Here is a 57,671-nt window from a genome sequence, read left to right as displayed (position 1 = left end):
CCTGGGCGTCTATCAGCGCGATCTGGTCAATCGCGTGGGCCGGTTCAGAGCAGGGTTCGAAGGTTCGCAGGATTACGATCTCGCATTGCGTTGCACGGAAAAACTCAGCCCCGCGCAGATCGTCCACATTCCGCGTGTGCTTTATCACTGGCGTATCCATGCAGGCAGCACTGCCGTTGCGTCGGATGAGAAACCCTACGCTGTCCATGCTGCGGTCAAGGCGTTGGAGGATCATCTGCATCGCACCGGACGCAAGGGCGAGGTCGAGTTGTTGCCATTTGGTATGTACCGGGTGCATTACGCGCTGCCAGAGCCGGCACCGTTGGTAAGCCTGATTATCCCGACACGCAATGCCTGGGCCTTGCTCAAGCAATGCATCGACAGCATCCAGCGCCTGACCACGTACCCGCATTATGAAATCATCGTGATCGATAACGGCTCGGACGAAGCCGAATCGCTGGCGTATTTCGCGCAGATCGGTCAGCAACCCGATATCCGCGTCCTTCGGGACGACCGACCATTCAATTATTCAGCCTTGAACAATCTGGCGGTCAGCCAGGCTCGCGGCCAGGTGATCGGGTTGATCAACAACGATATAGAGGTCATTTCGCCGGACTGGCTGGGTGAGATGGTTTCGCTGGCGTTGCAACCCGGCGTCGGGGCTGTGGGCGCGCGGTTGTGGTTTCCCGATGATCGCCTGCAGCATGGCGGGGTGGTTCTGGGGATAGGCGGCATCGCCAACCATGCACACAAGTTTCTGCCCCGAGGCCAATACGGCTATTTCGCCCGCGCCGTGCTGATTCAGGAGTTTTCTGCGGTGACGGCGGCCTGTCTGGTGATCAGGAAATCAGTGTTCGAGCAGGTAGGCGGGCTTGACGAGGTCAACCTGAGAATCGCCTTCAACGATGTCGACTTTTGCCTGCGTGTGCGGGAGGCAGGCTACGTCAACGTCTGGACGCCGTATGCCGAGTTGTATCACTACGAATCGGCTACTCGCGGTTTCGAGGACTCGCCGGAAAAACAGCAGCGCTTCGACAACGAAGTGGCCTATATGGCCCGGCGCTGGCCGAAGATCAGAAGCGACTATGCCTACAACCCCAACCTGACGCTGGACGACATTGATTTCGGCCTGGCCTGGCCTCCGCGTGTTTCTGACTAACGCGGTCCGGGCGCTGCGGTGACTCTGAACCATGACCAGCCTTTTTCGCTGTGGTGCAGCGCCAGCGTCGGGTTGAGGCTTAGTTGTGGTTTGTCGCTGTCAGGTGCAAGAACCAGGCTCGCACCCGTCTTATTGAAATCCTGGGTCTGAAAGTTGATCAGCACCGTCACCATGTCCGGTTGCGGCACGGTTATTTCCAACCCGTTTGTCGATGGCTGACTCATGAACATGAGATGTTGATAACGGTTGTGCAGTTGTACGTAGCGGTTCTCAGGATCCAGTCGCTGCCACAGAGAACTCTGTGGGTAATAGAACACGCCATTGACTACCTTATGCCCCGAGGCAAACAGAAACATCATGGGTAGATGCGTGCTCAGCGTCAGGGTCGGGTCGTCCTGATCGGGCAAGCTGTTTTCAAGGGAATGGGGCGCGATAAAGACCGGATGAAAGCTCAGCGTTGTCGCCAGTGTCAGTCCCAGATTCACCCCCAGAAATGCTTGAGTTTGTCGGTTCAGCAAAAAGTAGCCGCTGGCAATCACCACCAGCATCAGGCCAAGAGTGACCGATGAACTGGAGCCCGCCAGTACAGGGGCCTTGAACGCTTTCAGGGCGTCATATACCAGCGTCGCCCAGATCAGCGCCATGGCCCAGGCCACGAGGGCCTGGCTCTCGGATCGAATCACGTCCTGTCGTGTAGGACAGATCAACAGATGCGTCAGTATCAGGCTGGCAAGTCCAAGCGCCAGATCGGCCCTGTTTGGTGGAACGTATGACCAGAAGGAATAAGTCGAGAGTGTGGGTCCGAAGCCGATCAACATATAGATCAGAATCAGGCACACCATAATCGCCACGGTGATGTCTGACGCGCCCAGCGCCCGCTGTCTGGCGCGCAGTAAAAACAGCGCGGCGAGAGGCAGCAGGTAATAGTAAAACGAGGCGATTTCACTTTGGTTGACTGTCGAGTGTTCGATGAAGGCCAACGCGGTGAGATTTGTGTAGCCCTTGAAAAGCATGTGCCAGGGCACATTGCCGCCCACTTCAATATGGCGCTGCCCAGGGTACACCGTGCGCATCATGGCGTGGATGGCTTCCTGCGCGCTCAGCCACCAACTCACCAGCAGGATGCCAGCGATCAGCACCGCCAGCAAAACGGCCAGAAAATGTTCGAGTCTGATGCGCCGGTATAACCGGTCGCGCAGCACCACACCTGTCAGCAGTGCGATGAACACATAGCCCACCGAGACCTGCCAGGGTGGATACAGCAGCAACACAAAGCCTGCCAGCGCAAGCCCGGCCAGCACACCGAGTGGCAACAGGGCCCATGTGCTGCGGGCGTTGATGATCTTCAGCAGACATAACAACGCCACGCAGGGGAAAAACACGGCATACGCTGGCCAGAACGACCAGGCCACCACATAAGGCGCGGCGACAAACAGCAGGGCAAACAGAAAGCCTTGTCGCCAGCGGCCCGGCGCCAATGCGTTCAGCAGGTGGGCCAGCGCCAGAAAACAACCGAATGGCGGAAACCACCAGTACCAGGCCAGCGCCCGTTTCAGGTCCAGGACAAAGAATCCCCAGGTCGCCGGTTTGGCCAGTGCCGAGACATGCGCCACCGGCACGCCCGCCATCCCCACGATCAGCATGTTCTGTCCGTCCAGCCCCAGCGAGGTATTGAGCACCGGATAGCGCGGCGTATGGTTGTGCTGGGCGATGGCCATGGGCGTCAGTACCAGCCATTCATCACTGCGAATCGGGCGCTCGTGGCCCCAGATCCGTGTCATGTCGGCGTCCACGAACGGCGTATTGCGCAGCCCCAGATTCAGTGATGATCCCGTCAGACCCAATGCCGTGAACAGCAGGAATAAAAAGACGACATAGAGGCTGAAGGCAGTCGGTTCGCTCATCCTGATCTTCAATCCGGTGCTGACTGTCCGCGTTATCCAGGCGGTGCGAATGAAACCGATGGCGATAGCCAGCAAGGCCGTCAGGATGATGAGCTTGATCAAGGGTCAGTCCTTGCGCTTGAGGCATGCGCGATCACGAGGAGGCGGTGATCACGATGCCAACCATGATGGTGACCACGCCAATGAAGTACTGGACGTGAAACCGTTCGCCGAAGATGAAATGACTGCCGATCGGCACCAGTACGAAAGCCAGCGCCATGAGCGGATAAATTCTCCCCAGATCGGATTTCTGCAGCACCCAGATCCAGCCCAGGGTGGTGATGCCGTAAAGCGCCAGGGAGAGAAAGAACCAGGTCAGCATGATGGGGTCGAGCAGGTCGCCGCTTCTGTCATAAGTGCGCGCAGTGACCTTGAACAGAATCTGCCCGACGGAAATCCCCAGCACACAGAGCAGGGCCGCCAGATACACCCCCCGGTCAGGCGCCACTGTTCAGGTACTTGTTCTGGAGGTGAATGGGGCGTCTGGGAACCGCCTGCACGTCATGGCCAATGAAGGCCAGAATCAACTGGATACCCACCAGAACGGGCAGCGCCGAGACCATCACCGTGCCTGCCGAATTGGCGACACCGGTCTGCCAGGCATGCACCCAGTGAAACGCACCGAACATGCTGCCGAACATCAATAGCAGCACGCCCAGCGGCAGTTCGAAGGATGCCAGTGACATATCACGCAGGTAATAGTTGTAGAACAGGCGCTTGAACAGATTGCGTGCATGCTTGCCAATGAATTCGCCAAGAACGCGGGACACCCTGAGGTTGCTGACTTCGTCGCCGTAGTGGGCGTGCATCGGGATATCCACCACCACGGCGCGCAGGGTGCCCAGACGGAACAGCATGTCGCTCTCGAAGAAGTAACGCTGGCTGATCTTGCCCATCGGTAACTGGCGGGCGACGTTTCGATGGATGGCGGTGTAGCCATTGGTCGGGTCGAACAGGTCCCAGTACCCGGAAGAGAGTTTATTGAGCAGGGAGAGGGTCGCGTTGCCAAAGATGCGCAGCCCCGGCATACGGCTGATTTCTTCCAGATTGAAGAAGCGATTGCCCTTGGTGTAATCCGCTTCGCCTGTCGTGATAGGGGCCACGAAGGCAGGAATCAGGGCCGGATCCATCTGTCCGTCACCGTCGAGCTTGACGATGACGTCCATGCCGTCAGCCAGCGCAGCTGCGTAGCCGGCCATCACTGCACCGCCCACCCCCAGATTGACGGCGTTGAACAGGATGACCACGCGTGCGTCGTGGCAGTGTTGCTCGACCTCTTCGCCGGAGCGCTCGGGGCAGCAGTCATCCACCACATAGATGCGGTCGACTTCCTTGCCGATGCCGGTAATGACGTTACTTATATGCTTTCTTACGTTGAAGCAAGGAATGACTACGGCAACCTTCAATGCATCAAGGGTGATCGTATTCGCCATCATGAAATGAGCCTGACTGTTCAGGAAACATTAACGGGTACGGCTGGTGGGCTACAGTTAAGTACAGTTGGTGACGAAGTTCCAGAGCCAGACGATGTTAAAAAGCTGAACACTGTCTGGCGAGTTCATTCATGAAACAGTGTCCATTTAATTAACAGCGCAGGCAGTACGTTGCCGGTTCGGTTCATGAAGCTTCCTGCGTCAGGTCTTTAAACTTTCAAGTCGAAACTACCCATGAACACATCGTCTGAAATCGATATTTCAGGTCTGAGGTGTTACGACAAAACTGTCGAAGCTGTCACCTATAGCGTTCCACGCGGTATTACCCGAGAAGCCCGCGGTCGTGTCTGGATCGTCCGTGTCCTGAAGAACAAACAAGTGCAGGTCTATGCGCGTTTTCCGGACTTGCGTTACAGCGGTACCCGCCGGGCGCTGAACGCCGCCATCATCCACCTGCTCCACAGTGGCCATGCCTGGCGGCGCGAGGACGTGCTGCAGCTTGACGAGCACGCTGCCGTGCACTGGCGCAAGCGCAGCGGGGTCGGCCTTTGCGCGGTGGCCTACGTGACCCGTCCAGGACCGGGGCGCGGTGAAACCCTATTTCTTTCGACCTACAAACGGGTGGCCAGCGGACGCGGTCTGGACAAGTTTCGCTCCCGCTTGATAGAAGTACTCGAGAACGCTTACACCCTGCATCATGACGGATCGGATATTCCGTATTCGGTACAGAAGAAGATCAGGCACGACATTGATCGGTTAATGGAAAGCGATTATTACCGGGCGTTTATAGAGGCCGGTAAAAGAAAGGCTGATCACATTGCGGTGGCTGAATATGTGGAGCGGTTGTCGCGTTAACGAGCGCTCGTCAGGAACATGCGAGTCTGACACGGTTCGGGTATTAACGCGGTGTCCAGGCGGCGCATTCGGTATAAAAACTGCCAGTTCTTACAGTATGCGCCATTCCGGCGGGTTGGCAGACTAAAGCCATCAGACGGTCGAACAGATGAATGATGTTCTGACGACACGGTTGATAAATGTTGCCCGGATAGCTCAGTTGGCAGAGCGCTGTATGAAACATTACGGAGGTCGGTGGGTCGGATCCACCTCCGGGCACCTTCTTCATTTCAGGCAGTGCCTGTCACGCCTGAACAATCAAGCCCGGTCATGCCGGGCTTGATTCATTCTGCAGCCTGCCTCAAATCTTGAAGTGGCTGACCATCGTCTGCAGTTGTCCGCCCAGGCGGGCAAGTTCGACGCTGGAGGCGGCGGTTTCTTCACTGGCTGAAGCCGTCTGCTCGGACACGTCGCGAACGTTGATGATGCTGCGGCTGATTTCCTCGGCCACTGCACTCTGCTCTTCGGCGGCTGCCGCGATCTGCTGGTTCATCGCCTGAATGTTGGAAACCGTCTGCGTGATGCTGTTCAGCGAGGTGCCGGCCTTGCGGCTGAGCTGCACGCTGCTGACCGTCAGATCACGGCTGCTGAGCATGATGCTGGACACCTGGCGTGTACCGTTCTGCAGCGCGGCGACCAGATTTTCGATTTCCTCGGTGGACTGCTGGGTGCGTTGCGCAAGGCCACGGACTTCGTCCGCGACCACCGCGAACCCACGCCCGGCTTCCCCGGCACGCGCGGCTTCGATGGCTGCGTTGAGCGCGAGCAGGTTGGTCTGCTCGGCAACCGCCTTGATCACGTCCATGACTTTGCCGATCTTGTCGCTTTCCTGCTCCAGCAACGTCATGGCGTCGGAAGAACGCACCACTTCGGCGGCCAGTTTTTCGATCTGACCGATGGCCTCACTCACCACCTGATCACCGGCGCGTGCTTCCTTGTCGGCGGTCGATGCGGCTTCGGAAGCCTGTTCGGCGTTGCGCGCCACTTCTGCGACCGTGGCCGACATTTCGTGCATGGCAGTCGCCACCTGGTCGGTTTCGACTTTCTGGCTGTTCACACCGGCACTTGTCTGTTCGGTCACGGCCGACAATTCCTCGGCGGCGCTGGCGATCTGCACCACGCTGTCGCGGATACCGCCAATCAGCTCGCGCAAGGTCGTGCCCATGCGCTGGATGCCCTGTTGCAGTACGCCCAGTTCGTCCCTGCGGGTCACCACCATGGTCTGCGACAGGTCGCCCGATGCGATCCGGTCGACCACTGCCATTGTTTCCTGCAGAGGACGGGTGATCTGCCGCGTGATGATCACCGCGGCAATGATGCCCAGAATCATGGCCAGCAGGGTGCAACCGATCTGCATGTTGCGGGCCTGAGCACTTTCCGCGTCGCGACGATCCAGTTGCAGCTGATACATGGCCTCGCTGAGCTTGACGATGTCCTGCCCTTGTGTGGTCATTTCCTTACGCGCCTGTGCAATATCGCCGCTGGACGCCTTGAACGCCTGCAAGGTCGTGCGATAGGCCTGGAAGGAAGTTTCCAGTTGCTTGAGCGCGTCGGCATGGGTGCTGCCGAACGTGGCTTTCAACTGATCGAGGTTCTTGATCGCGTTATCCAGCTTTCGTGCGGCAGACTGTTCGTTTTCCGGCGAGATGTCCGTCAGGTAACCGCGGACCTCGTAGCGTGCCTGCATCAGGTCGTCCTTGGAGCCGACAATCAGCTCGTACTGGTTGAAACGGTTTTCATCCGTGGCGTCCAGCTGCTTCACGTCGGCCAGAATCCGGTCCAGCATTTCGGTGACCTTGGTGGCATGAACCGTCAGATCCTTGCGCAACGCGATGCTGGTCTTGTAACCGCTGCGCATGTTGTTCAGGGATTTCTGATAATCAGCGATCACCACGCCCAACTGCTCGAGCATTTTCACGTTCGCGGGGCTCTTGAACGAGGTCAGCAGCTTTTCCTGGTAAGCCTTGAAGCCATCCAGTGAAACCTGAACGGTTTCGGCGACCTTTTCATCGCCGTCGGCCACCATATATTGCAGGCGTGTTACCCGTAACTTGGTCAGCTGCGCGTTGAGCGAGGTGATGTCACTCATCCAGTTGCTGCGGTCGATCAGCCCACTCAGGCTGCTCCATCCCGTGAGCGCAAGAATGGCAGTAAAAACAAGTACAAGCCCGAATCCGAGGGCCAGCTTCATATTCACGCTGATGTTCGCGAACCAGCTGTTCATGACGTTCTCCAGTACAACATTGTAAAAAGTAAGGCCTCTGGAGGATTTAACGTGAATACGACCGCCAAGGCATTGGATACAGACCCTATCGGCAGCATCTCGCCAAGCTGAAATTAAAAAATACAATTAATCAAAAACCGCCTGTCCCCCTTTCACAGGCTTTCTTTCGTTGCCCGACGCGGCTATAAAGGGCGCCTCGAGAACATTGAAACAGCTTGGCACTGTCATTAAACAGTCGCCAGAATGCTGCCTGTGCTCGTGCCGTGAAAAGGCTGTAGAAGTTTGAACACATGGAGTGTTCATGGAAAACAACTTTGTATGGCCCATTATCCGAGTCTTCGGACCTGCCTATACCTTTAGAGATGCTTTGAAATGACTTTGAAGTTTCGTCATAAAATTCTGCTGGCGGCATCGGGCGTTGTCGTTCTGGCATTCGCTCTGTTCACGCTTTACAACGATTATCTGCAACGCACCACCATTAACCAGAACCTCGAGTCCTCAGTGGGGCAGGCGGGACAACTGACCGCCAGCAGCGTGCAGAACTGGTTGAGCGGACGCATTCTGGTGCTGGAAAACCTGACCCAGAACGTGGCGTATCAAGGCGTTGGTTCTGACCTGAGCGGGCTGGTTTCCCAGTCGTCGCTGGTGTCGACCTTCCAGTTCACCTATGTCGGCGACAGCAAGGGCACCTTCACCCAGCGTCCCGATGTCGAGATGCCCGCCGGTTACGATCCCCGTCAGCGCCCCTGGTACAAATCGACAGTCGATGCTGGCAAGACCATCATCAGCGCGCCCTATCTGGCCTCGGTGGGCGGCCTGGTCGTGACCATTGCCAGTCCGATCAAGATCAACGGCCAGCTGGCCGGTGTGGCGGGGGGCGACCTGAGCCTCGATACGCTGGTGAAGATCATCAACTCGGTGGAATTCGGCGGCATGGGCTACGCGTTTCTGGTCAGCGGTGACGGTCAGGTGATCGTCAGCCCCGACAAGGAACAGGTCATGAAAAACCTGAAGGACATCTATCCCGGCCAGACGCTCAGCCTGGACAACCGTATGCGCGAGGTCACGTTGAATGGCCAGCAACGCATCCTGTCGTTCACCCCGATCACCGGCCTGCCATCGGCTGACTGGTATATTGGCCTGTCGATCGACAAGGACAAGGCCTACGCGCCACTGAGCCAGTTCCGCAGCTCTGCCATCGTCGCCGGCCTGATCGCAGTGATCGTGATTGCCATGCTGCTGAGCCTGCTGATTCGTGCCCTCATGCGCCCGCTGACCGATATGGGCCGTGCCATGCAGGACATCGCGCAGGGCGAGGGTGACCTGACCCGTCGCCTGAGCATTCAGGGCCGCGATGAGTTCGCCGATCTGGGCAGCTCGTTCAACCAGTTCGTCGAGCGCGTTCACGCCTCCATCGTGGAAGTGTCCTCCGCCACGCTGCAGGTGCATGACCTGTCGCAGCGCGTGGTGCAGTCCTCCAACTCCTCGATCATCGGCTTCGATGAGCAGAGCGCGCGCACCAACAGCGTCGCGGCAGCGATCAACGAACTGGGCGCTGCCACCCAGGAAATCGCCCGCAACGCCTCGGATGCTTCCATCCAGGCCAGCGAAGCGCGCACCCAGGCAGAAGACGGTCAGGTGGTGGTGGAAAAAACCATCCATGCCATGAGCGAACTGTCGACCAAGATCAGCGATTCCTGCACCCAGATCGCCCAGCTCAACGCCAGCACCGACAACATCGGGCAGATTCTGGATGTGATCAAAGGCATCTCGCAGCAGACCAACCTGCTGGCCCTCAACGCCGCCATCGAAGCTGCACGTGCCGGTGAAGCCGGTCGGGGCTTTGCCGTGGTGGCTGATGAAGTGCGTAATCTTGCGCACCGCACTCAGGTGTCTGCCGACGAGATCCACAACATGATCGGCGAGCTGCAGACTGGCTCACAGGACGCCGTGGTGAACATGAACGAGAGCCAGGCCTCCAGCCAGGGCAGCGTCGAAGTCGCCAACCAGGCCGGCAACCGTCTGCGTGACGTGACCCGCCGCATCGGCGAAATCGACGGCATGAACCAGTCGGTTGCCGCTGCGACCGAAGAACAGACCGCCGTGGTGGAAACGCTCAACATCGACATCAACCAGATCAACTCGCTCAACCAGCAGGGCGTTGCCAACCTCAACGAAACCCTCAAGGATTGCGCCGCGCTTTCCCAGCAGGCCGGGCGTTTGAAACAACTGGTGGCCAGCTTCAAGATATAACTCGAGCCGCCATTGAAACGAGAAGGGCCATCCATGTGACGGCCCTTTTTTGTTGGTTAGTGTTGATAACTTTCTGTATGGACATGAGGTGTGAAACTGATTTTTATCGGGTCACATCTGGGTGAATGTCAGTGAGGGTTGAGGAATGTTTGACGTTATTTGTGAAGGCAATTAATGGTTTGAAAAGTCTGACTTTTAAACATTTTCCCGGACGTGTTTAAATGAGCTTTGCTCAATCCGTCAACTACAGATTGTGGATATAAACCGGTTATGACGGACATGTTCGTTCAAAACTGTTCAATATTCAGAAAGGCAACCACAGTTCGTCGGATTTTTATGTTTATTGAATGAGCAGATTAATAACCGACATCTTCTTTTGTTATCCGCTCCTGCCAGACAGCGCTTGGTTTCATGGCAGGAGTCGCCTGCGGGTTTACGCTTCATCCGCCTTGTTTTGATTGCGGTCCGAGTACGTCGACGCCACCGGGCTCGGCTTGCTGACTACAGCAGCCGACTTGCGCTGACCCACCAGATCATCCGGGTTCAAAAACAGATTCATGCGCGGGATCACCTCAATGCGCGGTTTCTTGTCAGGCCGCTCAGCCTGGCGCGTATTCCGGTTGAAGTGACGAAGCTCATGCACGTCGATGGGCTCCTCACCGGCCAGCACGAACATCGGCAGGTTGCTGTGGATCATCGCGTCGTAACGGGAGCTGGCCGAGAAATACACCATCGCCCTGGGATGCGGAGCCACTTTCTTGTACTTGATGAGACTGGCCTGATCCGACAGATTGACGATCCGCCGCAACTCGGCACCCGCCGACGTCTGCTCGATAGCCACTCGGTCTTTCGAAGCCTGCTGCTCGGCCGCCTTGCTCAACAACTCCCGAACCTTGCTCACCGCAACCCGCTCGCCGCCCGTCGTGTGTCCGGCCCAGGTGAACACGATCAGGCGAGGGCAGATATCGAACACCTGCGTGTGACGCCCCAACTGCTTCATGCTGAACATCGGCCCCAGCGCCTGACGCAGAATCTTCGACCGCGCCGTGGTCGCCAGATTGAGCTCGATCCGCGTCTGCTCGATCGCCGCCATCAAGTCATCCTTGAGCTGATTGATCTCCTTCACCCAAGGCAACACGCTGCGGCTCAACGCAAAATAACCCGGCAACCGCATCACCGTCCCCGGCGCCTGACCGGGAAGCCGCTCGAACAACGACATCGCCCGCACCGTCGCCTCAATCGCCGCCTGACCCTCCAGCGGCTGCACCTCAATCAGATCCAGCGCCTTCTGCTGCGCCAGCACCGGCAACTGCCACACCTGACCATGAACCACCCACTGAGGCCACATCTGATTGAATGCCGTTATCTTACTGACCAGACGGGCGTGGACAGTCGTTATATCGACGTACATGGTGATCTCCGAAAAGTCTAATACCACCCCCAGTGTAGCGTGTGATTCTGGATGTGCAGGGAGCGTGACGCGGGATCAGTCCTTGGGCAGCTCTTCCAGCCTGGCCTCTACCGCGTCATCGAAAATGATGAACAGCGCCTCAGCGTCCGACGAGCGCAGCTTTCGGGTGCTTTCGAGGCTTTGGATGAGCTCGATCTGGATAGCACGCTCGGCTTCCAGATCCTTGCGGGTGCTGGTGGCGTTCAGGGCGCGGAGAAGGTCGTTCATCTGATCGCGAATGGGTTTCTGGAGTCGCAGGAGGTCTAGTTTTTCTTGGGGCATGGGTTGCTGTCTCTTGGGGGCTGCTGGCTAAGCGAGCGATACATCTGCGTTTCACCAAGTTCCCCGCAACAGAGCGGGAAGCCTTCGTATCGATCTGGCATGGTACAGCCAGCTTCGTCGTTCAGCCGAGAGATTACTGCCTCCATACGTCAGCAGGCTGATTCTCGATCAGTCACTGAACCGACTGGCTGTAACGGATCCACGCTCCGATTGCAGGTAAAGGGTGTAGGGCAGAACCAGCGTGTCTGCCACGCCCGAGAGCACCATATCGGCAAGTATCAGCGACACACTGGGTCTCAACTCCTGACCCCTAAAGGCTCTGGGTTCTCCATTAAGCGCGCAGAAATCGAGCGACACGCCACTGTAAACGCGCGGGATGTAAGAGCAGTTCGATTTCCAGCGGCCCAATTTATTGGCTGCCACGGAGTCACTGCTGAAGGTCGTATTGATGGTTATTAGACCACTACAGTCCTCGAATTTGGCCGGAGCAATTCAGGATGAACCATCCACTTATAACCAAGGCTGGACCGCCTCCAAGGCCGATCTTAACTGTGGATGTTGTCAACCGCTTGTTATCAGCCAAGGGGAACAATGGAGTTTGTGATACGTTCTGCTGCAGACAGGGAAATTTCACAGGGAGTCATCATGACTAAACCGGCCGCACGCAAAGGCGACCCATCGAGCTGCCCGCTGCCAGGGCACGGTACAAACCCTATCGCAACAGGTTCACCCGACGTGTTCTTTGACGGCTTGTCCGCCGCACGCCAAGGGGACGTCTGCACCTGCGGCAGTGCTCTCTCCTCTGGCCTGTCCTCCACTGTATTCATCAACGGAAAGAACGCCGCAACTATCGACTCGGGCGGTGCCCATGGCAGTGTCGTCATTGGTGGGTCGGGCACCGTTGTTATTGGCGACACCCACACGCCCTGTACCTTCGTTCCGCCAGAGCCCATCGTCGGCCACGCAAGGTGGATTGGCTTCAAGTTCCCTGCCGAGGAGAGCTACGAGGGCTTGTCGTGCATAGCGCACTTTGAAGACGGCTCATCGCTCCCAGGCGTCTTCGATAAAGACAATGCCGTTAAATTTACGAACCCTTCGGGCAAAACATGCGTGATGCTCACATTCGAAGAAGAATCGTCTGCACAAAGCCCATCCGTGACCGAAACCCTTTTGAACAAAATTCTGGGATAAGGAACATCCTGTGACCGAGCCGTACGTTGTTACTGGTAGCTATGTTGTGCAGCGTGAGCACGCGTTGAGGGATTCTCCCCTTGATCGAGCGTTAGAGCTTATGGAAGGCGCCGCGCTGAGATTTTCCTTGGACGCCATCTCGGATGAGAAAGTCCGGGCCAGCTATCTCAAAAACATCAAGCGTATGTCACAACAGACTCTGGACGATGTGAAAGCCGGGAAGATTACCGCGCAAGAAGGCGTACAGTTCAGTCATGAGATGAGAAACAAGATCATGATGGAGCACCGCAAATGGACCTCGGCGCAAGGCCTGGCCATTGTTCAAAAGAAAAAAGCGGACGGCAGGACACTGCAGTCGTTGTTTAATCGCTACTCGGAACGACTCTTCAAAAAGCCCTACAACAGCCTGACTGCTACAGAGCAGTCGAAGGTCCACTACACCATTCTGGAGGCTGCTGGCCGAGATGATGTCAAGTTTACGAAAGGCACCCAGAAGATGCTTATCATGGGTAAGCTGGGCATTCTTGTAACCTCTGCGCTGGCTACTTATCAGATTCTGAATGCAGACAACAAACCTAAGGAAGCCGCTCGACAAGGCATCATCGTGAGCGGAGGTGCTGTGGGCGGTTTTCTTGCTGGCATGGGTGTCAGTGCCTTATGCGGTCCCGGTGCTCCTATATGCGCAGTGGCGGTTGTCTTGGCTGGATCTGTCGCGGGCGGGTTGGCCGGCGGCGCGGTTGCAGACTCACTGGATGAAGAGCTTGAGGAGTTTTCCCATTGGGACATTTTTTGAGTAAGCCGGAACTGACGGCAGTCAGAGCTGCGCTTTCGGAAGCATTCAATGATTTTCCAACGGATTACGACTACATCGCGGACGAGGTCAAGGATGTCGATGAGAACACATTGTACGAAATATTCTTTTCGGAAGTGGCTCCCGTGTGCTTCACCAACATCGCGGCAGCAGTGCCTTCCGTCTGGACAGGCTTCGATCCTGACTCACTCAATGAAGTGATTGAGGCACGGTTGGCAGCGCGTGAGCGTAGCTGGGTACAGAGGCAGTCCGATAGGTTGCTGGTCCGTTGGCTGAGGTATAACTATGACTATCTGTGGAAGGAAATTGCTGGACGGCTGTGAGCTTGTTGTGCCGGGGTAATCTGAACTGTCCGCGTATCACGTTGATTTTGTTTATTATTTCCAATTAACTATTTTTTTTGGAATACCAACTGGAATACCACTGATTCAAAGAATTCAAAATGTATGGGCTGGCGACGGATATTTTTTCGCCAAATCCATCAAGCTTCAGTCGGCTCAACGGCTGCGGTCTCCCGTTGAAGGACATAAGCCGCTGGCTATCATCGGCGATTGCTTCCTGACCTTGATGGCTCATTGCCTCTCTGAATGCTAATATTTCAGATCTTTTCCAAAGGCCATAGAGAATGGACTCGCTAGGTATCGATCAGCGCATCAATTCTGCTCCAGAATTTGGCTGCGCGTTCCATGTTTGCGCTCCAGCACTCTCCAATACCATCACCAAGAGAATGGCATGACTAATCATCAAAAGCCCATGCTGGGCGTTTTCGTGCATGGCTTCACCGGCGGCAGCGAAACGTGGAAAAACCCTAGCGGCTTAACTTTCAAGAGCCTGCTCGCAGCAGAGCCTGAAATCAACCAACAGTTCGATTTTGTAGAGTTCGAATACTTTACTAAGGTAGTAAGTATATTTAATACAAACCTCTTGCAGAAGGCTGCAGGCTTTTTGGGGTTGGGGCGTAGTGCTGTCAGATATAATAGGCCAATTAACAAGTTGGCCCAAGAGCTTCAAACGTTTATCCAGCTTAATGCTGATGCTTATGAAGGTATAGTATTAATAGGCCACAGCATGGGCGGACTAATCTGTAAGGAAGTGGTTTTATCACAAGTGAGAGGAGAGGTTCCAGAGATAGTTGGTTATGTGTCTGTAGCAGTTCCGCATAAGGGATCTCTCAATGCAATGCTTCTTTCAGGTGTGAACACTAACGCCAAAGAGTTTACTCCTCTTAATGAGTATAATGATCAGCTAAATAATAGATGGATAGATCAAAAGAGTAGTCTTCCTGAGTCTTTGTATTTAGTAGGGCAGCATGATCAATACGTGCCTAGTACCAGTGCACTTCCTTTTAATACCAAGCACTTTACATTGGCGCACGATCACAACACTATTTCCAAGCCGGTAGGTCCTGCTGATGGATCATTCAAAGCAGTTGCTAAATTTATCTCAAAAATCGCTAAAGCGAAAATGATGGAGGCAGCTTTAAATGTTTCATATGACGAAGCTGCCCCTGAATATGATAAAGAGATTTTCGTCATAAAAATGATTCTAGCTGAAATTGGGCCAAAGGGGATAGATGATGCGAAGGAGTCGTTTTTTAATGCGGAAATAATTACCAAGGCAGCCGACGACGCCGACAAGGAAATGTTACGTGACTTGCGGGCGAAGGTTATATCCCTCTACCGCCAAACGTACAATCACTACACGGCAATCCAGAATTCACCAAATGTAGTCTTTGCACAAGTGCATGAGAAGCTTCTATCGCAAGACAGACAAAGTCTTGAAGTTGGTGCTAAGTATGTAAACTTCCTGCATAAGAAGGGGTTGCTTCATCAGGTTGCCAATAAACTATGCACTACCGTTGTTTGGCACGACGACACCGATCTTGACGAATTGCATAGGATGACTCAATGAGCATCGACTACATGTTCTTCGATTATCGGGAAGAACAGTATACGAGTATGTTCAGAATATGGGCGATTGCTGAGACGTTAGACCTCAATAGTAAGGGGCGCAATGTCTTGACCTTGAATAAGGCTCTGCTCATTGACTTAATAGTGAAAAACCCATCTTTGTTTCGGCGAACCTGCGAGTTTTTGAGCGGGAAAGGAACTGCCCGAATGGTGGGGGATGTTCTATATAGTACTCATGTCGATAAAAGCCATAGAGCTCGTCAAAAAGATTTTCTAGCTAAAGTTCTTCTCCTTCACAAAGATGGAGCAGTTAATTTTTTTCGTGAGGAAGAGGACTACTACTTGCGGTGCTTACAACCGCTGCCAATTAGTGAAGATGAGAGTCTTGTTCACCTCAAGAGTCAGCTTGTTGCAATAAAAGGCATCCTCAGTAAATCGGATGCAATTATCGAGAAAATGATTTTAGGTGCCGAATGAGCAATAGACCGTCTTTAATCATCCAGCGATTGGTGTTGGCTGGGGTAAGCAAGAATTATGAGTCTACTTTTGAGCCAGGACTGAATATTGTTCGTGGTGCAATGGACTCTGGAAAATCTACAATTCTTCACATGATCAATTATTGCCTCGGAGGGTCAAATAGGAAAATTCTATATGATGAGGTAAGAGCAAAGGTTCGTATAATATCTCTTCAGGTTTCGCTCAACGGCCAAGTTTTTACTTTCGAGCGCCAATTGCTCGATTCTAAAGCTGCAGTCAAAGTTTATGCTTGCCCTTACGATAATCGCGATGAGGTTTTTCCTCAATTTATGTCCGCTGATTCGCAAGGCTCTATGCCTGACGGCTGGCTGTCAGACTTCATTCTCGAAAGCTTGGGGATTGCTCGTGTAAAAATCACTGAGTCCTCTAGGAATCCGAACGCAGGCGAAGATCGCCTTAGCTTTCGTGATCTAATGAAATTAATGTTTTTAAAACAAACCGAAGTCGGTTCTGACGGTCTGTTAGATTATAAGAATAAGTCGGTATTTTTTAAGAATGTTAATGTTCAAAAATTTGTTTTTAATGTTCATGATGAACAGCTTTCCAATCTAAAAACTCAACGGAGTCTAGAATCTACGATACTTAATGAACTCCAAAAAAGCGAAAAAACAATCTCTGCATTTTTAAAAGACGTAAAAATTCCTCTTGATAGATTTTCTGCTGGCGATCAGATTGATGAAGCGAAGAGTAAAATCCAAGAGCTAAATGCTGCGACTCAAGAGTTAAAAAATGACTTGGGTTTTAGCACTCAAGCCTCATTGGCTCTGCGCCAAACTATAGTAAATTTTAAGTCGGAGCTTGACGCTCAAAATTTAGCGATCAATCTTGCAAAAAAGCAAATTGACAATTTTACAAAGTTGAAAAGTACTTATCGGCTTGAATATGACAGTCTTCAGTACTCCAAGCTGGCACGACCTCATATTTTTAGTATGCAGTCCGGTCAGACAATTGCGTGTCCTTTGTGCACTTCCGAGTTGTCGCTCGATACGGAGGTGATCCCTGAGGAAGATATAGCAGCTCTTGAGCGTTCTCTTAAAAATCGTTTGGCGGGGTTAGATGCATCAATCAAGAATTCTTTAGAGAAAATCGAGAGTATAAAAACTGAGGCTGCTCACATAGAAAGCCTGATCAACGAAAATACTCAGATTTTCGATCAGAGTAATCTGTCTAGCATCTCTCCATTAATTTCGATGATTGAAGCTTCTGAGAAAACGAAAATACAAGCTCATCTTGAGCTTTCCCAATTGAAAAGAAACTTATCAATATATAATAAATATACCGAAATAAAAGATAAGATTCGAAATAAGCAGGCGGTGATTGATAACCTTAATGACGCCATTTCTACCGTCGAGGGTGGTCTGGTTGATTTGGATAATGTAGTAACTGAATTAGGCGCCATGTTTCGTAATTACATGAGCCGTAGCGCGGTTCAGAATGTTCAGGTGGCCAGTTATAATAAAACGTTTACAGCTAGCTTGAGAGGTGTTTCTTATTACGATCACCTTTCGGGTGGTATAAAAACTGTTACTTCAATTGGGATGTATCTGACGCGTTTCTTATACACGCTGGATCATAAAAGTAATTTGCCTCCGCTTCTTATGATTGATACTCCTGGGCAGAATATCGGTCGAAAGCGTTCAGCGGATGATGGGGATGCAAGCGTTTCCGATCCAGATGTTTATGAGAAAATATATCAGCAGCTATTAGATGCTGTTAATTATGCTGAGGAAAAACAAATTCCTTGCCAGATAATTGTAGTCGATAATGATTTTCCAGATATTTTGACGACGCCACCGTACAGCGATGAATATCATTTGGTGAAGAGGTTTCAGAAAAATAGTGATAAGTTTGATAAGGGCCTTATTGATGATGCATGATTCATCTTACTAATAAATTAACGTGTTATCAGAGCTCAAGTTAATTGGTGTTGGTTTTTTAAAGGCGTCATTTTGGGTGGGGATTAACTTTAAACGGGTTTTTCCTCATCCGCTTCCAGATAATAAGAGCGGTGAGTTGATAGTAATACCGGGTGGCGTATGAATGGCCCTGTAGGTGCTGAGTAAGAAACCAGTGCACATGTTTGAGTTGCCAGGCCCAGGGATTATGTCGTTGCCATCGCTGGTGAATGGCCGTTTGCATGATTCGGGCTTGCCGTAGATGGCGTTGTTGAGTGGCCTTTGAGCCAGTTAAGACACCGCTGAGGAACAGCCCCATATCGAAGGGCTTGGTCATGCTCGAGCTCCAATGTAGTCCGAAACCACATCGATTCGGTGATGCCCAAGCTCAAGGCTGATTTGTCGTCGCGCCTGCTGATCAAGGTCGCGGTCAATGCGATAGCATTGGCCGCCATTGATGGAGGCGGGGTGGCCCGTGAGCTGTGTATAACGTTCGCAGGCATAGGCCGCTCGCAACTCATGGAATCCCTTCAACCCTTGCTCCTGTAGTAATTCACGGGCGGGGCGTACGGTCTGTTGCAGGAACTTGGCGTAGCTTTCGTCTCGGGTCAGCAAGTTGCGGCTGTGGGGTGGCGAAGCATGACGAGCTACCTGCAACGTATCCGCTCCACGAACCCCACATTCCAAGCAACTAACTGAAGCCCGATGCTGTGCTCCCGATTTCTTTCTGGAGCTTGCCAGCCATGATGCGCCCCGACAGCAAAGTCGAAAAAGTCTATCTCTACCCGCAGCCCGTGGACTTTCGAAAGTCCATCGACGGCCTTACAGCACTGGTTGAGTTGGACATCAAGGTGGCTGTGTTCGACCCTGTACTGTTCGTCTTCCTCAACAAAGCCCGTAACCGCATCAAGGTGTTGTATTGGGAACGCAACGGCTTCTGCCTTTGGCTCAAACGCCTGGAGTCCGAGCGTTTCAAAACATCGCCTGATGCCACGGACGAGGCGATCATCCTCAGCGTCCAGGAACTGAACTGGCTGCTCGACGGTTCCGATCTCTGGCGCAACCGTCCTCATCAAGTTTTGACGCCGCGTTACGTAGCATGACCCGGTATAATCCGGGCCATGATTTCTCTGCCCGATGACCTTCCTGATGATCCTGTTCTGCTCAAGCAACTGCTGCTTGAGGCGCTCAATCGTCAGGAGGAATCGGCCCAGGCTTATCAGACCCACATCGTCGACCTGAAAGAGCAGATCAAGCTGCTGCGCGACCGTCTGTTTGGGCGCAAGTCCGAGCAAACCGTTGAGCCCGATACGCCGCAACTGGCCTTGTTCAATGAGCCTGAAAGCGAGCCGATGCCGCTCGTTGAGTCACCTGACGAAGAAGCCGTTGCGCCGACGCCACGCCGCGGCAAGCGCAAGCCACTGTCGGCTGATCTGCCACGCATCGAAGTCATCCACGAACTGCCTGAACACGAACTGACCTGTGCTTGCGGTTGCCGCAGACATGCCATCGGCGAAGAGACCAGTGAACAACTGGATATCGTGCCGATGCAGATCCGGGTCATCAAACATATCCGCAAGGTCTAAGGGTGCCGGGGCTGCGAAGCGGCCCCGGTCACGGCTGACAAACCTGCGCAGTTGATCGAAAAGAGCATGGCCAGTCCGAGCGTCTTGGCCATGCTGCTGACCACAAAGTACGTCGATGGCCTGCCGCTGCACCGCTTCGAAAGTGTGCTGAGCCGATACGGCATCAAGATCCCTCGGCAAACGCTGGCTCGCTGGATTATCCAGTGCAGCGAACACTTTCAGCCGCTGATCAATTTGATGCGTGACCGACTGCTGGAAAGTCCGGTCATCCACTGCGATGAAACCCGTGTCCATGTGTTGAAAGAACCGGATCGAGACCCGACCAGTCAATCCTGGATGTGGGTGCAAGCCAGTGGCCCACCGGATCGAAAAGTCGTGATGTTTGATTACACGTCCAGCCGTGCGCAGGACGTGCCGTTGCGCTTGCTGGACAGTTACCGTGGCTATGTCATGACCGACGATTACGCCGGCTATAACGCATTGGCGTTGCAGCCAGGTGTGGAGCGTCTGGCGTGCATGGCCCATGCACGACGCAAGTTCGTGGACGCGCAAAAAGTGCAGCCCAAGGGTAAAACCGGACGGGCCGATATCGCGCTGACGATGATCAACAAACTGTACGGCATCGAGCGTGAGCTCAAGGACGTCAGCGATGAACAGCGGTTTGTCGGTCGACAGGAGAAAAGCCTGCCGATCCTGACCCAACTGAAAGACTGGCTGGATAAAACCCAGCCTCAGGTCACGGCGCAAAGTGCGTTGGGCAAGGCCGTGCATTGTCTGGCGAATAACTGGAGCCGCCTAGAGCGCTACGTCGAAGCGGGTTACTTGCCCATCGATAACAACGCGGCCGAAAGAGCGATCAAGCCGTTTGTCATCGGTCGCAAGGCCTGGCTGTTCAGCGATACCATCAATGGCGCCAGTGCCAGTGCGAAGATCTACAGCCTGGTCGAGACCGCCAAGGTCAACGGCCAGGAGCCTTATACGTGGCTGCGCCACGTACTTGAGCGGCTGCCGCACGCCTCGTCTGTAGCAGACTACGAAGCTCTGCTGCCATGGAACTGCTCGCCAGAAATGCAACGGTAAACCGTTGCCCGATTGTTTGGCAGGTGGGGTTTATGGATCGCATACCCTGCAACGCCGCCTTCACCTCTTCATTAGCGACGATCCATCGCGGCGCTGATGTACCTGAACGTCCGCCTTTAGTGCCGTCCTGAATGTTAATGTGGCCGAGACGCTGTGCTTCACGTTGCAAGCGCGGCACGTCAGCCAGAATCGCTTCTCGCAGACGCATGCCGGTTGCTCGGGCCAAACAGACAATCGCGGCTACGCGGTCGTGTTGCCGTTCGTGAAGCGCTTCAATTACTCGCTTTACCTGTTGAAGATCTTGGCCATCCGGTGCACGGCTGCGTACGCTTGATCGCTGCATGCCGAGTGCCTTGCTCGGACTGGTGATTTTCACGTACTGATCACCACGTAGCGCAGCGAGAGTGCGGTTGACGCTGCTGAGGCGGTTCTGCGCGGTAGCGATGCAGAGTTCACCTTGTTGAATCTGCTGGCGAAGGTACGCGGCGTAACTTTGCAATGTACTGCGATCTATCTGGCGGGCATCGTTGTAACCGGGGCCGTCCTCTGACCGACACCACTTCACAAACGCCTGCCAGCGATCGCTATGCGCTTTGACCGTGGCGAAGTGGCCGCCGACAAACAGATCCTTCAGTGCTTGCGGGCCGGCGTAGCTGAGCTGGCGACCGTAGCCAAAGTTGCGCCCATCACGCCGACCGACCAATGCCATCTGTTTCACCGTTTTTGTTGTCTTGCAGAAAACGCAGCACGGATTTCCAGTGGGCGCTGATTTTGTTCACCTGTTGCCAATGCGTGGGTCGAATCAGCAGAGCATTTTGTTGGTGCCGCAGCATTACCCTTCTTCGCGCAACTGCTGGATCAGCAAGCTGATGTCGTCAGGACCTAGGGTGGATGTGGCGACTGCGGCGACAGTGGTGACAACCCCCGCAGTTGCTGGCCTAGCGCATGGCGACAAGTCGGCGACAGAAGTGGCGACACACCGCAACACTGGTCGTGTTTGGTGCTGCGCCTGATACCGACGCACTGCGTCATTGAGGCGGAACATGGCGCACCACGAAAGTTTTTGCATCGCGGCTGTTCAACCAGTTATGCGTGATCAGCTCGACGAGCAGCGTGGCGGTGTGATGACTGCTCTTGCGGGCAAAGCGAGGGCCGTTCCGATTGAGGTCGCGAATGGTGAATTGGGTCCAGCCTTTTTGCTTCAGCCAGCGCAGCAGTCGATCCGCTTCCTCACGCAAAGTGTTGATTGGTTCTTGTTCGGTCAGCCGCTGGATCTCAGCCAGGTAGTAATCCATCAGCGTCGAGGCACGTTGAATATGGTGTTCGCCCACCACATTGGCGTCCTCAATTACCGCCAGCACTCCAGCGATGCGCAGCACGTTGGCCGCCGCTTTTCCCGCGACGGATTGGATGCCCGCCAGCTCGCCGAACTCGCCAGACTGGCATTCGATGGTGTCGTGAATATCAATCCAGGCATTACGAGCGCTGGGTGTCAGTTCCAGCCTGGCTGGGTTGAGTGAGCCGTCCTTATGCCGCGACAACGGCTCATCCAGCAGGGCAGTGATGCGTGCTTGGTAGCGCTGGACCTTTGCATCTCGCGTCAGGTCGATTGCCTTGTACAGCCGCCGACCAACCAGGCGCTCGGGCCAACTGATCAGGCAGCGGCCGAGGATGCCTTGACCATTGAACATTCGATCTTTGAGTAGCTGGTTGGCCAAGTAAGGTTGCAGCATAAGATGCAGACTGAGACGACGATCATAGGCCCGCAGGCTTTCCCCAGGCATGGAGCGCGCTCGGTCAATTGGGCTGCCATCCCACAGCGACGATAGGGTGGTGATAGCTTTGAGTTGGTTCTCTTTGCTCATGGTGCTGCTGCCCAGGAACTGGCCACCTTCATCGTTGAATAACCCCATGCTGGGCAATCCATTGCACAGACTTTTGATCAGCGCCTCGATGGTGGGCTCGGCGACGATTAGCCTGGGCGGTACGGGTTCGGGTAGCTCACGAGCTTCGGGTTTTCCGCGAATAGCTACGCGATAGGTTTTCAGCTGGTCCGAATACAAGGTCCATTGATGTCGCTCCCATTCCCGTGCGGCTGTCAGCGCCAAGTGATCCACCGCGCTTTTGCGATCTCCCGACGACGCCACCGTCAGCATGTACAGGGACAACGGGTAGGTGCGGCCATCGAGATGCACATTGGCGTGAGGCTGGCTCACCAGAGCAGCCGTGGCCAACACCGATTGCGCAGCCATGGCGCAGGGAACGCCGATGACCTCAGCCATTCGTTCGACGGTTGGGCTTAGAATCTGTCCCAACGCTTCGACCGGGTAAGCCAATGGTTCGGACTGATATTCCAGCAGCGGCCGTGGTAGGTCGAGCGCTTCGCACAGTTGCATCGCCATTCTCCTGTTGCTCTGGATTTTCCCTCACTCTTCCCGCCTCGGTTGTTGAGTGTTATCAGGGATCAAGGCCCCTGCTGCCTGTGAGGGTTGTCCACTGACGCGGGACGGGCGGCTCCTTACGGCCGGGAGCTTGGGCATCTCATGATCTGGCCCCCTGAGCACTTCGGGTGAAGTGGGCGGGTGGAGGCTGCGTTGGCTGACGAGACCAGCGCCGCGAGATCCTGAGTCGGATGAGGGCCGTGAGGCGATGACCGGGGCGTTCCTGACTGTCAGTCAGGTGCAGTCCATTCCATTGGCTACGGCACCATCATCTGCATCGCTGTTGCCGGTGACATCGGGGTTTGTCACGCCGATTGTCACTGGGACAAAAGCCGCAATGCGTTATGCGGTAAGGGCTGCGGCAGTGGTTTCGACGCCCGTCTCTTTCCAGGAGAAAGAGACGGGCAAACGGTTGGCGCAAAAAGTTGGCCGAGCAGAATGGCTGCTGCAAGGCGGTATCGTTAAGTGGTTGCCGCCGTGGGCATAATAGATGTTGAGTAGGCATCCATCACTCTGGCGAGTAACCGTGCGAGCCTCCGGGCGCTAATCGCACTTGGGCTGAACCACCGCTAGAGCGGCGTGACCTTAAAGGTTCGGGTCACCTGGGAGCTGCCAACGGCAGCGCTTTGAGTCTTCTTTCTATCGTCCGCGTATAGTTGGGTCAACCAGATTGCGCGCAGTCGATTGCGCCAACCAGCGGTGCTGGAATGCCTTGGTCGTGAGTGGCGTTGGATGGACGATGAGCCGTTCGTCGTCTTTTAAATGTGAGCCCCAGCGCATGGGAATGCGGAGCCTTCCTATGCGCTGGGGCTTGGCCGGAGGAGCGCAGACATGCAGGAGGTTTGGCGACAGTCGCCACTTCTGTCGCCATGCTGCGTGCCACGGATTACGTGGGTTGTCGCCGGTGTCGCCAACAGAACTCTCACTGCGTTTGAGGCATTACGTCTAACGGTGCCATCCGGTGAGTGCTTAGCGGATCGGCACGGCGTTGCGGTCCTGCGTTTGATTGATCGCAGATGCCAGCAGGTTGCCAGTGGCAGCCTTCTGGATATGCTCACTTTACCAAGCCATCATCGGGCGGCGGCGTTCTATGTCGTCCGCGCGGTTGTACCTGACAGCCTCACCCGCTAATCGTTACACTGCGTGCACCTTGTCAGGCCGGCGTTTTCCCGGCTTGGCCTATTGCACGCAGTGTTGCTGCGCTGGGCAGTAAACCTATTATTCAATTCAGGCAGTCATAAGCAGTGATCACAGGTGCTATCAAATCCCAAGTTGACCAGATCTGGAATGCATTCTGGAGCGGCGGTATTTCCAACCCCATGGAAGTTATCGAGCAGATGACCTATCTGCTGTTTATCAAACGCCTCGACGAGTTGCAGACAGTTAAAGAGCGTAAGGCCGCGCGCACCGGGCAGCCGATGGATAAGCCGATTTTCAGCCCCTACCAGGCGCATTTGCGCTGGGCGGCGTTCAAGGCACTGGGTGATCCGGCCAGTTTGTACACTCTGATTGCTGACAAGGTGTTCCCTTTTATCAAGTCGCTGGGTGGCGAAGACGGTGAGTCCACCTACGCCGCGCATATGAAGGATGCGCGCTTTACCATTCCCAACCCGGCGTTGCTGGCCAAAGTGGTGGACATGCTCGATGCCATCCCCATGGAAGACCGCGACACCAAGGGCGACCTCTACGAATACATGCTCGGAAAAATCGCCAGTGCTGGGCAGAACGGTCAGTTCCGTACACCCCGGCACATCATCAAATTGATGGTCGAGATGATGGCGCCCAAACCGTCGGACACCATTTGTGATCCGGCCTGCGGCACCGCAGGTTTTCTGGTGGCGGCTGCCGAGTATCTCAATACTCACCACAGCCACGAGTTATACCGGGACGCGGCCAGCGCCAAGCGCTTTAACCACGACACTTTTCACGGCTTCGACTTCGACAGCACGATGCTGCGCGTCGGCTCGATGAACATGCTGCTGCACGGCGTGGAAAACCCGGCGATTGAAAACCGTGACTCGCTCAGCGAAGGCCATGCTGGCGTCGAAGGGCAGTTCAGTCTGATCCTAGCTAACCCGCCGTTTGCCGGCAGCCTGGATTACGAGGCCTGCGCCAAGGATTTGCAGCAAATCGTTAAAACCAAAAAGACCGAGCTGCTGTTTCTTGCTTTGTTTTTGCGCCTGATGAAGGCCGGTGGCCGCGCGGCGGTGATTGTGCCGGACGGCGTGCTGTTCGGCTCCAGCAAGGCGCACAAAGCGCTGCGTCAGATGTTGGTGGAAGACCATAAGCTGGACGGCATCGTCTCCATGCCCTCCGGCGTGTTCCGCCCCTATGCCGGGGTGTCCACCGCCATTTTGCTGTTTACCAAAACAAACTCTGGCGGCACCGATAACGTCTGGTTCTACAACATGCAGGCTGACGGCTATTCGCTGGACGACAAGCGCAACGAACTGGACGCCAGTAAGCACGAAACCAACAACCTGCCGGATATCATCAAGCGCTGGCACAACCGCAATACCACCGTCGGCCTTGATCGCACCGCCCAGAGCTTTCTAGTGCCCAAGGCGGAAATTGTCGGCAATGACTACGATCTGTCGATCAACCGCTATAAGCAAGTGGTGTACGAGGAGGTGCAGCACGAGTCGCCGCAGAAAATTTTGGCCGAGTTAAAGGCGCTGGAGTCGGAGATTATACGAGGGATGGATGAGTTGGAGGGTATGCTGTCGTGAGCTTCCCTGCTGTAGCACTTGGTGACGTTGCAGAGTTCATTAGGGGCGTGACCTACAAACCTACCGACCTCATGGATAACTTCTCCGAGGGCTCGATTGTTTGTATGCGGACTGCAAACGTACAAAAGGTATTGGATGAGTCTGATCTTTTGTCGATCCCCCGCGGCCACGTCAAAAGCGAAGACAAAATTCTTCGAGAAGGTGATTTGCTCGTTTCTACGGCCAATAGCTGGAATCTCGTTGGGAAGTGTTGCTGGATGCCTACGTTAAGTTATGCAGCCACGGTGGGGGGATTTATCGCCGCGTTGAGGGGGGATAAGAGCAAGGTAGATTTGCGGTACCTATATCACTGGTTTAATTCACCTGATACCCAAGTCGATGCTCGAAACTGTGGCAGGCAAACTACCAACATTTCCAACATGGATATCGGTCGATGTCTTGCGTTAACGATCCCGCTCCCCCCCATTCCCGAGCAACGCCGTATCGCGGCTATTCTGGACAAGGCCGACGCGCTGCGCGCCAAGCGCCGCGAAGCCATCGCCAAGCTCGATCAGTTGCTGCAATCCGTGTTTCTGGAAATGTTCGGCGACCCGGTGACGAACCCGAAGGGTTGGCCGCAGGTACGTTTCTCTGAATTGCTTGAGTCTATTGATAGTGGTACCAGCCCTGTATGCCTTGATCGACCCGCTATCGATAAGGAATGGGCGGTATTGAAGCTGAGCGCTGTTACTCGCTGTGAGTATGATCCGTCTGCGAATAAAGCTTTGCCGGAGGGCGTAGAACCAAACAAATCTTTGGAGGTAAAAGTCGGGGACTTGCTTTTTACACGGAAAAATACTCGTGATTTAGTCGCGGCATGCGCGTTTGTCACCGATACACCACCTAGATTATTGCTGCCAGATTTGATTTTTCGCTTCAGGCTGAAAAAGCTGGGACCTGTCGTGCCTCGATATTTGCAGGCATTGCTGGCCTTTCCTGGGAAGCGGAAAGATATTCAGAGTCTGGCAGGTGGCTCCGCTGGTTCGATGCCAAACATTTCAAAAGCAAAACTTTCTAACGCGCTTATTGAGCTTCCACCTACAGACCTGCAATGTGAGTTCGAGCGCCGTTTGAAGCACTGTGATCTATTAAGAGAGAAGCAGCGTTTCGCCTTAGCGAAATTGGATGCAACTTTTTTTGCTCTACAGCAGCAAGCGTTCGTAGGGCAGCTCTAAACCGTAGGGTGGATCATGCTTCACCGATCCACCGAGCGGCGTTATGGTGGATGAAAAGAGCGCCATCCACCCTACAAACCAGTGCCCCCGGCACGCCAAGGAACAGGCAACCCAAATGGCTCAATTCTTCCCCGCTCGCACCACCTGCCGCTTCGACACCCCCGGTGAGCGCCGCTTGGCCGAGCGCCTGGAGAGGAAGCTCGAAGACGACTACCTGTGCTGGTTCAATATCCCGGTGGGGCCAAAGGCCCTGCAGCCGGACTTTGTGCTGTTGCATCCGTTGCGCGGGTTGCTGGTACTGGAGGTCAAGGACTGGAAGCTCGATACCATTCAGAGCATGGATCGTAACCAAGCGAAAATTTATGCCGGCGGGCTGCTCAAAACCCTGAAGAACCCCATGCTGCAGGCACGGGCGTATGCCATGGAAGTGGTGATGATGCTGCAGAGGGACCCAGCGCTGAAACAGCCCGCCGGTTCTCCATATGCTGGCAATCTGATCATGCCCTTCGGCTGGGGCGTGGTAATGACAGCGATTACCCGCAAGCAATTTGAGGGGACTAACCTGGCCGAGGTGCTGAACCGGCAACAGGTACTGTTTCAAGACGAAGTAACCGAGACAGTGGACCCCGAAGCCTTCCAGCAAAGGCTCTGGAATATGTTCCAGCATATTTTCCCTTGTCAGTTGAGCCTGCCCCAGATCGACCGCGTACGCTATCACCTGTACCCCGAGGTGCGAGTGAACACGTTACCGGGGCAGTTCGGTTTGTTCGCAGAGCAGCATGCGCCCCTTCCAACGCTGATCAAAGTCATGGACTTGCAGCAGGAGCAACTGGCGCGCTCGCTGGGTGAGGGCCATCGGGTTATTCACGGCGCTGCTGGTTCCGGCAAGACTATGATCCTCGGCTATCGCTGTGCACACCTGGCGCAGGTATCGAATAAGCCGGTGTTGGTGCTCTGTTACAACAAATCCTTGGCTGGTCGCTTGCAACAAGTACTGGCCGAGCGCGGCCTGAGCGATAAGGTCAAGGTGCGTAATTTTCATGCCTGGTGCTCGGACATGCTTACCGCTTTTAACGTCGATCGTCCGGCGCAGAATTTGCCGATCAACGTGAAGATGGCGCAGATGGTTGAGAACACCATCGACGGTGTCGATCGCGGACAAATTCCGCGCGCTCAATACGCGGCGGTGCTGATCGACGAGGGCCATGATTTCCAGCCGGAATGGTTCAAGCTGGTGGTGCAGATGATCGACCCCGAGAGCAATTCGCTGCTGGTGCTGTATGACGATGCGCAGTCTATCTATCGCGGCAAGGGCGGGAAAAGCGGCATGGATTTCAGCTTCGCCAGTGTCGGTATTCAGGCCCAGGGGCGTACCACCATCCTGCGCTTGAATTACCGTAATACCGTGGAGGTGCTGTCGGTGGCGCGGGCCTTTGCCATCGAGCTGCTGACCGCCCGCGATGCTGCCGAGGATGGCGTGCCAATTGTCGCGCCTCAAAGTGCTGGCCGACGGGGCGCGTTCCCCGAGCTGCTGCGTTGTGAGTCCGATTGGCAGGAATACAACTGCATCGTCGAGCGCATCCGCGACGAGCAAGGTCAGGGCCGCGCGTTGGATGACATGGCGGTGATCTATCGTAGCACCGCCCAGGCCCAACGCGTCGAGCACGCTTTGAGTGAGGCTGGCATTGCATTCGCCTCGGGCCAGTCGGCCAAGGGCCGGGGTACGTTGTATGGCAGTGAGGATGCGGTCAAGATCGTCAGCATGCATTCGAGCAAGGGCTTGGAGTTCGGCCTGGTGCTGATCCCCAGTCTGGGTGACATGCCGAAAAAGGGCGAAGACGAAGCCGACGAGGCGCGCCTGCTATACGTGGCCATGACCCGCGCAATTGATCGGCTGGTAATGACCTATCGCGAACCTTCCAGTTTTACCCGCAGAATTCAGGACTCAATCGGCAGCGTGCGCCAGCATTTGGCCGAGGTGGACTCACAGAGGGCAGCCAGCTAAATGAGCAACTTTGAATTTCTCCTCCCTGAATTCAAAACGCTGTTTGAACCGGCCAAGGGCGCGGAGCAGTTGGTGTATTCCGACCCGCGTGCCTGTTGCATGCGCACCCGCCATGCGTTGGAGCAGGCGGTGCATTGGCTGTACGAGCATGACCGCGACCTGCGCATGCCCTACGACAACGGCCTTAATCTGCTGCTGACTCAGGTGGAGTTTGTGCGCTTGCTGCCGCCGCAAATCCATCAGAAGGCGCGCTTGATTCAGAAGTTCGGTAATCAGGCGGTGCACGCCAATCAGCCGATTGGCTACAGCGATGCGATGAAGCTGGTGCGTGAGCTGTTTCATTTGCTGTTTTGGCTGGCGCGCACCTATACCCGCGCCAGCGAACCAAAAAGCATCGACGCCGCGTTTGACGAAAAACGTGTGCCGCAGTTGGTCAGCGTTAGCGAGGCGGCAGCCTTTACTCGTGCTGAGCTGATAAAGCAGGAAGCCAAATTCCAGCAACAGATTGCAGCCCAGCACGGCACCCTCGAAGCCCGAGAGGCGGCGATTGCCGAGCAAGCCGCAACCCTAAGTGAACGCGAGTCGCTGCTGGCGCGACTGGATGCTGAGCTGGTTGCCACCCGTGCGGCGCTGGCCCAGGCCAAGGCGACCAATATCGCAGTGCCGGATAGCCATGATTACGACGAGGCCGACACCCGCCGTTTGTTTATCGATGTGCTGCTGCGGGAGGCTGGTTGGGAATTGGGCAAGAACGCTGACGCCGAAGTGCCAGTCAGCGGCATGCCCAACGGGCAAGGTGAGGGTTTTGTCGATTACGTGCTGTGGGGGGCCAACGGCAAACCTTTGGCGGTGGTGGAAGCCAAGCGTAGCCTGAAAGACCCGGACGTGGGGCAGCAGCAAGCCAAGTTGTACGCCGATTGCATGGAGGCGGAGAAAGGCCAGCGACCGCTAATTTTCTACAGTAACGGTAACCACACCTGGCTGTGGGACGACCGCCGTGCGCCACCACGCGAAGTACAGGGTTTTTATACCCGCGATGAACTGGAACTGGCGATTCAGCGGCGCAGCCTGCAAACCGATTTGCGCGAACTGCCGATCAATAGCGAGATTGTTGAGCGGGCATATCAACACCGGGCGATTCGAGCGATGACCGAATCCCTGAGTCAGGGCCGCCGCGCCGGTTTGCTAACCATGGCCACCGGCACAGGCAAGACGCGGATGTCGATTGCCCTGATCGAGCTGTTGATGCGGGGCAACTGGGTCAAGCGCGTGCTGTTTCTGGCTGACCGGGTAGCCCTGGTAAAACAAGCCGCCAATGCCTTTAAGGAGTTCCTGCCGGACTCCAGTCCGGTCAATCTGGTCACCGACAAGAGCGGCCAGGGCCGAGTGTATCTGTGTACCTATCCGACCATGATGGGTTTGATCGAGCAGATGGAGGGTGACCGTCGCAAGTACGGTGTTGGCCACTTTGACCTGATCGTGATCGACGAGGCGCACCGCAGTGTGTACCAGAAGTACGGCGCGATTTTTCGTTACTTCGACAGTTACTTAGTGGGCCTGACCGCCACCCCGCGTGACGAAGTGGATCGCGATACCTATCACCTGTTCGGCCTGGAAACTGGCGTGCCGACCGACGCCTACGGCCTAAATGAGGCAGTGGATGACGGTTATTTGGTGCCGCCCAAGGCGTATTCGGTGCCGATCAAGTTCGTTCGCGAAGGCATCCGTTACGATCAACTCAGCGATGATGAAAAAGCGCACTGGGAGTCGCTGGATTGGGGTGATTACAGTGCTGAAGGTGATGCGCCTACCGAGGTATTGGCGTCGGAAGTCAACAAGCAGCTGTTCAACGAGCCAACCGTTGACCTGATGCTCAAGCACTTGATGCAAAACGGCCTAACGGTGGAGGGCGGTGACAAGCTAGGCAAGACCATTATTTTTGCGGTGAACCAGAAGCACGCCGATTTTATCGCTCGCCGCTTCAATCATAATTACCCGCACTTTAAGGGTGAGTTTGCGCGGGTTATCACCCATGCGGTGAGTTATGCGCAGACCTTGATTGATGACTTCAGCAGCAAGCTCAACAAACTGCCGCAGATCGCCATTTCGGTGGACATGCTCGATACCGGCATCGATGTGCCACAGGTTTTGAATTTGGTGTTCTTCAAGGCCGTGCGCTCAAAGGTGAAATTTTTGCAAATGATTGGTCGCGGGACGCGCCTGTGCCCGGACCTTTTTGCGCCCGGGGTACACAAACGCGAGTTCGCCATCTTCGATTTCTGCGCCAACTTCGAATACTTCAACGAAAACCCCAAAGGCGCTTTAGGCGGTATGGCCGAGCCGCTGGGTAAGCGGTTGTTCAAAGTGCGGCTGGATCTTCTTTCGTTGTTAGCTCCGAAGGACGTATGCGGGCCAGGTGATCTGGCAGAAACCAGAGGCCGGTACGATGCCTTTGTCGAGCTGCGCATGGAGTTGATCGACGAGCTGCACGACGAAGTCGCGGCGATGAATACGGACAACTTCATCGTGCGTACCGAACTTGAGCACGTAACCCGCTTTGCCGAGCGTGAAGTTTGGAATGCGCTGGATGATGCGGCGCTGGGTGATTTGCGCAGTCACGTCGCTGGCCTGCCGAGTGAGCGCGCGCCTGAGCACATCACCGCCAAGTTGTTCGATCTGCTATGCCTGAATTTACAGCTGGCGTTACTGCGCTCTACCAGCGACTTCGTGTCGTATCGCGACAAGGTGGTCGAGCTGGCCAGCCAGTTAGAAGTGATGGACAGCATTCCGGCGGTGCATGCTGAACTGGCGTTGCTTCAGGACGTGCAAACTGACGAGTATTGGCAGGACATCCGCTTGCCGATGCTTGAGCAACTGCGGCGCAAGATGCGCGAGCTAATCAAGTTTATCGAGCGCCGCCCGAGCAACCCCGTTTATAGCGTGTTGAGCGACGAAATTGGCGAAGCGACGGTGGTCAACCTGAAGGATTTCAATACCGGCGTCAACCTGGAGCAGTACAAGAAAAAGGTCGAAGCCTATATCCGTGGCAACGAGAACCACGTGGCCATCGCCAAGCTCAAATACAACCGGCCGCTGACGCCGAGCGATCTGAGCGAGCTGGAGCATTTTGTCTACGAGTCGGAACCGGTTCAGAGTCGCGAGCAGTTCGAACAGTGCTACGGCGCCGACCAGCCGCTGACCCTGTTGATCCGGTCATTGGTAGGTTTGGATCGTAACGCCGCAAAAGAGGCTTTCGGTCAATTCCTCGACGAGAACCGCTACAGCAGTCAGCAAATTCGTTTTGTTGAAATGATTATCGAGCGGCTCACCCGGCAGGGCGTGATGGAAGCGGGTCAACTATATGAACCGCCTTTTACTGCGCTGCACCATGAGGGATTAGACGGTGCGTTTGGCGACGCGGATGCCAACGCGATCATTTCGGTGATCGCCGCAATCAAACGCAGTGCGGCAGCCTGATGGCGACTGACTCAATCGTTGGGACTGCCTGGTTTGCACTGGCGTAGGGGGCTGTAACGTTTGACTAAGCGCTTGGCGACAGTCGCCACCTCAGTCGCCATGCTGCACGCCACGGATTACGCGGGTCGCCGCCGGTGTCGCCGCTGTCGCCATCCGGTGAGCCCTTAGCGTATCGGCACGACGTTGGCGTCTCTGATTTGATTGATCGCAGATGCCGACAGGCTACCCGTTGCGGCCTTCTGAATATGCTCACTCCACCAGGCCATCATCGGGCGTCTTCGCTCAATGTAATCCGCACGGTTATAGGCGCTTCGGACTTCGTCTTTGTCGACATGGGCAAGAGCGACTTCGATCAGCTCGGGATCCCAGCCATTCTCATTCAGGATGGTGCTGGCCATGGAGCGCATGCCGTGGCTGACCAAGCGGTCCTGAAAGCCCATTCGTTTCAACGCCATGTTAGCTGTTTGGCTATTCGCGTGGGTGCGCGGGTTTCTATCTGACGGGAACACATATTCCCTGTGGCCGCTATGGTGCTTAAGCGTCTCCAATAACGAGAGTGCATGTTCGGTCAGCGGGATTGTGTGTGGCCGACGCTTTTTCATTCGCTCCGGAGGGATGGTCCAGATGCGTTTGTCGAAGTCGATGTCTTCCCATCGAGTGGTGGCCGCCTCGGCAGGGCGTGTCATGGTATGAAGTTGCCATTCGATCAGGCAGCGGGTCGTCCGCTTGATGCTGGCGTTCGCGATTTCCATCATGAGCTCCGGAAGCTCGTCAGGTGGTAGCGCGGCCATATTCTCTTTCTTGGGTTTCTTGAACACCGCTCGAATGCCGCTGAGGGGGTTGGCAAAGATCATTCCGGAGTTAACCCCGTAGGTCATGATCTCGTTAAGGCGCTGGCTCACTCGCTTAACCGTCTCGAGGCTGCCTTTAGCTTCAATCGGCCGAAGCAGCTTGATAACCATCGGGGCGTTCACTTCCGATAACGGCGTTGATTTCATGCTTGGAAAAACATGCAGTGTGAGCGAGCGCCAGATGTCCTCGGCATACGCTGGTGTGACGGAATCCTTCTTCAATTCGAACCAGGCGGTGGCCACGTTTTCGAACGTATGTTCCGTTTCTGCTCGTTTGGCTTCCTGTAGCTCATTGCGTTGAGCTTTGGGGTCGATACCCTGCGCGAGCAGCTCTCTGGCCTCAACAGTTTTCTTCCTGGCTTGTGCAAGAGAAACCTCGGGATAAGAGCCGAGTGCCATGTTGATTCGATTTTTGGTGATGGGATGCCGGTAGTTGAAATTCCACTGCATCGAGCGATTGACCCTGACTCGCAGCTGGAGCCCGTCGCCATCCGTGAGGACGTAATCCTTGTCTTTCGGTTTGACCGCCTTGAGCTGGCGGTCGGAGAGGCGGGTGGTTTGAGCGCACATGAGAAGTACTCCATGACACCTTTTGGTATTCCCAAGATTAGCGCCGGGTAGCCGGGAATACCATTGGGAATACCAAACCGCCTGGAACTCAAAAAACCTGGAAAGCCCCCAGCAGCCCTGAAATCCCCGTATTTACTGGATTTTAGGCACAAAAAAAGACGTCCGTGGACGTCTTTAGATGATGAAGTGGTGGAGCCGGGGGGATTTGAACCCCCGTCCGCCAGTACTCCGCTGTCGGTACTACATGCGTAGCCGTGTCTATTAAGTTAACCCTCAGCGACCCGACGGGCAGGGTGCTTTGGGCGAGTTGTGTAAGTTTTAGTCGCTTCGTCCACAACGTACTAGGCGACGATCCTGTTCTATATGACAATCATTTCGGGTTTACAGGCATCCCCTGATGATTGCTGGAGCCGAAGCTACCAGAAGAGCTAGTCGCGCCGCTTACGCAGCGAGAGCGTAGCCCTCGTAGTTTTCGTCATTGGCAACTATAGAAAGTTGCAACAGTGGATTTACGAGTTCTGTTACCAACTCGGCATGCACCTAAAGTTTCATCACCGGCGTCGAATCCTAATCGGCCCCGAGACTGCTTTCGCAGTCGCTGGGCGGAGTGTACGCCAATCGGCGAGGCACGTCGACCCATGTGTTGCGTCCGTCAAGGCCAGCCGCGGCGGCTAGCCTTGTGAGGATGATTACTTGCTGGCGCCTTCGCTGCCCGAGCCGATGTTTTTCAGCTTGGTTGTGGCCTGAGTGGTCAGTTCGACACACTTCTTCTCATCGCCTTTTGCCTTTGCAGCCATGGCGTCTTTTTCAGTCTTTTCGATCATTTCTTTCACGTCTGGGCTCAGGTTGGTGCCGGACGAGGTCTGCGCATCCTTGAGCGTTTGCAGGTTGGCACTGCACAGGTCATCTGCAGCAAAAACCGGCGAAGCCAACAGTGCAGCGCTGAGGAACAATCCAGTGAGGGCGGTACGCTTCATGTGTCTCTCCTTATAGCCTGTGGACTCGGTGTGGCCGGTCAATGGTGCCGTCGCCCGAGGTTTCTTGGGGGCCCGTTCGTTCGCCGGGCCTAGAAGATGGACTGTGATGAAACGCAGGGGTTCTATTTATTTTCAAGGTCATGCGAAAAAGCCATCTGGTGCACATAAGGCACCAAAATGGGGCGATCTACGGCTTTATGTCTTGATCATGCGATTTGGCCGTGGTCACGCGATCCACCAGATACACCAGTCCGTGGTAGTCGATTCCGCCGTGTTGCGACAGGCCGATTTCACAGGTGCGGCTGGTGGAAATGCCCTCGTGGCAGAACTGCACGGCATCCCTGAGCGTGCGCAGCGAGTGCGCATTCAGCTCCGGTGTCGTGAAGCCTTTGTCGCCCGCGAAGCCGCAGCAATGAATGCCTTCCGGGATGACGACGTTCACGCTGCATAACCTGGCGAGGTCGATCAACGCTTGGCTCTCACCCAGGTGTTGCGTGCTGCAGGTGATGTGGACGGCGATGGGTTCCTGTTGAGGGATGAAGGTGAGTTTGTCCAGCAGGTGGGTGCGAATGAAGCGCACCGGGTCGTACAGGTCGAGGCGTGTGTCCCTGAGGTCCTGCATCAGGCGCAGGGTGCAGGGGCTGGTGTCGCAATAGATAGGGTCCAGGCCGCCGCGGCTGGCGTGGGTCAGGGCGGCGAGCAACTGTTGTCGTTTGTCTTCGGCCTGTGCGTTGTAGCCTTTCGAGGCGAACGGCTGGCCGCAGCACAGGTTGTCCTGATCGTCGGGGAACACCACTTGATAACCGGCTTTTTCCAGCAGGCTGCGGGTTTTGTCGAGCAGTGATGACTGTTCCCTGTCGCCTGCAGCAGGGCCCATGACGCGGGAGACGCAGGCGGCCAGATAGACCACGCGTGGACGCTGATCATCGACCGGCGCGGTAAAGCGGACCAAGCGTTCAGCCTGGGGCATGGCGGGTGTCCATTGCGGGACGCGTCCGGCCGACAGTCTGCTTAGCGACGCCGACAGTTTCGCGAGCCGCGGCGCGCCCAGCAGCATGCGTGCGCCATTGGCACCGTGCAGGGTGAAGCGGGCGCCTTGCAGGGCGGTCTTGAAGTTGTGCGCCAGCCAGCTTGCGGTTTTGCCGTGACTGGCTTCTTGGCTACGCAGCTTCTTGATCAGCTCGCCGGTGTTGATCCCGACCGGGCAACGCTGGGCGCACAGGCCGGTCGCGGCGCAGGTCTCGATGCCGTGGTAGTGATAGTCGCGCTCCAGTTGTCGAGTGTCGGTTCCGGCGCGCTTTTTCGCCTGGATGTCGCGCCAGATGACGATGCGCTGTCGCGGGCTCAGCGTCAGTCCGTTGGACGGGCAGACCGGTTCGCAGAAGCCGCACTCGATGCATTTGTCGACGATCTCGTCGGCGGCGGGCATCGGTTTCAGGTGTTTCAAATGAATGTGCGGATCGGTGCTGAGCACCACGTCAGGGTTGAGAATGCCGCTGGGGTCGAGCAGACGTTTGAGTTGCCACATCAGGTGATAGGCGTCGCTGCCCCATTCCTTCTCGACGAAGGGCGCCATGTTGCGACCGGTGCCGTGCTCGGCCTTGAGCGAACCGCCGAATTCGACCGCGACCAGTTGCGCCACGTCGTCCATGAACGCCTGATAACGGGCGATTTCGTCAGGGTTGTTGAAGCCCTGCGTGAAGACGAAATGCAGGTTGCCCTCCAGCGCATGGCCGAACAGGATCGCTTCGTCGTAGTGGTGTTTGTCGAACAGCTCGATCAGGCGGCGTACGCCCATGGCCAGTTGTTCGACGGGGAAGGTCACGTCCTCAATGATGACTGTGGTGCCGGTCTGGCGCACGGCACCGACGGCAGGAAAGGTGTCTTTGCGGATGGCCCACAGGCGAGCGTTTTCCAATGGGTCGTGGGTGAAGTCCACCTGCTTCTCGACCGGGAAGGCCGTCATCGACGCCATGATCTGCAGCAGTTGCTCATCCAGTAAGACGCGGGAGGCCGCGCGGGCTTCGATCAGCAGGGCGCAGGCGTTGGCAGACAGTTCGCGCACGAAACCCGGCATGCCCGGTTTGTCCTGCACGGAACGCAGGCTGCGCCGGTCGAGCAGTTCGACGGCGGCCACCGGTTGGGTCTTGAGAACAGTGACGGCGTTGCAGCAGGTTTCCACATCCGGAAAAACGATCAGCGCCGACGCCTTGTGTGGGTGATCGACCACCGTGTTGTAGGTCACGGCGCTGATGAAGCCCAACGTACCTTCGGAGCCGACCAGCAAATGACTGAGGATATCCAGCGGCTCGTCAAAGTCCACCAGCGCATTGAGTGACAGGCCCGTGGTGTTTTTCAGACGGTATTTGTGGCGGATTCTGGCGGCCAGTTCGGAATTGGCGCGGGTTTCTTGTGCCAAGCGATCCAGGCTGTGCAGCAGGTCGGCGTGGCTGGCGCGAAATGCAGCGGCGCTGGATGGATCTTCGGTGTCGAGCAGGGTGCCGTCGGCCAGAATCAGACGAATGCCTGCCAAGGTGTGATAGGTGTTCTGCGCGGTGCCGCAACACATTCCGCTGGCGTTGTTGGCGACGATGCCGCCGATCTTGCAGGCATTGATCGAGGCCGGATCCGGGCCGATCTTGCGTCCGAACGGCGCCAGCCAGGCATTGGCCTGCGCGCCGATGACGCCCGGCTGCAGGCGGATCTGTGTCCCCTGATCGCGCAGTTCGCGGCCATTCCAGTTGTCGCCCAGTACCAGCAACACTGAATCACTGATTGCCTGGCCCGACAGGCTGGTGCCTGCGGCGCGAAAGGTGATCGCGACCTTTTCGGCTTGCGCCAGCTTGAGCAGGGCAATGACTTCATCGTCGGACTCGACGCGGATCACCAGTTTCGGGATCAGGCGGTAGAAGCTGGCGTCAGTGCCGAATGCCAGCGTCGAGAGCGGATCATCGAAGCGGCGTTTCTGCGGGATCAAGCGGCGGACGCTGTCCAGAAATGCAGCAGGCAGACTCATGCGTCCTCCACGATCAGGACAATCAGATCCTTGGGGCCATGAGCGCCGTACGCCAGGACCTGTTCGATGTCGGCGGTCTTCGACGGACCGGACACCAGCAGCGCGTTGGTCGGCATGTCCGCCGCCCAGTTCTGCTTGAGTTGGGCTTCGTAAAGGTTGTCGTAGATCTCGCTGGCCTTGAGCAGGGCGAAATGCACCGGCGGCACGAGGCTCATCAGGCGTGGCTCTTCGCGGGTGGGCCAGATGATCAGGCTGCCGGTGGCGGCGATTGCGCCCAAGGTGGTGGTGAAGCTGGCGGGTGTGTCGTCAAACAGGGCTTTTTTCCATTCTTCAATGGGGCGGTCATACGCCTTGAGTGTGGGCAGGTCGGGTTGTACGGCCCAATACTCGCTGACCCGGCGACCGTGTGGCGTACCCGGCGCAATCAGCAGGCTGGGCAACTGCCGGCCCTTGACCAGTTCGCCCAGCCGGCGCGGCCATTCCTGATCGCTGCACAGGTGAATCTCGGTGTGCACCGCTTCCATCAGTTTGCGAAGTTGGGCAACCCGGTTTTCCGAAGCGTAGCGCCAGGGTTCGGTCACCAGCGCCTCGTCGAAATTGTCAGCCACCGGTCTCGTGCCGCTCAGGCTGTTGCGCAGTTTGGCGAGGATGTTGTGCCTGGCACTCATGGCTGGTCTCCAGATGTGCGTGTCAGATGCTCGCGGGCCATCTCGTGCAGTGAGCGGGCGGCGGGTTTCGGTGCGCTGTGGTTTTGCGTCCACGGGCCGACGTTGCCGGGCGTCAGGCCGCGCAGCCGAGTGGCGAAAAATCCGAACAGACGATACATCACGGGCGAGGTGTTGAGCTTCGACCAGGCGTTCCAGATGAAACGCTCCTTGCGCGAAAATTTGCGGCCTTGATCACGCATCACCCGGTTTGGCGCATCGGGCGCTTTGACGTTTTCTTCGCGCAGACGTCGCAGCAGCGCCGGGATCGGAATCTTCACCGGGCACACTTCGCCGCATGCGCCACACAACGATGACGCGCTGGGGTGATCCGGGACTTTCGCCAGGCCTGCCATGTGCGGCGTGATGATCTTGCCGATGGGGCCGGGGTAGACCTCGCCATAGGTATGACCGCCGACGCGGGTATAAACCGGGCAGTGGTTCATGCAGGCGCCGCAGCGAATGCAGTTCAGCGTCTGGCGCAGTTCGCTGTCGGCAAATGCCTGGCTGCGGCCGTTATCGAGCAGCACGAGGTGCACTTCCTGCGGGCCGTCCAGTTCATGGGCCTTGCGCGGGCCGGAGATCATGTTGACGTAGGTGGTGATCGGAATGCCCAGCGCGGAGCGGGTCAGCAAGGACAGCAATGGCACGGTATCGCGCAGGTTCTCGACGACCTTTTCGATCCCGGTCACAGCGATGTGTACGGGCGGCACACTGGTGACCATCCGGCCGTTACCTTCGTTTTCCACCAGCAGCAGCGTGCCGGTTTCCGCCACCGCGAAGTTGACGCCCGAGACGCCAATGTCCGCTTCAAAGAATTTCTGGCGCAGCACGTGACGGCCGATTTGAATCAACTGGTCGACATCGGTGGTGTATTCCACGCCGAGTTTGTCGTGGAACAGCTTGCCGACCTGGCCGGCGTTCTTGTGGATGGCGGGCATGATGATGTGCGAGGGCTTTTCGTGGTCCATCTGCACGATGTATTCGCCCATGTCCGCTTCCAGGCATTCGATGCCGCGCTCGCCAAGGAAGTCGTTCATCTCCATTTCTTCGCTGACCATCGATTTGCCCTTGATCACCTGTTTCGCTTCATGGGCTTCAACGATGGACAGCACGATGGCGTTGGCTTCTTCGACCGTCTCCGCCCAGTGCACCTGTACGCCGTTGCGGATCAGGTTGCGTTCCAGTTGCTCCAGCAGGTCCGGCAGTTTGGAGAGGGCGCGGGCACGAATGGCGTTGCCCAGTGAGCGCAGTTCTTCGCGTTCGTCCGGGTTGCTGAACGCCGCCGCGCGCTTGGTCATCAGCGAATCCATGGCGCGGCGAAAATTGCCGCGCAATTGCGGATCGCCCAGCGCTTCATGGGCGCGCTCGCGAAAATCCGGTTGATGGATTTCGACGGCGGGAATGCGGGTTTGCATGTTCATCGCTGACCTCCGGTGCGTTGCCAGAGAAAGCTCGCCAGATGCTGGCCGCGGATGGATTCGCGCTGTTTTTCCAGTGAGCCGTTGATGTTCATCAGGCAGCCGCAGTCGGCAGTGAGGATCTGGTCGGCGCCTGATTCCTTCAGTGCGCGTGTCTTGTCGGCGACCATCGCGCCGGAAATGTCCGGCATGCGCACGCTGAAAGTCCCTCCGAAGCCGCAGCATTCGCTTTCATGGTCGTGATCGACGCGCTCGACATTGCCCAGTTGCGCCAGCAGTTCACGGGCGTGCAGGTGGGTGTTCATTTCGCGGCGCGCCGAGCATGAGGTGTGCAGGGCGATGCGGGTGGGCGGGCCTTGATCTCTCAGGCGCGTCTTGCAGACGTGCAGCAGGAATTCGGTCAGTTCATAGGTGCGGGCGGCGAGGTGCCGGACGTGCTTGAGCGTCTCGGGCTCGTCCTTGAACAGGTCGGGATAATGTTCGCGAAACATGCCCGCGCAGGAACCGGACGGTACGACAACCGGGTCATCTCCCTCGAACAGTGCGAGTTGGGCGCGGGCGACTTCGCGGGCTTGATCGGTATACCCCGAGGTGTACGCCGGTTGTCCGCAACAGCTTTGCGCCTGTGGATAATCCACCTGGATGCCTTCGCGTTCGAGGAGGTGGATGGCGTCCATTCCGGCTTCCGGAAAAAACAGGTCCACGACGCAGGTGCCGAACAGATAGACGCGTTTCGGTTTGTCGGTCGGGTACTCACGCGGCGCATGGCGAGCGGGCGCGACGCGGGTTGCGTTGGCAGTCGTGTTGGGTGCGGCGTTGTGAAAAAGCGTACTCATCAGTTTGAGTCTCCGGGTGGGCCCGGTTATGAATGGCTGACGCCGACGGGTCTGTTCGGCGCCAGTGGTGCTTCATTCAGGCATCAATGAACCAGCATGCCGGTGAACCAGTACGCCTGGGCGTAGGTGATGCAGCCGACGATGGTGGCGAAAAACAGGCTGTGCTTGAGCGTGAAGCGGAACAGGTCCGATTCCCTGCCCACCAGGCCGGTGGCCGCGCAGGCCACGGCGATGGACTGCGGCGAGATCATCTTGCCGGTCACGCCGCCGCTGGAGTTGGCCGCGACCATCAACACGTCGCTGACGCCGATTTGGTGGGCGGTGGTGGCCTGCAGCGAGCCGAACAGCGCGTTGGCCGAGGTGTCGGAACCGGTCAGGAATACGCCCAGCCAGCCGAGGAACGGCGAGAAGAACGGGAACGCCGCGCCTGTACCGGCCAGAACCAGCGCCAGGGTCGACGACATGCCCGAGTAGTTCATGACAAAGGCAAAGGCCAGCACCATGCCGATGGACACGATTGCCCAGCGCAGCTCGATCAGGGTTTCCTTGAAAGTGGTCAGACCAATCTTCGGGGTGATGCGCAGGACCAGCATTGCGAGGATGGCCGAGAACAGGATTGCGGTCCCCGACGCGGCGATCAGGTCGAACTTGTACACCGCAGGCATCGCCGTCGCGTTCGCTACGATGGGTGCAGTTTTCATCACCCATTGATCCAGGTGCGGCACTGGAATATTGAAGGTGAAGGCCTGAAGTGAACCGCCTGCGGCAAACAGCGCTTTGAACGGTTTCAGCGTCCAGACAGTGACCATGCCGGTCAGGATCAGGAACGGCGACCAGGCCTTGATGATCTGGCCGAGGCTGTAGGGAGATGCCACTGATGAGCGTGGTTTGTTGAATCCGCCCGGTCCGCCCATGACGGCTGCCGAGCCGCCGCTGACCACGACAGTGTCGGATGCGCGCTGCGGCTGCCAGACTTTCAGGAACAGCGTCAGCGAGACGATGCTGACCAGTGCCGATGTGATGTCCGGCAGTTCCGGTCCGACGAAGTTGGAGGTCAGGAACTGGGTGATCGCAAAGGTGGTGCCAGCGATCAGCGCGGCTGGCCAGGTCTCCTTGACGCCACGCACACCGTCCATCATGAACATCAGCCAGAACGGCACGAAGATCGACAGGAACGGCAGTTGACGACCTGCCATCGCACCGACCTTGAAAGCGTCCAGCCCCGAGACCTGTCCCGCCACGATGATCGGAATGCCCAGCGCGCCGAACGCAACGGGTGCAGTGTTGGCGATCAGGCACAGGCCGGCGGCGTAGAGCGGGTTCAGCCCGAGGCCCACGAGCAGGGCCGCGGTGATGGCGACCGGAGCGCCGAAACCCGCCGCACCCTCCAGAAATGCACCGAAGCAGAAGGCGATCAACAATACCTGTAAACGCTGGTCATCGGTGACGGCCATGACCGAGCTGCGAATGATCTCGAACTGACCGCTCTTGACCGTCAGTTTGTAAAGAAACACCGCCGCCACGATGATCCATGCGATGGGCCATAGTCCGTAGGCGAACCCATAGCCCGCTGCTGCCAGTGCCATGTCGGTCGGCATCTGGAAGGCGAAGATCGCCACCAGTATCGACAGCGCCAGGGTAATACTGCCTGCGATATGGCCTTTGAGCCGGAAAACGGCCAGCGCCAGGAAGAAGAACACGATGGGGATCAGTGCGGCAGCGGCGGAAAGGCCAAGGCTGCCAAGCGGTGTGTAGAGCTGTTGCCATGTCTGCATGTCGGGAGGCCCCTTAATTATTGTTGGTAAGGCCCGGTGTTCTGTGTGCGCGGCTTCGATTCGACGTCGTGTTGGCGAGCGCCTGGTCGATGCTGACGATTGAATCGCACAGCTCACCAGCTCAAGGCTTTCTGTCTGGAAGGCCTTGCAGCGCCACGGAGATCAACCGCCGAACGCTGGCATTGGATAATTGGTAATACCAATTTACAATGTCTGCTGGCTAGATTAGAGGCCTTGTGAATGGTGTGTCAATTTGCGGGGCCGTGACTTTTGTCGCATGCGCTCTGGAAGGGCAGTGCCAGACAGGGTTTTCGGCTGAATTGGACAGGTGCCTTGGTGGCGGCAATCAGCCAGAATACGCGGGCCCGGCAGCGAGCCGGGACGTTGGAGTAAGTGCTATGGGCTTTGATCAGGTGCGTCAGCGCCGTTTGTCCGACGACATCGTCGAGCAGCTGGAAAAGATGATTCTGGAGGGCACCCTCAAATCGGGTGGGCGTTTACCGGCGGAAAGAGCGCTGGCCGAACAGTTCGGGGTGTCGCGCCCGTCGTTGCGTGAGGCGATTCAGAAACTGACAGCCAAAGGCTTGCTGGTCAGTCGGCAGGGCGGGGGCAATTATGTGGTCGAGAATATTGGCTCGACGTTCAGCGACCCGTTGCTGCACTTGCTGGAAAGCAGTCCCGATGCGCAGCGTGACCTGCTGGAGTTTCGTCACACACTGGAAGCGTCCTGCGCGTATTACGCCGCGATGCGCGCCACCGAGATGGATCGCGAACGTCTGCGCGTGGCGTTCGAGTCACTGCTGGATTGTTATTCGCGGGCCGACGAGGTCAGCCGGGTCGAAGAGGGCGCAGCCGATGCCAGCTTCCATCTGGCAATTGCCGAGGCCAGTCACAACGCGGTGCTGTTGCACACCATTCGCGGCCTGTTTGATCTGCTCAAGCGTAATGTGGTGATCAACATCGGCGGCATGTACAAACAGCGCTCGGAAACCCGCGACATGCTGATCAAGCAGCATCGTGAGTTGTATACGGCGATCATTGAAGGTCGTGCTGAGGACGCGCGCGAGGTGTCGAGCAGGCACCTGACGTATGTGCAGGAAGTGCTGGAAGAGGTCAGGCAGCAGGTTCAGCGCACGGCTCGGGCAGAGCGGCGTAACGCCATGTGAGCGGAGCGCTGATCGTGCCGATATTTCGCGTCGGCATGCAGCCCGGACGCGGAGCGTTATGAGAGGCGTTCCCGCGCTTCTGCGAGGTAACGCCACCCGTGACGCTCTGCGTCCGCTTTGGTGTCTGGCGCAGGCGCGGTCAGCTCAGGCTCAGTCGTCCTTGCCCTTGCTGCGCACGGCGCGCTGCAGCTCACGGTCCGAGTCGCGTTCACGCTCGGTGTGGCGCTTGTCGTATTCCTTCTTGCCTTTGCCCAGAGCGATTTCGCACTTGATCAAGTGCTGCTTCCAGTAAAGGGAGAGGGCCACGCAGGCATAGCCTTTCTGCTGAACAGACGTGATGAGCTTTTCGAGCTCGCGCTGGTTCAGCAACAATTTGCGGGTACGTGTCGGGTCAGCGATGACGTGCGTGCTGGCCGTCTTGAGCGGCGTGATATGGCTGCCCATCAGCCATGCCTCGCCATCCTTGAGCAGCACGTAACTGTCGACCAGCTGCACCTTGTTGGCACGCAGGCTTTTTACTTCCCAGCCAGCCAGGACCAGACCGGCCTCGAACTTGTGTTCGATGAAGTAATCGTGTCGCGCCTTCTTGTTCTGCGCGATGGTCCCTGTAGGGTGTTTCTTGAGCTTAGCCATAGGGGGCGCATTATAGGGAGTTGCTTCAATGTCGGCTACGGGAAAGCGTGTGCTTGAGCACAATGGTTGAATCCCGGACAATGCGCGCTCTTTTTTGGTTGGGCGTTTCAGTAATGTCGACAGACAAAGTCTCGGTCCACGGTAGCTGGGCAAGCCGCTGGGTGTTCATTCTGGCTGCCACCGGCTCTGCCGTCGGGCTGGGCAGTATCTGGAAATTCCCCTACATGGTCGGCGCCTATGGCGGCGGCGCTTTCGTGCTGGTGTTCCTGGCGTGCATCGCCCTGATCGGCGTTCCGGTGATGATGGCGGAAACGCTGATCGGTCGTCGCGCCCGCTTGAGCCCGGCCAATGCCCTGAAGACGCTGGCGGTCGAGGCCGGTCATTCGGCGCGCTGGTCGTGGGGGGCTTTCGCCGGGATGATCACGGCGCTGCTCATTCTCTCCTTCTATAGTGTGGTCGGCGGCTGGTCGCTGGACTACATCATCGACATGGGGCGTGGTGATTTCCAGGGTGTGACGGCTGATCAGGTCGGCGCTTACTTCGGTGGGGTGATTGCCGATCCCTGGCGTCTGATTCTCTGGCACACCGTTTTCATGCTGCTGTCGGCGGTCGTGATCGGTAAAGGCGTGGAAGCCGGCCTTGAGCGCAGTCTGCGCATCATGATGCCGATGCTGTTCCTGCTAATGCTGATTCTGTTGGGCTACAGCCTGACCACCGGACATTTCATGGAAGGCGTGCATTTCATGTTCGACTTCAACCCGGACAAGGTCCTCGACGGCCTGCTGCCCGCGATGGGGCATGCGTTCTTCTCGCTGAGCGTAGGTGTCGGCTCGATCATGGTCTACGGTGCGTACATGACCAAGGGCGCATCGATCAGCACCACGGTGGTCGGCATTGCACTGCTCGATACCTTCGTTTCGTTGCTGGCGGGCCTTGCGCTATTCCCAATCGTTTTTGCCGCAGGTCTTAACCCGAGTGAGGGGCCGGGCCTGATGTTCGTAACATTGCCATTCGCATTCGGTAACGTAGCGTTCGGTCAGTTGATGGGCGTTGTGTTCTTTGTGTTGGTGGCGGTGGCAGCCTGGAGTTCGGCGATTTCCCTGCTTGAGCCGATGGTTGCGTATCTGGTCGAGCGCACCGGCGTTCGACGTGCCTGGGTCACGTTCTGGCTGGCATTCAGTTGCTGGTTTGTTGGCCTTGGTACCGTGTTCTCGTTCAATATCTGGCAAAAGGCCAAGTTTTTCGTGAACGATGAGGGTGCTTTCCACCTCTACCAATGGGGCGCATCCAGTGGCCTGGACTTCTTTGGAGTCATCGATTTCCTCACCTCGCGGATCATGTTGCCGCTGGGTGGATTATGTTTTGTAGTATTCGCCGGTTGGGTGATGGGCCGTGAAGCGGTGCGCGATGAGTTGTCGATTCGCAGCCCGCTGCTGTTCAGCCTGACGTTCTTTTTGATGCGCTACGTGGCGCCGCTCGGCATTCTTGTGGTGTTTGCCGCTCAGCTCTGGAAATGACGCTCACATGACTACGCATATTCAACGTTCTGCCCTTTTGCCGTACCCGGCTCGTTTCCTGTACGACCTGGTCAATGATGTCGCGCGTTACCCGGAGTTTCTGCCGTGGTGCTCTTCGGCAGCCGTTCTTGAATCCAGTGACGAGCAAATGCGCGCCAGTCTGGAAATCGCCAAGGGCGGGTTAAGTCAGCAATTCGTGACGCGCAATACGCTCATACCGGGTGAATCCATTGTGATGGATCTGGTTGAAGGCCCCTTCGAGCAATTGCACGGCGTCTGGACGTTCAAGCAATTGGGCGAGAAGGCCTGCAAGATAAGCCTCGACCTTTCCTTCGATTACGCGGGTCCGATTGTGCGTGCAACCCTGGGGCCGCTGTTCAATCAGGCCGCCAACACATTGGTGGATGCGTTCTGCCAGCGCGCCAAGCAGTTACATGTCTGAGACGCTGATATCGGTCGAGGTGGTGTATGCCGCCGTCGAGCGTCAAGTGTTGATGACCGTTGAAGTCCCTGCCGGCTCCTCGGTGCGACAGGCACTGGCCGCTTCCGGTATTGATCGGGCGTTTCCAGAGCTGGACCTGGCTGACTGCACTGTCGGTATTTTCGGCAAGGTGGTCAGCGATCCTTCCGTGCGTTGCGTCGAGGCGGGAGAGCGAATCGAGATCTATCGCCCGTTGCTGGCCGATCCGATGGAGGCGCGTCGTCAGCGTGCCGCCAAGGCCCGTCAGAACAGAGTGACGCCAACGGCCAGCTGAATGATCGCTGAACGTAACGCACAAAAAAGCCCGGCATGCCGGGCTTTTCTTCGAGCGTCTGGCGTCAGCGAGGATTGACGTCCAGTGGCTCCTGGGTCGGAACAGGCACTGTCTCGACGCTGTCGACGTCTTTCTGGATCTTGTCCAGCAACGAACCTGGTTTGGCGGGCTCTTCAGGCGGCTGCTGAGGCTGGTTCTCGACCGGCACGGTGGTATCACCGTCCTTGCCAAGGATCGCTTCATCACGGCTCACGCCTGGCATGAAGTCGCCTGAGAGGCTGACCAACTGATCGCTTTCATTGAAAATCAGACTGACACGCTCCTGCTGGCGCTCACCGCCACCTGGCTGAAGGCTGTACAGGTAATCCCACCGATCGGCGTGGAAGGTGTCGGTCAGCAATGGATTGCCCATGATAAACCGTACTTGTCGCCGGGTCATTCCGGGGCGCAACTGGTTTATCATGTCCTGCGTGACGACATTACCCTGCTGGATGTCGATTTTGTAAACCCCGGGGAATGAACAACCGGCGAGTGCGAGCAGTCCCACGAAGGTGAAACTGGTTAGCAAGAGCTTGGTGTTTTGCATCGGTGGGCGACTTCCACTATCTTGGCTGGGACAACGTAAACCCCGATCATACCTGCATTAAGAGAAGCTGCGAAGCAGCGTCTGCGAGAAAGCTGACCATGGTTGAAAATAGCGAACTACGTAAAGCAGGACTCAAGGTGACCCTACCGCGGGTCAAAATACTCCAAATGCTCGATTCTGCCGAGCAGCGCCACATGAGTGCCGAGGATGTTTACAAGGCATTGATGGAGGCGAGCGAGGATGTCGGTCTGGCCACGGTCTACCGTGTTCTGACTCAGTTTGAAGCCGCTGGACTGGTGGTTCGCCACAATTTCGACGGTGGCCATGCTGTGTTCGAACTGGCTGATGGCGGCCACCACGACCATATGGTCAATGTGGAGTCAGGTGAGGTGATCGAATTCTTCGACGAAGAAATCGAGAAGCTTCAGAAAGCCATCGTCGAACGACACGGCTTTGATCTGGTGGACCACAATCTGGTGCTCTACGTCCGCCACAAAAAAGCGTAAGCACACCCGCAAAGGCGACCTCGGTGTCGCCTTTGTGCTTTCTGTGGTCCGTGAAGCTGGATCGGTGCTCTATTGATCAGTTTTTAGCGGTAATGACCATTTTTTTGGCGTGAGCCAGCGATTCCTTGGTCAGGTCGATGCCGCCCAGCATGCGCGCCACTTCCTCAATGCGCTCGGCCTTGGTCAGTTTTGACACGGCAGTGCGTGTCGCATCGTTATCCCTGACCTTGTGCACGAACAGATGCTGGTGGCCTTGCGCTGCGACCTGCGGCAAGTGGGTCACGGTCATGACCTGCCCGCGCTCACCCAGGCGTCTTAACAGCTGGCCGACGATTTCCGCTGTCGGGCCGCCGATGCCGACATCGACCTCATCGAACACCAACGTAGGCACGCGAGAGGTCTGGGCGGTAATGACCTGAATCGCCAGGCTGATGCGTGACAACTCACCACCCGACGCCACCTTTGCCAGCGCCTTGAGCGGCTGACCGGGGTTGGCGCTGACCAGCAGTTCGACGTGTTCCAGACCGTGAGGATGAGGCTCGCTGCCGGGAATAGCCTTCAATTCGATCTGGAAGCGACCGCCGGGCATCCCCAGTCGATGAATCTCCTGCTCGACCGCACTGGCCAGTCGAGTCGATGAGGTGTGGCGCAGGTCGCTCAGTTCGCGAGCCTTTTCCTGATAGTGGCGGGCAAAAGCCTGCACCTCATGTTCCAGACGCTCAATGGATTCATCGTTGGCGTTCAGTGTTTCGATTTCATCCAGCAACTTCTGCTGCATGGTCGCCACTTCGTTGGGCTGGATGCGGTGTTTGCGGGCAAGCGTATAAATAGCATCGAGCCGCTCTTCGAGCTGCTGCAGTCTGGCTGGGTCGGCGTCGAAGTGGTCGAGAAAGCGATTGAGCTCTCCGACGGCTTCCTCGACCTGGATCTGGGCGCTGGACAGCAGATCGGTGGCTTCGCTGAGCGCGGTAGGTGAATTGTTCACACTGCCCAGGCGATGCAGGCTGGCCGTCAGGGCATTGAGCACGTTGCCTGAATCGCTCTCGCTGCATTGCTCGACGACTTGTCGGCAGATGCTCAGCAGGCTTTCGGCATTGGTCAGGTTCTTGTGTTCCTGCTCCAATTGCTCCAGTTCGTTCTCGCCCAAGCTCAGGCTTTCCAGCTCTTCCAGCTGATAACTGAGCAGTTGATGGCGTGCCCGTTGCTCGTCACCCGAATTGGAAAGACGTTCCAGTTCCTGCCGGGTCTGGCGCCAGCGCTGCGCCGCCAATTGAACCTGGCGCGCCAGATCGGTCGCGCCCGCGTATTCGTCCAGCAGGCGGCGATGGGTGTCGGTCTTGAGCAGGGATTGGTGTTCATGCTGACTGTGAATGTCGATCAGCAGTTCGCCAAGTGCTTTCAGGTCGCCCTGAGGGCAGGGCGAGCCATTTATATACGAGCGCGAACGGCCTTCGGCAGTGATGACCCGGCGCAGGATGCAGGGGCCGTCATTGTCCAGGTCGCGCTCCTTGAGCCAGACCTGTGCTTCGGGAATGTCTTCCAGGTCGAACGTGGCCAGGATATCGGCCTTGTCGGCGCCTGGACGGACCACGCCGCTGTCGGCCCGGTCGCCCAGCGTCAGACCCAGAGCGTCGAGCATGATGGATTTGCCAGCGCCGGTTTCGCCAGTGATTACGCTCATGCCTCGATCGAGCTCGAGATCGAGGTGTTCGACGATGGCGTAGTTATGTACGGAAAGGTGCACCAGCATTGAGCGGCTCCCGAGCTATTTGTCTGGTTATTTATACAGTGTTTTATTCGCCACTGACAATGCCTTGGCTTAGCTCGATTTGGTTGGTCCTGCACGTTTTTTAGTCCGCATAGTGATGGGTGTCGATTTTTTCAGGTCCTTATTCCCCATTTTTTTGTGAGGAAATGCATATATCCAGCACCGCCTGCCCTTGAAGCCGAAAATTCCGATCCCATATAGGGGGCAGAAGCGCGAGTTGGGTTCGCGGACGTTTTTAAAGGAGAACACTTATGGCTGACGAACAGAATCTGGATGCGCAGAGCCAGGACCAGGCTGCCGAAGCAGGCGCGGGCGACGAATTGACGACCCGTGTGCAAGTGCTCGAAGAGCAACTGGCTGCCGCGCAGGACCAATCCCTGCGAGTGGCTGCGGATCTGCAGAATGTCCGCCGCCGCGCTGAACAGGATGTTGAAAAGGCTCACAAGTTTGCGTTGGAAAAATTTGCAGGTGATCTGCTGCCGATCATCGACAGTCTGGAGCGAGGTATCGAGCTGTCCAGTCCGGACGACGAGAGCATTCGCCCGATGCGTGAAGGTATCGAGCTGACCTTGAAGATGTTTCAGGACACCCTCAAGCGTTATCAGCTGGAAGCCGTCGACCCGCATGGTCAGCCATTCAGTGCTGAACAGCACCAGGCAATGGCCATGCAGGAAAGTGCAGATGTAGAGCCCAACACGGTGCTCAAAGTGTTTCAAAAGGGTTACCAGCTCAATGGGCGTCTGCTGCGCCCGGCCATGGTCGTGGTCAGCAAGGCACCATCGCCTGTTACGCCGTCAATTGACGAGCAGGCTTGAAATCAGCTGCAAGGCCCCCATTTACAGGTCAAGCGTTTAAGAGCTACCGCAATTTGTAAACGCAGTTGCGGCAACCAAATCAAAGTTTCGGGAGAGTCAAGATGGGCAAAATTATCGGTATCGACCTGGGGACTACCAACTCCTGTGTCTCTATTCTGGAAAACGGTAAAGCCAAGGTTATCGAAAACGCCGAGGGTGCTCGCACCACGCCGTCGATCATTGCCTACGCCAACGATGGTGAAATCCTGGTTGGTCAGTCTGCAAAGCGCCAGGCCGTAACCAATCCGCACAACACTCTGTACGCAGTAAAGCGTCTGATCGGTCGTCGTTTTGACGAAGAAGTCGTTCAGAAAGACATCCAGATGGTCCCTTACAAGATCGTCAAGGCTGATAACAGCGACGCCTGGGTAGAAGTGAATGGCCAGAAAATGGCGCCTCCTCAGATTTCCGCTGAAATCCTGAAAAAGATGAAGAAGACCGCCGAAGACTACCTCGGTGAAGCCGTTACCGAAGCAGTCATCACTGTTCCGGCCTACTTCAACGACAGCCAGCGTCAGGCGACCAAGGATGCCGGCCGTATCGCGGGTCTGGACGTCAAGCGCATCATCAACGAGCCTACCGCCGCCGCTCTGGCTTACGGTATGGACAAGGCGAAGGGCGACCACACTGTCATCGTTTATGACCTGGGTGGCGGTACGTTCGACGTATCGGTTATCGAAATCGCTGAAGTCGACGGTGAGCACCAGTTCGAAGTGTTGGCCACCAACGGCGACACCTTCCTGGGTGGTGAGGACTTCGACATTCGTCTGATCGACTACCTCGTCGACGAATTCAAGAAAGAAAGCGGCATGAACCTGAAGGGCGACCCTCTGGCGATGCAGCGTCTGAAAGAAGCTGCCGAGAAAGCCAAGATCGAGCTGTCCTCCAGCATGCAGACTGACGTAAACCTGCCGTACATCACTGCAGACGCGACCGGTCCAAAGCACTTGAACGTGAAAATCTCCCGTTCCAAGCTGGAATCGCTGGTTGAAGATCTGGTTCAGCGCACCATCGAGCCTTGCCGCATCGCATTGAAGGATGCGGGCATCGACATCGGCAGCATCAACGACGTGATTCTGGTCGGTGGTCAGACCCGTATGCCGCTGGTCCAGAAGCTGGTGACCGAGTTCTTCGGTAAAGAAGCACGTAAAGACGTCAACCCGGACGAAGCGGTTGCCATGGGTGCTGCCATCCAGGGCGCGGTACTGGCTGGTGACGTGAAAGACGTTCTGCTGCTCGACGTCAGCCCGCTGACGCTGGGTATCGAAACCATGGGCGGCGTGATGACTGCGCTGATCGAGAAAAACACCACGATTCCTACCAAGAAATCCCAGGTGTTCTCGACTGCCGATGACAACCAGAGCGCTGTGACCATTCACGTGCTGCAGGGTGAGCGCAAGCAAGCCGGTCAGAACAAGTCCCTGGGCAAGTTCGACCTGGCCGAGATTCCACCTGCTCCACGTGGCGTGCCACAGATCGAAGTGACCTTCGACATCGACGCCAACGGCATTCTGCACGTAGGTGCGAAAGACAAGGCAACCGGCAAGCAGCAGTCCATCGTGATCAAGGCCAACTCCGGTCTGTCCGAGGAAGAAATTCAGCAGATGGTTCGTGACGCTGAAGTCAACGCTGAAGAAGATCGCAAGTTCGAAGAGCTGGCCTCTGCCCGTAACCAGGGTGATGCACTGGTCCACTCGACTCGCAAGATGATCTCCGACGCAGGCGACAAAGTGACTGCCGAAGAGAAGACTGCAGTTGAAGCTGCGCTCGTCGCCTTGGAAGCCGCTGTCAAAGGCGACGACAAGGCTGCCATCGAAGCCAAGGTTGAGGAGCTGTCCAAGGTTTCCGCGCCAATCGCTCAGAAGATGTACGCCGAGCAGGCCGAGAACCCGGAAGCAGCGGCCAAGTCTGCTGAAGAGCCATCCAAGGCTGACGACGCTGTCGATGCCGAGTTCGAAGAAGTAAAAGACCACAAGTAAGCGCAGGCTCACTTGCAAGCCGGTTGACCTCTTTCGAGTGGTGACTGGTAGGATGTCGCCGCGCGGGAGCTTGCTCCCGCGTTGGCGTGTCTGGAACAGGCAAAATTTCGGCAGGCGGATTTCGGTCCGAATGCCATGTGGCAAGATCGCGATGCTCCTGCGTGGCGACTCATTCTGCCGCTTTCTCGGTCGGATTTTTCCGGCCGTTGAACGAAGACCAGGATCGTTGAATTGACGTGAGTTGGGTCCGGGCCTGTATGGGGCTCAACGGGTTTGGCGAGGCTCAGGAGGGTCTTGCCGAACGTCCTCAAGAGTGCGGAAGAATTATGGCAAAGCGTGATTATTACGAAGTGTTGGGAGTGGAGCGAGGCTCCAGCGAGGCCGAGCTGAAAAAGGCTTACCGTCGTCTGGCGATGAAGCATCACCCTGACCGCAACCCTGATGACAAAGCGTCGGAAGAGATGTTCAAGGAGGCCAACGAGGCCTACGAAGTCCTGTCCGATGCCAGCAAGCGTGCAGCCTACGATCAGTACGGTCATGCCGGTGTAGATCCGAGCATGGGCGGCGGCGGTGGCTTTGGTGGTGGTGCTGGCGGTGCGAACTTCTCCGATATCTTCGGTGATGTGTTCAGCGACTTCTTCGGTGGTGGCAGAGCCGGCGGAGGTGGGCGCGGCGGTGCTCAGCGTGGCAGCGACCTGCGTTACACGCTTGAGCTGAATCTGGAAGAAGCGGTTCGTGGCACGACGGTCAGTATCCGCGTGCCGACGCTGGTCAACTGCAAGCCGTGCGATGGCAGTGGCGCGAAGAAAGGTTCTTCGCCGGTCACGTGTCCGACCTGTGGCGGCATCGGTCAGGTGCGCATGCAACAGGGTTTCTTCTCTGTGCAGCAGACGTGCCCGCGTTGCCATGGTCACGGCAAGATCATTTCCGATCCGTGCGACTCGTGTCATGGTGAGGGTCGTGTCGAAGAGTACAAGACGCTATCCGTCAAAGTGCCGCCAGGTGTCGATACCGGCGACCGTATTCGTCTGTCAGGCGAAGGCGAGGCGGGCGTTCAGGGTGGTCCGACCGGCGATCTGTATGTCGTGATCAACGTGCGTGAACACGACATCTTTCAGCGTGACGGCAAACACCTGTTCTGCGAAGTACCCATCAGCTTTACCGATGCAGCATTGGGTGGCGAGCTTGAAGTGCCGACCCTTGATGGTCGCGTCAAACTGAAGATCCCCGAGGGTACCCAGACCGGCAAGCAGTTCCGCTTGCGCGGCAAGGGTGTTGCCCCGGTGCGTGGCGGTGGTGCAGGCGACCTGATGTGTCGTGTGGCGGTCGAAACTCCGGTCAATCTCAGCAAGCGTCAGCGCGAGTTGCTGGAAGAGTTCCGCACATCGCTCGAGAACGACGAGTCCCACTCTCCCAAGGCCAGTGGCTGGTTTGAGGGTGTGAAGCGCTTCTTTGGTGATTTGTAAGGTTATCTAAGGAAATCGGCATGCGACGTATTGCTGTAGTGGGCGCCGCCGGGCGCATGGGTAAAACCTTGATCGAAGCGATTCAGCAGGCGCCTGGCGCCGGGTTGACCGCTGCGATCGATCGTCCTGACAGTACGCTGGTTGGCGCAGATGCTGGCGAGCTGGCTGCGCTGGGTCGTATCGGTGTTCCTTTGTCGGGTGATCTGGCCAGGGTTGCAGACGAATTCGATGTGCTGATCGACTTCACGCATCCGTCGGTGACGCTGAAGAACCTGGCGTTCTGCCGTAAGGCAGGCAAGGCCATGATCATTGGTACGACCGGGTTCAGCGTTGAAGAAAAGCAGCGTCTGGTTGAGGCGGGCAAGGAAATCCCGATCGTGTTCGCCGCCAACTTCAGTATCGGCGTAAACCTGTGCCTTAAGTTGCTCGATACGGCAGCCCGTGTTCTGGGTGATGACGTCGATATCGAAATCACCGAAGCCCATCACCGCCACAAGGTCGACGCGCCGTCAGGTACTGCGTTGCGCATGGGTGAAGTGGTTGCCAGTGCGTTGGGGCGTGACCTGCAGAAAGTCGCGGTCTATGGTCGTGAAGGTCAGACAGGCGCGCGTGATCGTCAGAGTATCGGCTTTGCAACGATCCGCGCCGGTGATGTAGTCGGTGATCACACGGTGCTGTTTGCTGCGGACGGTGAGCGTGTCGAAATCACTCACAAGGCATCAAGTCGCATGACGTTTGCCAAGGGCGCCGTGAGGGCTGCCATGTGGCTTGAGGGCAAGGCGCCAGGGCTGTATGACATGCAGGATGTGCTGGATCTGCATTGATCCCTGCTTCTGCAGTTACCAGGCCGGATTTCGTAGACACTGCGGAATTCGGCCTTTTACTGACTGATCCGCTTCAACCCGCTGTCGCATTTTCCCGCATTTCAGGCACATTGGTGGTAGACCAAAATGGGCCTTTTCTGTAAGCTACAGCTTTAGTGTGTCCACTAAAAGCGCGCAGATGATTCTATAAGAAAGCGGGGTGACGTATCTACGTCATTCCGCTTTTTTGCAACCTGCGAACGCCCTTTCAGGCTTTATTTACGGGAGGTCTTCTTGACTAAGCCAGCCATACTCGCCCTTGCTGATGGCAGCATTTTTCGCGGCGAAGCCATTGGAGCCGACGGTCAGACCGTTGGTGAGGTGGTGTTCAACACCGCAATGACAGGCTATCAGGAAATCCTTACCGATCCTTCCTATGCCCAGCAGATTGTGACCCTGACTTACCCCCATATCGGCAACACCGGCACCACGCCTGAAGACGCCGAGTCTGATCGCGTCTGGTCCGCAGGCCTGGTCATTCGTGATCTGCCGCTGGTCGCCAGCAACTGGCGCAACAAGATGTCGCTGGACGACTACCTGAAAGCCAACAACGTTGTCGCCATCGCTGGTATCGACACCCGTCGCCTGACCCGCATCCTGCGTGAGAAAGGTGCACAGAACGGCTGCATCATGGCCGGTGACAATATTTCCGAAGAAGCGGCCATTGAAGCTGCGCGCGGCTTCCCTGGCCTCAAAGGCATGGATCTGGCCAAAGAGGTCAGCACCAAAGAGACCTACGAGTGGCGTTCCAGTGTCTGGGATCTGAAGACCGATAGCCATGCTGAAATCGCTGCGTCCGAGCTGCCTTATCATGTGGTTGCCTACGATTACGGCGTGAAGCTGAACATCCTGCGCATGCTGGTCGAGCGCGGCTGCCGCGTAACCGTGGTTCCGGCGCAAACGCCTGCCAAGGACGTTCTGGCCTACAACCCGGATGGCGTGTTCCTGTCCAACGGTCCTGGTGATCCAGAGCCTTGCGACTACGCGATCACTGCAATCAAGGACGTGCTGGAAACCGAAATTCCGGTCTTCGGCATCTGCCTGGGTCACCAGTTGCTCGCTCTGGCCTCCGGCGCCAGGACCGTAAAGATGGGTCACGGCCACCACGGTGCCAACCACCCGGTTCAGGATCTGGACACCGGTGTCGTCATGATCACCAGCCAGAACCACGGTTTTGCGGTGGACGAAGCCACGCTGCCGGCCAACGTGCGCGCCATTCACAAGTCGCTGTTCGACGGTACTCTTCAGGGTATCGAGCGTACCGACAAGAGCGCCTTCAGCTTCCAGGGTCACCCTGAAGCCAGCCCTGGCCCGAGCGACGTCGCCCCTCTGTTTGATCGCTTTATCGAAGCCATGGCCAAGCGACGCTGACCGGTTGCCTTGAGAATGTAGTAAGCAGGTGACCTGGCTGGACCTGGACAACGCGTCCGGTCGCTGCCACCCAGGCCACCTCAATGAAATGTTCAAGACGGCTTGCCGACTGACCTGCGGATTTGAGTGACAACCCATGCCAAAACGTACAGATATTAAAAGCATCCTGATTCTCGGCGCCGGCCCCATCGTGATCGGCCAGGCCTGTGAATTCGACTACTCCGGCGCCCAGGCCTGCAAGGCTCTGCGCGAGGAGGGTTACCGCGTCATCCTGGTGAACTCCAACCCGGCCACCATCATGACCGACCCGGCCATGGCAGACGCCACCTACATCGAGCCGATCAAGTGGCAAACCGTTGCCAAGATCATCGAAAAAGAGCGTCCGGACGCACTGCTGCCAACCATGGGCGGCCAGACTGCACTGAACTGTGCGCTGGACCTGGAGCGCGAAGGCGTCCTGGAGAAATTCGGCGTCGAAATGATCGGTGCCAACGCCGACACCATCGACAAGGCCGAAGACCGTTCGCGTTTCGACAAGGCGATGAAATCCATCGGTCTTGACTGCCCGCGTTCCGGCATCGCCCACTCGATGGAAGAAGCCAATGCTGTTCTTGAAAGGCTCGGCTTCCCTTGCATCATCCGTCCGTCCTTCACCATGGGCGGCACCGGTGGCGGTATCGCCTACAACCGTGAAGAGTTCGAAGAAATCTGCGCCCGTGGTCTGGATCTGTCGCCCACCAAGGAACTGCTGATCGACGAATCGCTGATTGGCTGGAAAGAATATGAAATGGAAGTTGTCCGCGACAAAAAGGACAACTGCATCATCGTCTGCTCCATCGAAAACTTCGACCCGATGGGCGTGCACACCGGTGACTCGATCACTGTGGCTCCAGCGCAGACCCTGACCGACAAGGAATACCAGATCCTGCGTAACGCCTCCCTGGCGGTCCTGCGCGAGATCGGCGTTGAAACCGGTGGTTCCAACGTTCAGTTCGGCATCTGCCCGGACACCGGCCGCATGGTCGTGATCGAGATGAACCCGCGTGTTTCGCGCTCCTCGGCACTGGCTTCCAAGGCGACCGGTTTCCCGATTGCCAGAATCGCGGCCAAGCTGGCCGTTGGCTACACGCTGGACGAGCTGTCCAACGACATCACCGGCGGCAAGACCCCGGCTTCGTTCGAGCCGTCCATCGACTACGTCGTCACCAAGCTGCCGCGTTTTGCGTTCGAGAAATTTGCCAAGGCCGACGCTCGCCTGACCACCCAGATGAAATCAGTGGGTGAAGTCATGGCCATCGGTCGCACCTTCCAGGAATCCCTGCAGAAAGCTCTGCGTGGTCTGGAAGTAGGCGTCTGCGGTCTTGATCCGAAGCTGGATCTGAGCCATCCGGAAAGCATGAGCACCCTGAAGCGTGAGCTGACGGTGCCGGGCGCCGAGCGTATCTGGTACGTCGCTGACGCCTTCCGCGCCGGTATGAGCGTTGAAGACATCTTCGCCATGAACATGATCGACCCCTGGTTCCTGGTCCAGATCGAAGATCTG

General features: G+C 56.8%; 45 protein-coding genes, 1 tRNA gene, 1 other RNA gene and 6 pseudogenes (2 of these 53 running past the window's edge). 29 read left to right on the top strand and 24 right to left on the bottom strand.

What is annotated here, in order from left to right; genetic code table 11:
* On the top strand, positions 1-1,159 hold the final stretch of the coding sequence (locus tag JTJ32_RS16915; protein WP_210042725.1) for a glycosyltransferase. It extends 3,212 nt beyond the left edge of the window; only the last 1,159 of its 4,371 coding nucleotides appear in the window; the start codon falls outside the window, past its left edge; the stop codon is at positions 1,157-1,159.
* On the opposite strand, the gene JTJ32_RS16910 is transcribed toward JTJ32_RS16915, so the two are convergent.
* Genes JTJ32_RS16910 through JTJ32_RS16900 form a run of 3 tightly spaced genes read right to left on the bottom strand, consistent with a single transcriptional unit; the run spans position 1,156 to position 4,538 of the window.
* Positions 1,156-3,165, bottom strand: coding sequence for a DUF7657 domain-containing protein (locus JTJ32_RS16910; RefSeq protein ID WP_210042723.1), 2,010 nt, complete (start codon positions 3,163-3,165; stop codon positions 1,156-1,158). The genes JTJ32_RS16915 and JTJ32_RS16910 overlap by 4 nt on opposite strands.
* A gap of 31 nt (positions 3,166-3,196) precedes the next feature.
* Positions 3,197-3,550: a DMT family transporter gene (locus JTJ32_RS16905; RefSeq protein WP_099226756.1), complete on the bottom strand. Its 354-nt coding sequence runs from the start codon at positions 3,548-3,550 to the stop codon at positions 3,197-3,199.
* Positions 3,540-4,538, bottom strand: a complete 999-nt coding sequence (locus tag JTJ32_RS16900) for a glycosyltransferase family 2 protein (RefSeq protein WP_099226757.1) — start codon at positions 4,536-4,538, stop codon at positions 3,540-3,542. The genes JTJ32_RS16905 and JTJ32_RS16900 overlap by 11 nt, the downstream gene beginning before the upstream one ends.
* Before the next feature lie 231 nt (positions 4,539-4,769).
* Between JTJ32_RS16900 and JTJ32_RS16895 the strand changes: the two genes are divergently transcribed.
* Entirely contained in the window at positions 4,770-5,390 is a 621-nt protein-coding gene (locus tag JTJ32_RS16895) for a hypothetical protein (protein WP_099226758.1), read from the top strand.
* Positions 5,391-5,574: 184 nt separating this feature from the next.
* Positions 5,575-5,648: transfer RNA gene (locus JTJ32_RS16890), tRNA-Phe, on the top strand.
* An 82-nt stretch (positions 5,649-5,730) separates the two neighbouring features.
* On the opposite strand, the gene JTJ32_RS26805 is transcribed toward JTJ32_RS16890, so the two are convergent.
* Positions 5,731-6,435: a methyl-accepting chemotaxis protein gene (locus JTJ32_RS26805; RefSeq protein WP_374729071.1), complete on the bottom strand. Its 705-nt coding sequence runs from the start codon at positions 6,433-6,435 to the stop codon at positions 5,731-5,733.
* 198 nt (positions 6,436-6,633) lie between these two features.
* Positions 6,634-7,518, bottom strand: a pseudogene (locus tag JTJ32_RS26800) (methyl-accepting chemotaxis protein); the annotation flags it as partial.
* A 507-nt stretch (positions 7,519-8,025) separates the two neighbouring features.
* Between JTJ32_RS26800 and JTJ32_RS26795 the strand changes: the two are divergent.
* Together JTJ32_RS26795 and JTJ32_RS26790 are read left to right on the top strand one after the other, a co-directional pair.
* Positions 8,026-9,000: pseudogene (locus tag JTJ32_RS26795) on the top strand (cache domain-containing protein); the annotation flags it as partial.
* 69 nt (positions 9,001-9,069) lie between these two features.
* Positions 9,070-9,906: a methyl-accepting chemotaxis protein gene (locus JTJ32_RS26790; protein WP_408004604.1), complete on the top strand. Its 837-nt coding sequence runs from the start codon at positions 9,070-9,072 to the stop codon at positions 9,904-9,906.
* Between the two features lie 433 nt (positions 9,907-10,339).
* Here JTJ32_RS26790 and JTJ32_RS16875 read toward each other — a convergent pair whose 3' ends face one another.
* The 3 genes from JTJ32_RS16875 to JTJ32_RS16865 all read right to left on the bottom strand — a co-directional run bounded on the left by JTJ32_RS16875 (position 10,340) and on the right by JTJ32_RS16865 (position 12,061).
* On the bottom strand, positions 10,340-11,317 hold the full coding sequence (locus tag JTJ32_RS16875; RefSeq protein ID WP_210042718.1) for a DNA replication terminus site-binding protein: 978 nt from the start codon (positions 11,315-11,317) through the stop codon (positions 10,340-10,342).
* A 75-nt stretch (positions 11,318-11,392) separates the two neighbouring features.
* Entirely contained in the window at positions 11,393-11,638 is a 246-nt protein-coding gene (locus tag JTJ32_RS16870; protein WP_184321594.1) for a hypothetical protein, read from the bottom strand.
* A gap of 168 nt (positions 11,639-11,806) precedes the next feature.
* Positions 11,807-12,061, bottom strand: a complete 255-nt coding sequence (locus tag JTJ32_RS16865) for a YceK/YidQ family lipoprotein (protein WP_328823977.1) — start codon at positions 12,059-12,061, stop codon at positions 11,807-11,809.
* Between the two features lie 222 nt (positions 12,062-12,283).
* Between JTJ32_RS16865 and JTJ32_RS16860 the strand changes: the two genes are divergently transcribed.
* The 6 genes from JTJ32_RS16860 to JTJ32_RS16835 all read left to right on the top strand — a co-directional run bounded on the left by JTJ32_RS16860 (position 12,284) and on the right by JTJ32_RS16835 (position 17,964).
* Positions 12,284-12,829, top strand: a complete 546-nt coding sequence (locus tag JTJ32_RS16860; RefSeq protein WP_210042715.1) for a PAAR domain-containing protein — start codon at positions 12,284-12,286, stop codon at positions 12,827-12,829.
* A 10-nt stretch (positions 12,830-12,839) separates the two neighbouring features.
* A complete protein-coding gene (locus tag JTJ32_RS16855) occupies positions 12,840-13,622 on the top strand; it encodes a hypothetical protein (RefSeq protein ID WP_210042714.1) in 783 nt (260 codons plus the stop codon).
* Complete coding sequence (locus tag JTJ32_RS16850; protein WP_210042712.1) at positions 13,607-13,963, top strand: DUF7079 family protein; 357 nt, start codon at positions 13,607-13,609, stop codon at positions 13,961-13,963. The genes JTJ32_RS16855 and JTJ32_RS16850 overlap by 16 nt, the downstream gene beginning before the upstream one ends.
* A gap of 409 nt (positions 13,964-14,372) precedes the next feature.
* Positions 14,373-15,551 carry an ABC-three component system protein gene (locus tag JTJ32_RS16845; RefSeq protein ID WP_210042710.1) on the top strand — a complete coding sequence of 393 codons (1,179 nt, stop codon included), beginning with the start codon at positions 14,373-14,375 and terminating at the stop codon, positions 15,549-15,551.
* Positions 15,548-16,027 (top strand): hypothetical protein, encoded by a 480-nt coding sequence (locus JTJ32_RS16840; RefSeq protein WP_210042708.1) that lies wholly within the window; start codon positions 15,548-15,550, stop codon positions 16,025-16,027. Before JTJ32_RS16845 ends, JTJ32_RS16840 begins: the two co-directional genes overlap by 4 nt.
* Positions 16,024-17,964: an AAA family ATPase gene (locus JTJ32_RS16835; RefSeq protein ID WP_210042707.1), complete on the top strand. Its 1,941-nt coding sequence runs from the start codon at positions 16,024-16,026 to the stop codon at positions 17,962-17,964. The genes JTJ32_RS16840 and JTJ32_RS16835 overlap by 4 nt, the downstream gene beginning before the upstream one ends.
* A 67-nt stretch (positions 17,965-18,031) precedes the next feature.
* Here JTJ32_RS16835 and JTJ32_RS16830 read toward each other — a convergent pair whose 3' ends face one another.
* Both JTJ32_RS16830 and JTJ32_RS26455 read right to left on the bottom strand, forming a co-directional pair.
* Complete coding sequence (locus tag JTJ32_RS16830) at positions 18,032-18,319, bottom strand: hypothetical protein (RefSeq protein WP_210042706.1); 288 nt, start codon at positions 18,317-18,319, stop codon at positions 18,032-18,034.
* A pseudogene (locus tag JTJ32_RS26455) lies at positions 18,316-18,639 on the bottom strand (integrase domain-containing protein); the annotation flags it as partial. The pseudogene JTJ32_RS26455 and the gene JTJ32_RS16830, both read right to left, overlap by 4 nt.
* A gap of 86 nt (positions 18,640-18,725) precedes the next feature.
* Here JTJ32_RS26455 and tnpB point away from each other — a divergent pair.
* Both tnpB and tnpC read left to right on the top strand, forming a co-directional pair.
* Positions 18,726-19,085 (top strand): IS66 family insertion sequence element accessory protein TnpB, encoded by a 360-nt coding sequence (tnpB, locus tag JTJ32_RS16820; protein WP_236059342.1) that lies wholly within the window; start codon positions 18,726-18,728, stop codon positions 19,083-19,085.
* Between the two features lie 18 nt (positions 19,086-19,103).
* Positions 19,104-20,648 (top strand): annotated as a pseudogene (gene tnpC, locus JTJ32_RS16815) (IS66 family transposase).
* A gap of 25 nt (positions 20,649-20,673) precedes the next feature.
* Here tnpC and JTJ32_RS16810 read toward each other — a convergent pair.
* Together JTJ32_RS16810 and JTJ32_RS16805 are read right to left on the bottom strand one after the other, a co-directional pair.
* Positions 20,674-21,357 (bottom strand): annotated as a pseudogene (locus tag JTJ32_RS16810) (integrase domain-containing protein); the annotation flags it as partial.
* A gap of 319 nt (positions 21,358-21,676) precedes the next feature.
* Positions 21,677-23,044, bottom strand: a complete 1,368-nt coding sequence (locus tag JTJ32_RS16805; protein ID WP_210042704.1) for a YfjI family protein — start codon at positions 23,042-23,044, stop codon at positions 21,677-21,679.
* Positions 23,045-23,297: 253 nt separating this feature from the next.
* Between JTJ32_RS16805 and JTJ32_RS16800 the strand changes: the two genes are divergently transcribed.
* Positions 23,298-23,576, top strand: coding sequence for a hypothetical protein (locus JTJ32_RS16800; RefSeq protein WP_210042703.1), 279 nt, complete (start codon positions 23,298-23,300; stop codon positions 23,574-23,576).
* Between the two features lie 482 nt (positions 23,577-24,058).
* Here JTJ32_RS16800 and JTJ32_RS16795 read toward each other — a convergent pair.
* Positions 24,059-24,199 (bottom strand): annotated as a pseudogene (locus JTJ32_RS16795) (integrase); the annotation flags it as partial.
* Between the two features lie 134 nt (positions 24,200-24,333).
* Between JTJ32_RS16795 and JTJ32_RS16790 the strand changes: the two are divergent.
* The 4 genes from JTJ32_RS16790 to JTJ32_RS16775 are packed head-to-tail and all read left to right on the top strand — an operon-like array spanning position 24,334 to position 32,514.
* On the top strand, positions 24,334-25,818 hold the full coding sequence (locus tag JTJ32_RS16790) for a type I restriction-modification system subunit M (RefSeq protein ID WP_210042702.1): 1,485 nt from the start codon (positions 24,334-24,336) through the stop codon (positions 25,816-25,818).
* Positions 25,815-27,032, top strand: a complete 1,218-nt coding sequence (locus JTJ32_RS16785; protein ID WP_210042701.1) for a restriction endonuclease subunit S — start codon at positions 25,815-25,817, stop codon at positions 27,030-27,032. The genes JTJ32_RS16790 and JTJ32_RS16785 overlap by 4 nt, the downstream gene beginning before the upstream one ends.
* 43 nt (positions 27,033-27,075) lie before the next feature.
* Positions 27,076-29,037, top strand: a complete 1,962-nt coding sequence (locus JTJ32_RS16780; RefSeq protein WP_236059341.1) for a DEAD/DEAH box helicase — start codon at positions 27,076-27,078, stop codon at positions 29,035-29,037.
* Positions 29,038-32,514, top strand: a complete 3,477-nt coding sequence (locus JTJ32_RS16775; protein WP_210042700.1) for a DEAD/DEAH box helicase family protein — start codon at positions 29,038-29,040, stop codon at positions 32,512-32,514.
* 164 nt (positions 32,515-32,678) lie between these two features.
* Here JTJ32_RS16775 and JTJ32_RS16770 read toward each other — a convergent pair whose 3' ends face one another.
* The 8 genes from JTJ32_RS16770 to JTJ32_RS16735 all read right to left on the bottom strand — a co-directional run bounded on the left by JTJ32_RS16770 (position 32,679) and on the right by JTJ32_RS16735 (position 42,664).
* On the bottom strand, positions 32,679-33,935 hold the full coding sequence (locus tag JTJ32_RS16770) for an integrase domain-containing protein (RefSeq protein ID WP_210042699.1): 1,257 nt from the start codon (positions 33,933-33,935) through the stop codon (positions 32,679-32,681).
* 187 nt (positions 33,936-34,122) lie between these two features.
* Positions 34,123-34,514, bottom strand: a transfer-messenger RNA (tmRNA) gene (ssrA, locus tag JTJ32_RS16765).
* A gap of 110 nt (positions 34,515-34,624) precedes the next feature.
* A complete protein-coding gene (locus tag JTJ32_RS16760) occupies positions 34,625-34,912 on the bottom strand; it encodes a PA2433 domain-containing protein (protein WP_099226775.1) in 288 nt (95 codons plus the stop codon).
* A 187-nt stretch (positions 34,913-35,099) separates the two neighbouring features.
* The gene (locus JTJ32_RS16755; RefSeq protein ID WP_210042697.1) at positions 35,100-37,928 is read right to left on the bottom strand and encodes an FAD-binding and (Fe-S)-binding domain-containing protein; all 2,829 of its coding nucleotides are present in this window, start codon (positions 37,926-37,928) and stop codon (positions 35,100-35,102) included.
* Positions 37,925-38,596 (bottom strand): LutC/YkgG family protein, encoded by a 672-nt coding sequence (locus JTJ32_RS16750; RefSeq protein WP_210042695.1) that lies wholly within the window; start codon positions 38,594-38,596, stop codon positions 37,925-37,927. The genes JTJ32_RS16755 and JTJ32_RS16750 overlap by 4 nt, the downstream gene beginning before the upstream one ends.
* Positions 38,593-40,056: a LutB/LldF family L-lactate oxidation iron-sulfur protein gene (locus tag JTJ32_RS16745; RefSeq protein ID WP_210042694.1), complete on the bottom strand. Its 1,464-nt coding sequence runs from the start codon at positions 40,054-40,056 to the stop codon at positions 38,593-38,595. The genes JTJ32_RS16750 and JTJ32_RS16745 overlap by 4 nt, the downstream gene beginning before the upstream one ends.
* Positions 40,053-40,889, bottom strand: coding sequence for a (Fe-S)-binding protein (locus JTJ32_RS16740; protein ID WP_210042693.1), 837 nt, complete (start codon positions 40,887-40,889; stop codon positions 40,053-40,055). Before JTJ32_RS16740 ends, JTJ32_RS16745 begins: the two co-directional genes overlap by 4 nt.
* Before the next feature lie 83 nt (positions 40,890-40,972).
* Complete coding sequence (locus tag JTJ32_RS16735) at positions 40,973-42,664, bottom strand: lactate permease LctP family transporter (RefSeq protein ID WP_099226780.1); 1,692 nt, start codon at positions 42,662-42,664, stop codon at positions 40,973-40,975.
* A gap of 398 nt (positions 42,665-43,062) precedes the next feature.
* Here JTJ32_RS16735 and JTJ32_RS16730 point away from each other — a divergent pair, with 398 nt between their 5' ends.
* Complete coding sequence (locus JTJ32_RS16730; RefSeq protein WP_099226781.1) at positions 43,063-43,830, top strand: GntR family transcriptional regulator; 768 nt, start codon at positions 43,063-43,065, stop codon at positions 43,828-43,830.
* Positions 43,831-43,980: 150 nt separating this feature from the next.
* Here the strand turns inward: JTJ32_RS16730 and smpB are convergent, their stop codons facing one another.
* Complete coding sequence (smpB, locus tag JTJ32_RS16725) at positions 43,981-44,463, bottom strand: SsrA-binding protein SmpB (RefSeq protein WP_099226782.1); 483 nt, start codon at positions 44,461-44,463, stop codon at positions 43,981-43,983.
* 113 nt (positions 44,464-44,576) lie between these two features.
* Between smpB and JTJ32_RS16720 the strand changes: the two genes are divergently transcribed.
* Genes JTJ32_RS16720 through JTJ32_RS16710 form a run of 3 tightly spaced genes read left to right on the top strand, consistent with a single transcriptional unit; the run spans position 44,577 to position 46,735 of the window.
* Complete coding sequence (locus tag JTJ32_RS16720; protein WP_099226783.1) at positions 44,577-45,980, top strand: sodium-dependent transporter; 1,404 nt, start codon at positions 44,577-44,579, stop codon at positions 45,978-45,980.
* 7 nt (positions 45,981-45,987) lie between these two features.
* A complete protein-coding gene (locus tag JTJ32_RS16715; protein WP_099226784.1) occupies positions 45,988-46,422 on the top strand; it encodes a type II toxin-antitoxin system RatA family toxin in 435 nt (144 codons plus the stop codon).
* Positions 46,415-46,735 carry an RnfH family protein gene (locus JTJ32_RS16710; protein WP_099226785.1) on the top strand — a complete coding sequence of 107 codons (321 nt, stop codon included), beginning with the start codon at positions 46,415-46,417 and terminating at the stop codon, positions 46,733-46,735. Before JTJ32_RS16715 ends, JTJ32_RS16710 begins: the two co-directional genes overlap by 8 nt.
* Before the next feature lie 64 nt (positions 46,736-46,799).
* On the opposite strand, the gene JTJ32_RS16705 is transcribed toward JTJ32_RS16710, so the two are convergent.
* Positions 46,800-47,321, bottom strand: a complete 522-nt coding sequence (locus tag JTJ32_RS16705) for an outer membrane protein assembly factor BamE (protein ID WP_099226786.1) — start codon at positions 47,319-47,321, stop codon at positions 46,800-46,802.
* A 98-nt stretch (positions 47,322-47,419) separates the two neighbouring features.
* Between JTJ32_RS16705 and fur the strand changes: the two genes are divergently transcribed.
* Positions 47,420-47,827 carry a ferric iron uptake transcriptional regulator gene (gene fur, locus JTJ32_RS16700; RefSeq protein ID WP_099226787.1) on the top strand — a complete coding sequence of 136 codons (408 nt, stop codon included), beginning with the start codon at positions 47,420-47,422 and terminating at the stop codon, positions 47,825-47,827.
* A gap of 76 nt (positions 47,828-47,903) precedes the next feature.
* On the opposite strand, the gene recN is transcribed toward fur, so the two are convergent.
* On the bottom strand, positions 47,904-49,577 hold the full coding sequence (gene recN, locus JTJ32_RS16695; RefSeq protein WP_210042692.1) for a DNA repair protein RecN: 1,674 nt from the start codon (positions 49,575-49,577) through the stop codon (positions 47,904-47,906).
* 269 nt (positions 49,578-49,846) lie between these two features.
* On the opposite strand from recN, the gene grpE reads away from it, so the two are divergent.
* From grpE to carB, 6 genes are all read left to right on the top strand, one after another.
* A complete protein-coding gene (grpE, locus tag JTJ32_RS16690) occupies positions 49,847-50,410 on the top strand; it encodes a nucleotide exchange factor GrpE (RefSeq protein WP_004880006.1) in 564 nt (187 codons plus the stop codon).
* Positions 50,411-50,475: 65 nt separating this feature from the next.
* Entirely contained in the window at positions 50,476-52,428 is a 1,953-nt protein-coding gene (gene dnaK, locus JTJ32_RS16685; protein ID WP_257211809.1) for a molecular chaperone DnaK, read from the top strand.
* A 326-nt stretch (positions 52,429-52,754) separates the two neighbouring features.
* Positions 52,755-53,894 (top strand): molecular chaperone DnaJ, encoded by a 1,140-nt coding sequence (dnaJ, locus tag JTJ32_RS16680; RefSeq protein ID WP_004880000.1) that lies wholly within the window; start codon positions 52,755-52,757, stop codon positions 53,892-53,894.
* A gap of 20 nt (positions 53,895-53,914) precedes the next feature.
* The gene (gene dapB, locus JTJ32_RS16675; RefSeq protein ID WP_099226790.1) at positions 53,915-54,718 is read left to right on the top strand and encodes a 4-hydroxy-tetrahydrodipicolinate reductase; all 804 of its coding nucleotides are present in this window, start codon (positions 53,915-53,917) and stop codon (positions 54,716-54,718) included.
* Positions 54,719-54,991: 273 nt separating this feature from the next.
* Entirely contained in the window at positions 54,992-56,128 is a 1,137-nt protein-coding gene (gene carA, locus JTJ32_RS16670; RefSeq protein ID WP_099226791.1) for a glutamine-hydrolyzing carbamoyl-phosphate synthase small subunit, read from the top strand.
* A gap of 136 nt (positions 56,129-56,264) precedes the next feature.
* Positions 56,265-57,671, top strand: the start of a protein-coding gene (gene carB / locus JTJ32_RS16665) for a carbamoyl-phosphate synthase large subunit (protein ID WP_099226792.1). It continues 1,815 nt past the right edge of the window; the window shows 1,407 of its 3,222 coding nt (coding positions 1-1,407); it begins with the start codon at positions 56,265-56,267; the stop codon falls past the right edge of the window.

The sequence above is a fragment of the Pseudomonas alliivorans genome (assembly GCF_017826695.1).
GTDB lineage: Bacteria > Pseudomonadota > Gammaproteobacteria > Pseudomonadales > Pseudomonadaceae > Aquipseudomonas > Aquipseudomonas alliivorans.
The sequence above is the reverse complement of the archived record's forward strand: the minus strand, read 5'-3'. Positions and strand labels throughout refer to the sequence as shown.

Coding starts and splice junctions, on each gene's coding strand:
- JTJ32_RS16830 (WP_210042706.1), bottom strand. CDS start 18,319: ATGACCAAGCCCTTCGATATGGGGCTGTTCCTCAGCGGTGTCTTAACT.
- JTJ32_RS16775 (WP_210042700.1), top strand. CDS start 29,038: ATGAGCAACTTTGAATTTCTCCTCCCTGAATTCAAAACGCTGTTTGAA.
- JTJ32_RS16875 (WP_210042718.1), bottom strand. CDS start 11,317: ATGTACGTCGATATAACGACTGTCCACGCCCGTCTGGTCAGTAAGATA.
- tnpB (WP_236059342.1), top strand. CDS start 18,726: ATGATGCGCCCCGACAGCAAAGTCGAAAAAGTCTATCTCTACCCGCAG.
- JTJ32_RS16805 (WP_210042704.1), bottom strand. CDS start 23,044: ATGCAACTGTGCGAAGCGCTCGACCTACCACGGCCGCTGCTGGAATAT.
- JTJ32_RS16705 (WP_099226786.1), bottom strand. CDS start 47,321: ATGCAAAACACCAAGCTCTTGCTAACCAGTTTCACCTTCGTGGGACTG.
- JTJ32_RS16720 (WP_099226783.1), top strand. CDS start 44,577: ATGTCGACAGACAAAGTCTCGGTCCACGGTAGCTGGGCAAGCCGCTGG.
- JTJ32_RS16745 (WP_210042694.1), bottom strand. CDS start 40,056: ATGAACATGCAAACCCGCATTCCCGCCGTCGAAATCCATCAACCGGAT.
- JTJ32_RS16800 (WP_210042703.1), top strand. CDS start 23,298: ATGACCGGGGCGTTCCTGACTGTCAGTCAGGTGCAGTCCATTCCATTG.
- recN (WP_210042692.1), bottom strand. CDS start 49,577: ATGCTGGTGCACCTTTCCGTACATAACTACGCCATCGTCGAACACCTC.
- JTJ32_RS16895 (WP_099226758.1), top strand. CDS start 4,770: ATGAACACATCGTCTGAAATCGATATTTCAGGTCTGAGGTGTTACGAC.
- dapB (WP_099226790.1), top strand. CDS start 53,915: ATGCGACGTATTGCTGTAGTGGGCGCCGCCGGGCGCATGGGTAAAACC.
- dnaJ (WP_004880000.1), top strand. CDS start 52,755: ATGGCAAAGCGTGATTATTACGAAGTGTTGGGAGTGGAGCGAGGCTCC.
- JTJ32_RS16735 (WP_099226780.1), bottom strand. CDS start 42,664: ATGCAGACATGGCAACAGCTCTACACACCGCTTGGCAGCCTTGGCCTT.
- JTJ32_RS16710 (WP_099226785.1), top strand. CDS start 46,415: ATGTCTGAGACGCTGATATCGGTCGAGGTGGTGTATGCCGCCGTCGAG.
- JTJ32_RS16870 (WP_184321594.1), bottom strand. CDS start 11,638: ATGCCCCAAGAAAAACTAGACCTCCTGCGACTCCAGAAACCCATTCGC.
- JTJ32_RS16780 (WP_236059341.1), top strand. CDS start 27,076: ATGGTGGATGAAAAGAGCGCCATCCACCCTACAAACCAGTGCCCCCGG.
- JTJ32_RS16835 (WP_210042707.1), top strand. CDS start 16,024: ATGAGCAATAGACCGTCTTTAATCATCCAGCGATTGGTGTTGGCTGGG.
- JTJ32_RS16715 (WP_099226784.1), top strand. CDS start 45,988: ATGACTACGCATATTCAACGTTCTGCCCTTTTGCCGTACCCGGCTCGT.
- JTJ32_RS16740 (WP_210042693.1), bottom strand. CDS start 40,889: ATGAGTACGCTTTTTCACAACGCCGCACCCAACACGACTGCCAACGCA.
- JTJ32_RS16770 (WP_210042699.1), bottom strand. CDS start 33,935: ATGTGCGCTCAAACCACCCGCCTCTCCGACCGCCAGCTCAAGGCGGTC.
- fur (WP_099226787.1), top strand. CDS start 47,420: ATGGTTGAAAATAGCGAACTACGTAAAGCAGGACTCAAGGTGACCCTA.
- JTJ32_RS16900 (WP_099226757.1), bottom strand. CDS start 4,538: ATGATGGCGAATACGATCACCCTTGATGCATTGAAGGTTGCCGTAGTC.
- JTJ32_RS16760 (WP_099226775.1), bottom strand. CDS start 34,912: ATGAAGCGTACCGCCCTCACTGGATTGTTCCTCAGCGCTGCACTGTTG.
- JTJ32_RS16750 (WP_210042695.1), bottom strand. CDS start 38,596: ATGAGTGCCAGGCACAACATCCTCGCCAAACTGCGCAACAGCCTGAGC.
- JTJ32_RS16730 (WP_099226781.1), top strand. CDS start 43,063: ATGGGCTTTGATCAGGTGCGTCAGCGCCGTTTGTCCGACGACATCGTC.
- JTJ32_RS16845 (WP_210042710.1), top strand. CDS start 14,373: ATGACTAATCATCAAAAGCCCATGCTGGGCGTTTTCGTGCATGGCTTC.
- JTJ32_RS16755 (WP_210042697.1), bottom strand. CDS start 37,928: ATGAGTCTGCCTGCTGCATTTCTGGACAGCGTCCGCCGCTTGATCCCG.
- JTJ32_RS26805 (WP_374729071.1), bottom strand. CDS start 6,435: ATGTCGGCCACGGTCGCAGAAGTGGCGCGCAACGCCGAACAGGCTTCC.
- grpE (WP_004880006.1), top strand. CDS start 49,847: ATGGCTGACGAACAGAATCTGGATGCGCAGAGCCAGGACCAGGCTGCC.
- JTJ32_RS16860 (WP_210042715.1), top strand. CDS start 12,284: ATGACTAAACCGGCCGCACGCAAAGGCGACCCATCGAGCTGCCCGCTG.
- smpB (WP_099226782.1), bottom strand. CDS start 44,463: ATGGCTAAGCTCAAGAAACACCCTACAGGGACCATCGCGCAGAACAAG.
- JTJ32_RS16840 (WP_210042708.1), top strand. CDS start 15,548: ATGAGCATCGACTACATGTTCTTCGATTATCGGGAAGAACAGTATACG.